This window comes from Luteimonas mephitis DSM 12574 (assembly GCF_000422305.1).
GTDB lineage: Bacteria > Pseudomonadota > Gammaproteobacteria > Xanthomonadales > Xanthomonadaceae > Luteimonas > Luteimonas mephitis.
Genome location: NZ_AULN01000017.1, coordinates 1 through 56,448 on the forward strand (window position 1 = coordinate 1; position 56,448 = coordinate 56,448).

53 protein-coding genes and 1 tRNA gene are annotated in these 56,448 nt (G+C 68.5%); 8 read left to right on the plus strand and 46 right to left on the minus strand.

Annotated elements, in window-relative coordinates:
* From H570_RS16720 to H570_RS0106930, 6 genes are all read right to left on the minus strand, one after another.
* On the minus strand, positions 1-210 hold a 210-nt coding region (locus H570_RS16720), incomplete at its 3' end, for a hypothetical protein (protein WP_036135502.1).
* A 132-nt stretch (positions 211-342) separates the two neighbouring features.
* Entirely contained in the window at positions 343-696 is a 354-nt protein-coding gene (locus H570_RS18865) for a hypothetical protein (RefSeq protein WP_156899881.1), read from the minus strand.
* 476 nt (positions 697-1,172) lie between these two features.
* Positions 1,173-1,844 (minus strand): DUF4844 domain-containing protein, encoded by a 672-nt coding sequence (locus H570_RS16725; RefSeq protein ID WP_156899882.1) that lies wholly within the window; start codon positions 1,842-1,844, stop codon positions 1,173-1,175.
* A gap of 629 nt (positions 1,845-2,473) precedes the next feature.
* Positions 2,474-3,316, minus strand: a complete 843-nt coding sequence (locus tag H570_RS18535; RefSeq protein ID WP_084499921.1) for a hypothetical protein — start codon at positions 3,314-3,316, stop codon at positions 2,474-2,476.
* Positions 3,317-4,367: 1,051 nt separating this feature from the next.
* Positions 4,368-4,802, minus strand: a complete 435-nt coding sequence (locus tag H570_RS16730; protein ID WP_211219087.1) for a hypothetical protein — start codon at positions 4,800-4,802, stop codon at positions 4,368-4,370.
* A gap of 541 nt (positions 4,803-5,343) precedes the next feature.
* On the minus strand, positions 5,344-5,748 hold the full coding sequence (locus H570_RS0106930; protein WP_027080101.1) for a hypothetical protein: 405 nt from the start codon (positions 5,746-5,748) through the stop codon (positions 5,344-5,346).
* A gap of 757 nt (positions 5,749-6,505) precedes the next feature.
* Between H570_RS0106930 and H570_RS0106935 the strand changes: the two genes are divergently transcribed.
* Positions 6,506-7,504 carry an integron integrase gene (locus tag H570_RS0106935; RefSeq protein WP_051176200.1) on the plus strand — a complete coding sequence of 333 codons (999 nt, stop codon included), beginning with the start codon at positions 6,506-6,508 and terminating at the stop codon, positions 7,502-7,504.
* Between the two features lie 33 nt (positions 7,505-7,537).
* Here H570_RS0106935 and H570_RS0106940 read toward each other — a convergent pair whose 3' ends face one another.
* The 8 genes from H570_RS0106940 to H570_RS0106975 form a co-directional block, all read right to left on the minus strand.
* On the minus strand, positions 7,538-8,338 hold the full coding sequence (locus H570_RS0106940; RefSeq protein ID WP_027080103.1) for a M15 family metallopeptidase: 801 nt from the start codon (positions 8,336-8,338) through the stop codon (positions 7,538-7,540).
* Between the two features lie 10 nt (positions 8,339-8,348).
* Positions 8,349-8,936 carry a hypothetical protein gene (locus tag H570_RS18150; protein WP_051176201.1) on the minus strand — a complete coding sequence of 196 codons (588 nt, stop codon included), beginning with the start codon at positions 8,934-8,936 and terminating at the stop codon, positions 8,349-8,351.
* A gap of 134 nt (positions 8,937-9,070) precedes the next feature.
* Positions 9,071-10,411: an alpha/beta hydrolase gene (locus tag H570_RS0106950; protein ID WP_027080104.1), complete on the minus strand. Its 1,341-nt coding sequence runs from the start codon at positions 10,409-10,411 to the stop codon at positions 9,071-9,073.
* A gap of 1 nt (position 10,412) precedes the next feature.
* Positions 10,413-10,592 carry a DUF4177 domain-containing protein gene (locus H570_RS0106955; RefSeq protein WP_027080105.1) on the minus strand — a complete coding sequence of 60 codons (180 nt, stop codon included), beginning with the start codon at positions 10,590-10,592 and terminating at the stop codon, positions 10,413-10,415.
* Entirely contained in the window at positions 10,589-10,780 is a 192-nt protein-coding gene (locus tag H570_RS0106960) for a type II toxin-antitoxin system antitoxin (RefSeq protein WP_027080106.1), read from the minus strand. The genes H570_RS0106955 and H570_RS0106960 overlap by 4 nt, the downstream gene beginning before the upstream one ends.
* Positions 10,777-11,112, minus strand: coding sequence for a hypothetical protein (locus H570_RS16740; protein ID WP_036135507.1), 336 nt, complete (start codon positions 11,110-11,112; stop codon positions 10,777-10,779). Before H570_RS16740 ends, H570_RS0106960 begins: the two co-directional genes overlap by 4 nt.
* Before the next feature lie 8 nt (positions 11,113-11,120).
* Positions 11,121-12,002, minus strand: a complete 882-nt coding sequence (locus H570_RS0106970; protein WP_027080107.1) for an SPFH domain-containing protein — start codon at positions 12,000-12,002, stop codon at positions 11,121-11,123.
* 351 nt (positions 12,003-12,353) lie between these two features.
* Positions 12,354-13,280: a hypothetical protein gene (locus H570_RS0106975; protein ID WP_027080108.1), complete on the minus strand. Its 927-nt coding sequence runs from the start codon at positions 13,278-13,280 to the stop codon at positions 12,354-12,356.
* A 139-nt stretch (positions 13,281-13,419) separates the two neighbouring features.
* On the opposite strand from H570_RS0106975, the gene H570_RS0106980 reads away from it, so the two are divergent.
* Positions 13,420-13,839 (plus strand): hypothetical protein, encoded by a 420-nt coding sequence (locus H570_RS0106980; RefSeq protein WP_027080109.1) that lies wholly within the window; start codon positions 13,420-13,422, stop codon positions 13,837-13,839.
* 141 nt (positions 13,840-13,980) lie between these two features.
* On the opposite strand, the gene H570_RS16745 is transcribed toward H570_RS0106980, so the two are convergent.
* The 3 genes from H570_RS16745 to H570_RS18155 are packed head-to-tail and all read right to left on the minus strand — an operon-like array spanning position 13,981 to position 16,534.
* The gene (locus tag H570_RS16745) at positions 13,981-15,210 is read right to left on the minus strand and encodes an endonuclease/exonuclease/phosphatase family protein (RefSeq protein WP_036135509.1); all 1,230 of its coding nucleotides are present in this window, start codon (positions 15,208-15,210) and stop codon (positions 13,981-13,983) included.
* Entirely contained in the window at positions 15,207-15,944 is a 738-nt protein-coding gene (locus H570_RS0106990) for an arginyltransferase (RefSeq protein ID WP_027080110.1), read from the minus strand. The genes H570_RS16745 and H570_RS0106990 overlap by 4 nt, the downstream gene beginning before the upstream one ends.
* A gap of 2 nt (positions 15,945-15,946) precedes the next feature.
* Positions 15,947-16,534, minus strand: coding sequence for a phosphatase PAP2 family protein (locus tag H570_RS18155; protein ID WP_051176202.1), 588 nt, complete (start codon positions 16,532-16,534; stop codon positions 15,947-15,949).
* Between the two features lie 139 nt (positions 16,535-16,673).
* Here H570_RS18155 and H570_RS0107000 point away from each other — a divergent pair, with 139 nt between their 5' ends.
* Positions 16,674-17,255, plus strand: a complete 582-nt coding sequence (locus H570_RS0107000; protein ID WP_027080111.1) for an EF-hand domain-containing protein — start codon at positions 16,674-16,676, stop codon at positions 17,253-17,255.
* Positions 17,256-17,470: 215 nt separating this feature from the next.
* On the opposite strand, the gene H570_RS19545 is transcribed toward H570_RS0107000, so the two are convergent.
* The 4 genes from H570_RS19545 to H570_RS16760 form a co-directional block, all read right to left on the minus strand.
* Entirely contained in the window at positions 17,471-18,622 is a 1,152-nt protein-coding gene (locus H570_RS19545) for a sigma-70 family RNA polymerase sigma factor (RefSeq protein WP_027080112.1), read from the minus strand.
* Positions 18,623-18,807: 185 nt separating this feature from the next.
* Positions 18,808-19,635, minus strand: coding sequence for a hypothetical protein (locus H570_RS18160; RefSeq protein ID WP_051176204.1), 828 nt, complete (start codon positions 19,633-19,635; stop codon positions 18,808-18,810).
* A gap of 7 nt (positions 19,636-19,642) precedes the next feature.
* Positions 19,643-20,548, minus strand: a complete 906-nt coding sequence (tesB, locus tag H570_RS0107015) for an acyl-CoA thioesterase II (RefSeq protein WP_027080113.1) — start codon at positions 20,546-20,548, stop codon at positions 19,643-19,645.
* 89 nt (positions 20,549-20,637) lie between these two features.
* On the minus strand, positions 20,638-21,273 hold the full coding sequence (locus tag H570_RS16760) for an N-acetylmuramoyl-L-alanine amidase (RefSeq protein ID WP_051176205.1): 636 nt from the start codon (positions 21,271-21,273) through the stop codon (positions 20,638-20,640).
* Between the two features lie 22 nt (positions 21,274-21,295).
* On the opposite strand from H570_RS16760, the gene H570_RS0107025 reads away from it, so the two are divergent.
* The 4 genes from H570_RS0107025 (at position 21,296) to H570_RS18875 (ending at position 25,796) form a co-directional block, all read left to right on the plus strand.
* Complete coding sequence (locus H570_RS0107025; RefSeq protein ID WP_027080114.1) at positions 21,296-21,826, plus strand: alpha/beta hydrolase; 531 nt, start codon at positions 21,296-21,298, stop codon at positions 21,824-21,826.
* Between the two features lie 172 nt (positions 21,827-21,998).
* Positions 21,999-24,158, plus strand: coding sequence for a bifunctional 23S rRNA (guanine(2069)-N(7))-methyltransferase RlmK/23S rRNA (guanine(2445)-N(2))-methyltransferase RlmL (gene rlmKL, locus H570_RS0107030; protein WP_027080115.1), 2,160 nt, complete (start codon positions 21,999-22,001; stop codon positions 24,156-24,158).
* Positions 24,159-24,380: 222 nt separating this feature from the next.
* The gene (locus H570_RS0107035) at positions 24,381-25,247 is read left to right on the plus strand and encodes a pirin family protein (RefSeq protein WP_027080116.1); all 867 of its coding nucleotides are present in this window, start codon (positions 24,381-24,383) and stop codon (positions 25,245-25,247) included.
* A gap of 321 nt (positions 25,248-25,568) precedes the next feature.
* Entirely contained in the window at positions 25,569-25,796 is a 228-nt protein-coding gene (locus H570_RS18875; protein ID WP_156899884.1) for a hypothetical protein, read from the plus strand.
* Between the two features lie 90 nt (positions 25,797-25,886).
* On the opposite strand, the gene aqpZ is transcribed toward H570_RS18875, so the two are convergent.
* From aqpZ to H570_RS0107070, 7 genes are all read right to left on the minus strand, one after another.
* Entirely contained in the window at positions 25,887-26,624 is a 738-nt protein-coding gene (gene aqpZ, locus H570_RS0107040; RefSeq protein WP_027080117.1) for an aquaporin Z, read from the minus strand.
* A 185-nt stretch (positions 26,625-26,809) separates the two neighbouring features.
* On the minus strand, positions 26,810-27,250 hold the full coding sequence (locus H570_RS0107045) for a hypothetical protein (protein WP_169447743.1): 441 nt from the start codon (positions 27,248-27,250) through the stop codon (positions 26,810-26,812).
* Between the two features lie 100 nt (positions 27,251-27,350).
* Positions 27,351-28,211, minus strand: a complete 861-nt coding sequence (locus tag H570_RS0107050) for a pirin family protein (protein ID WP_027080119.1) — start codon at positions 28,209-28,211, stop codon at positions 27,351-27,353.
* A gap of 190 nt (positions 28,212-28,401) precedes the next feature.
* Positions 28,402-28,812 carry a hypothetical protein gene (locus H570_RS18165; protein WP_051176206.1) on the minus strand — a complete coding sequence of 137 codons (411 nt, stop codon included), beginning with the start codon at positions 28,810-28,812 and terminating at the stop codon, positions 28,402-28,404.
* Between the two features lie 92 nt (positions 28,813-28,904).
* Positions 28,905-29,594 carry a deoxyribonuclease V gene (gene nfi, locus H570_RS0107060; protein ID WP_036135569.1) on the minus strand — a complete coding sequence of 230 codons (690 nt, stop codon included), beginning with the start codon at positions 29,592-29,594 and terminating at the stop codon, positions 28,905-28,907.
* Between the two features lie 25 nt (positions 29,595-29,619).
* The gene (locus H570_RS16770; RefSeq protein ID WP_051176207.1) at positions 29,620-30,132 is read right to left on the minus strand and encodes a SixA phosphatase family protein; all 513 of its coding nucleotides are present in this window, start codon (positions 30,130-30,132) and stop codon (positions 29,620-29,622) included.
* Between the two features lie 216 nt (positions 30,133-30,348).
* Positions 30,349-31,245, minus strand: a complete 897-nt coding sequence (locus H570_RS0107070; protein ID WP_036135511.1) for a GGDEF domain-containing protein — start codon at positions 31,243-31,245, stop codon at positions 30,349-30,351.
* A 100-nt stretch (positions 31,246-31,345) separates the two neighbouring features.
* On the opposite strand from H570_RS0107070, the gene H570_RS0107075 reads away from it, so the two are divergent.
* Positions 31,346-34,081, plus strand: coding sequence for a serine/threonine-protein kinase (locus H570_RS0107075; protein WP_027080122.1), 2,736 nt, complete (start codon positions 31,346-31,348; stop codon positions 34,079-34,081).
* Positions 34,082-34,178: 97 nt separating this feature from the next.
* On the opposite strand, the gene H570_RS0107080 is transcribed toward H570_RS0107075, so the two are convergent.
* The 18 genes from H570_RS0107080 to H570_RS0107165 all read right to left on the minus strand — a co-directional run bounded on the left by H570_RS0107080 (position 34,179) and on the right by H570_RS0107165 (position 56,178).
* Positions 34,179-35,084 (minus strand): DMT family transporter, encoded by a 906-nt coding sequence (locus tag H570_RS0107080; protein WP_027080123.1) that lies wholly within the window; start codon positions 35,082-35,084, stop codon positions 34,179-34,181.
* A gap of 47 nt (positions 35,085-35,131) precedes the next feature.
* Positions 35,132-36,178, minus strand: coding sequence for a UDP-N-acetylmuramate dehydrogenase (murB, locus tag H570_RS0107085; protein WP_027080124.1), 1,047 nt, complete (start codon positions 36,176-36,178; stop codon positions 35,132-35,134).
* Positions 36,179-36,185: 7 nt separating this feature from the next.
* Positions 36,186-37,241 (minus strand): quinone-dependent dihydroorotate dehydrogenase, encoded by a 1,056-nt coding sequence (locus H570_RS0107090; protein ID WP_027080125.1) that lies wholly within the window; start codon positions 37,239-37,241, stop codon positions 36,186-36,188.
* A 135-nt stretch (positions 37,242-37,376) separates the two neighbouring features.
* Complete coding sequence (gene amaB / locus H570_RS0107095) at positions 37,377-38,912, minus strand: L-piperidine-6-carboxylate dehydrogenase (RefSeq protein WP_027080126.1); 1,536 nt, start codon at positions 38,910-38,912, stop codon at positions 37,377-37,379.
* Between the two features lie 98 nt (positions 38,913-39,010).
* Positions 39,011-39,087, minus strand: a tRNA-Arg gene (locus tag H570_RS0107100).
* Positions 39,088-39,129: 42 nt separating this feature from the next.
* Complete coding sequence (locus tag H570_RS0107105; RefSeq protein ID WP_027080127.1) at positions 39,130-40,953, minus strand: hypothetical protein; 1,824 nt, start codon at positions 40,951-40,953, stop codon at positions 39,130-39,132.
* On the minus strand, positions 40,950-43,163 hold the full coding sequence (locus H570_RS0107110) for a hypothetical protein (protein ID WP_027080128.1): 2,214 nt from the start codon (positions 43,161-43,163) through the stop codon (positions 40,950-40,952). The genes H570_RS0107105 and H570_RS0107110 overlap by 4 nt, the downstream gene beginning before the upstream one ends.
* Positions 43,160-44,365 carry a BatA domain-containing protein gene (locus H570_RS0107115; protein WP_027080129.1) on the minus strand — a complete coding sequence of 402 codons (1,206 nt, stop codon included), beginning with the start codon at positions 44,363-44,365 and terminating at the stop codon, positions 43,160-43,162. Before H570_RS0107115 ends, H570_RS0107110 begins: the two co-directional genes overlap by 4 nt.
* Positions 44,362-45,270 carry a DUF58 domain-containing protein gene (locus H570_RS0107120; RefSeq protein WP_027080130.1) on the minus strand — a complete coding sequence of 303 codons (909 nt, stop codon included), beginning with the start codon at positions 45,268-45,270 and terminating at the stop codon, positions 44,362-44,364. Before H570_RS0107120 ends, H570_RS0107115 begins: the two co-directional genes overlap by 4 nt.
* A 99-nt stretch (positions 45,271-45,369) precedes the next feature.
* Positions 45,370-46,398 carry an AAA family ATPase gene (locus H570_RS0107125; RefSeq protein ID WP_027080131.1) on the minus strand — a complete coding sequence of 343 codons (1,029 nt, stop codon included), beginning with the start codon at positions 46,396-46,398 and terminating at the stop codon, positions 45,370-45,372.
* Between the two features lie 80 nt (positions 46,399-46,478).
* On the minus strand, positions 46,479-47,177 hold the full coding sequence (locus H570_RS0107130) for a DUF4159 domain-containing protein (RefSeq protein WP_027080132.1): 699 nt from the start codon (positions 47,175-47,177) through the stop codon (positions 46,479-46,481).
* A gap of 158 nt (positions 47,178-47,335) precedes the next feature.
* Positions 47,336-48,670, minus strand: a complete 1,335-nt coding sequence (locus tag H570_RS0107135; protein WP_027080133.1) for a TldD/PmbA family protein — start codon at positions 48,668-48,670, stop codon at positions 47,336-47,338.
* Positions 48,671-48,692: 22 nt separating this feature from the next.
* Positions 48,693-50,324: a TldD/PmbA family protein gene (locus tag H570_RS0107140; RefSeq protein ID WP_027080134.1), complete on the minus strand. Its 1,632-nt coding sequence runs from the start codon at positions 50,322-50,324 to the stop codon at positions 48,693-48,695.
* Between the two features lie 218 nt (positions 50,325-50,542).
* Positions 50,543-51,838, minus strand: coding sequence for a dicarboxylate/amino acid:cation symporter (locus H570_RS16775; RefSeq protein ID WP_051176208.1), 1,296 nt, complete (start codon positions 51,836-51,838; stop codon positions 50,543-50,545).
* A gap of 105 nt (positions 51,839-51,943) precedes the next feature.
* Positions 51,944-52,696: a L,D-transpeptidase family protein gene (locus H570_RS0107150; protein ID WP_027080135.1), complete on the minus strand. Its 753-nt coding sequence runs from the start codon at positions 52,694-52,696 to the stop codon at positions 51,944-51,946.
* Between the two features lie 90 nt (positions 52,697-52,786).
* A complete protein-coding gene (locus tag H570_RS0107155) occupies positions 52,787-53,635 on the minus strand; it encodes a MurR/RpiR family transcriptional regulator (protein ID WP_027080136.1) in 849 nt (282 codons plus the stop codon).
* A 13-nt stretch (positions 53,636-53,648) separates the two neighbouring features.
* Positions 53,649-54,746, minus strand: a complete 1,098-nt coding sequence (locus H570_RS0107160; RefSeq protein ID WP_027080137.1) for a dipeptide epimerase — start codon at positions 54,744-54,746, stop codon at positions 53,649-53,651.
* Positions 54,747-54,783: 37 nt separating this feature from the next.
* The gene (locus H570_RS0107165; protein WP_027080138.1) at positions 54,784-56,178 is read right to left on the minus strand and encodes an SH3 domain-containing protein; all 1,395 of its coding nucleotides are present in this window, start codon (positions 56,176-56,178) and stop codon (positions 54,784-54,786) included.
* Positions 56,179-56,448: the final 270 nt, after the last annotated feature.

Genomic DNA, 56,448 nt, shown 5'->3' on the forward strand with positions numbered 1-56,448 from the left:
CGAAAGCGTGACCCCGCCAAATTGACCACCCTTTACCTTATGAAGAATCCCATAAGCGCCAGCGAGGTTGTTGCCGCCCCCGCCAAGCAGGTCAGAGTGGTCGCGCCGCATGATCTTGCCGAAGCCAGATAGCTCCAAGAAGTACATTGGATAGACCACAACCATTGAGGCTAAGGAAACCAGGAAGAGAATCTTTAAGAAGATTGACATGATTGGTTGCGGGCCTAACGCTTGAGTTAACCCGACCTGCGTAGTGGAGCCAACAACATGGCAAGCTCTATCTGCCATGTTGTTGGTGGAACGAAGCGGGTTCGGGTTGAACGAGTTGTTAGGCCGCAGCCCTCAACCTCTAATGTGATACGTAAAAAGACCGCCCCGCAAAGGAGTATAGCTAGGGTCGCCGGTTGGTGAATGAGGAATCGCAGTCCCAGAACGAGGAACAAAGAAGCCTTGCTGGTCTACAAATAGCTCACGAGTGCAGATGTATAGCCCCTCGGGTGCTGCATAGACATGCTCGGGATCGAGTGCTGCAATTGTTTGAGGCCATCTGGCTTTATCGATGCGACCGTCCGGGTTGTGTAACAACAATTGATTGCCATCAGCAACAATCGTTCTTGCATCCGAGAAAGGCAGGCTTGGGGTGCAAGCGGAAGCCAGCAAGACCAGGAAAGCTAACAGAGAGAGTGTTCTTGTCATGCGGCCTAACGCTTGAGTTAAGCCGAGCCGCGAAGCGGCTTCGGCTTGAACGAATTGTTAGGCGCGATCATCGCGCGGAAGTGATGGCCCGACAAGGCTGCTTGGGCCGAAGCCAGGGCGGCCGGGCGCACCTGGCGGAACTGTCAGCGGGGAACTGTCCGAAGCCGCACCCGCTGGGCCGGCCAAGTCTCCGCGTCCACGCGCCTGCGCCTGTGGACGAAGTCCGTTGAGCGACGCTGCGAACTTTGAGTGCGCAACTTGAGAAGTAACCAAATCCGGACATCCGAAGCCCGTACAAATCGGGGTCGAATGGCCTCGCGATGCCACCGAAGCCATGTGCCGCTCTAGTTCTGGCTTTAACGCGCCTAACGCTTGAGTTAACCCGACCTGCGTAGTGGAGCCAACAACATGGCAAGCTTTATCTGCCATGTTGTTGGTGAAACGAAGCGGGTTCGGGTTGAACGAATTGTTAGGCCTCATGCCGGGTCAAATCCGTATAGCCAGTTGTTGAGAATACCGTCTGAGCCTTGGATGCCAAAGCCATCCAGCATCTGCTCAAACAGGCCGGCGACATGCTCAGCGTCCTCAGTGTCGAGCACCTCACGATCAATGCCGCCAAGGTGCTCCTTGAGAATGGCTAGGATCTGTGGAGCGGAAGCCTTGGTGCTGGCCGCATTAGCGAAGGCGACGGCAGCAGCGTCAATCTTGGCATTGAGTTGGGTCTTGAGTGAGCTGTCCGAGACACCGGTATACAAACCGTCCGACGCTGCGGCGAAATGGTCATGGCCCACCTTGGCCAGAAGAGCCTGGGCGGGTGTGTCAATGGGCATGCCGGCTACTTGGGCGGAGACGAATAGAGTGAGGGCGATCAATGTGCGTTTCATGAGGCCTAACACCTGAGTTAACCCGACCTGCGTAGTGGAGCCAACAACGTGGCAAGCTTTATCTGCCATGTTGTTGGTGGAACGAAGCAGGTTCGGGTTGAACGATTTGTTAGGCGCGATCATCGCGCGGAAGTGACGGCCCGACAAGGCCGCTTGAACCGAAGCCTGGGGAGCGAGGCGCACCTCGCGAACTATCCGTTGGCAACTGCCCGAAGCCGCACCCGCTGGGCCGGCCATGTCTCCGCGTCCGCGCGCCTGCGTCATTGGCCGCAGCCGGAAACGCAATGTTGCGAGAACCTGAGTGCGCGACCGGAAGAGCAACCGAAGGCGCACGTCCGAAGCCCGTGCAGATCGGGGTCGAATGGCCCCGCGGTGCAGCCGAAGCCATGTGCCGCTCTAGTTCTGGCTTTGACGCGCCTAACGCTTGAGTTAAGCCGAGCCACGAAGTGGCTTCGGCTTGAACGAATTGTTAGGCGCGATCATCGCGCGGAAGTGACTGGCCGACAAGCTGCTTGAACCGAAGTCTGGAGGGCGGGGCGCACCAAGCGGAACTGCCAGCGGGGAGCCGCCCGAAGCCGCACTCACTGGGCCGGAAGACTCTCCGCGTCCACGCGCCTGCATCTGTGACCGAAGCCGGGAGCGATCAGTAGTGAAAGCATGAGTGCGCGACCTGGAAAGGAACCGAAGCCGCACGTCCGAAGCCCGTGCAGACTGGGGTCGAATGGCCACGCGATGCCGCCGAAGCCATGTGCCGCTTTAGTTTTGGCTTTGACGCGCCTAACACCTGAGTTAAGCCGACTTGCGTAGTGGAGGTAAAGGTATGGCAAGCTTTTTCTGCCATACCTTTGCCGTAACGAAGCAAGTTCGGCTTGAACGAATTGTTAGGCAACGGGCTACGAACCTTCACTGGGATGAGCCTCGTAGCTTCCCAGAACTGTAAGCATCTCTCTTGCCTGTAGTGAATCTTCAAATGTTACAGTCGAAAGAACAAGCGAGAAATCAACTCCGACAATGAGATTGCCGAGTTGAACTACGTTGTAGGAAGGCGGCATTTCCCTGTGCACGTGGGCAATGAGGCCGTCCATGTAAAAGCGAAAAGTTGGTAGCTCGTACTCTGGAGCATTTGGATCTTCGAGGTTTGGCGCGTACTTGATGTCTGGATAGGGCGTCTGGTTGTGCATGATGCCCTTTGACGACAGTTGAGTAAGTTGTATTGGATAGAAATTCAGATCAGGATCTTCTAGTCCTAGGATGGCCAGACGGAGTTGCTCTAGATCAGTGGCCGGTACAGAAATCTCCTTGAACTCGCTGCGCGAACTTGCGGCTGCACGCCAAAGTAAACTGAGAAAGAACAGACGCAGTCGTTTTGTGTCTATTGAACGAACTTCTCTCACGCCGAGGAAGTGATTGATTGGTGTGTGTAGAGACCCGAGAGTTATCTCGTCACCCCAGCCGCTCCAGACCAGTTTGTGCTCGCGCAGCGCTGCTATGGCCCAAGTGTCCAAAGCCGATAGATAGTCCTCACCCTCGCGAGTGACCAGTTGCGAGTCATACCAACTCGTCCAGCGGCGGCTTGGACGAGGGCCTTCGCCGTACTGGAAGAGAGCGTTTCCCTTGATTGTGGGGCGAGTAAGGGCTTCCGGGATGATGTGCGAGTCGACAAATGCCCCAGGTCGGTGTGTGAGTTTGCAGTACCCGTGTGGTCGCCGTTGCGCCCGCTTTTTCTTTGAGCTCACGACTGATCTTCCACCGTTGCCTAACGCTTGAGTTAACCCGACCTGCGTAGTGGAGCCAACAACATGGCAAGCTGTATCTGCCATGTTGTTGGTGGAACGAAGCGGGTTCGGGTTGAACGAATTGTTAGGCCGCAGTCTAGATGCTCGGCTGCAAGTATGCGACCAATGCTGAGAGGGCCTCAAACTGGCCTCGCCGGTGTGTCGTGAAGCTGACAACCATGACGGTGCCACGAGGACTACCAGTGGGGAGATAGGTGTACCAGCTGCGCGGGCTGCCCCAACCGCCGGTTGGCGTGTAGAACCAAACGAGGTCTTTGTCATTGGTTCGGGTTGTTGCGGCATACCGCAAGCCATCGGGGTTTGGGGGATGCTCCCCAACATAAACATCAAATAGAGCTCGCCCAGTGTTCTTGTCCGTGTACGTGCAGAGGCGGAAATCGACTCCGTCCCGTCGGGTAACGGCCACAGAGCCAACCCCTGGAAGAACCGGGCAACCCGCCAACACACCCCTGTCTGTATGTGAGAGATCGAAAGGTGGAGATGACGACTGGCTGCAAGCAGCAAGTAGTAGAAACAATCCAGTCACAGAAAATTCTTTCATGCGGCCTAACGCTTGAGTTAAGCCGACGTGCGTAGCGGAGCCAACAACATGGCAAGCTCTACCTGCCATGTTGTTGGTGTAGCGAAGCGCGTTCGGCTTGAACGAATTGTTAGGCCGCTGACCGATGAGCCAACGTGCCCATGGCGGACTGTACCGCAATCCTGGCTGGAGCAAGGGCCTGCCCCGCGCCGGTTCTGGAGTGAGCAACGGCAGCTGTTTCCGCGAGCCACCGGCTTGCCCCGCGAACGATCGAGGGTGAACTCACGGCGCTTGTAACTGGAGCAAGGGCCTGCGGCGAGAACCATCAGATAGAAGCCAACAAGAATGTCGTACTTGATTCAGCGGCCTAACGCCTGAGTTAAGCCGACTTGCGTAGTGGAGCCAAAGCCATGGCAAGCTTTTTCTGCCATGGCTTTGGTGTAACGAAGCAAGTTCGGCTTGAACGAATTGTTAGGCATCAACCCACTCTGCACGAACGACGCCCGGGTGATTGCCGACGGTTAACTCAATGAAAAGAGCATGCTCGTAGTTGAGGCGATCATCGCTCTTGTAACCGCGAAGCTTCTGGAAGTCTACTGCGCGGTTGACGGTGTTGCTGCTCTTCTTGAACTCAATGACGAGATAGTTCTGCTTCTGGCCGCGAACGTGAGCCACTATGTCCGGGAACACGGTCTTGCTCTCGGTGTCTTCGGCGTCCGGATGTAGGTCGAGATAGCCGATGCGCTTTGGCTCAACTCCATCCCTGTTGTACTCGCAGTCAACCGAATAGTCCAGGAGCTCTTGCTGCAGATACATGCCAAATCTGTGCGAGATGGAGCGCTCATTGGCATCGACCTGGAGTAGGTACGAGTCAGCGGCCAGCAGCTTCTCCAGTGCGGCTATCACGCTGCGCCCCGGAGCCCGCGCTTCTAGGTGTTCAATGATCTCGCGAGAAATTGTCATTGATGCCTAACGCTTGAGTTAAGCCGACGTGCGTAGCGGAGCCGACAACATGGCAAGCTCTATCTGCCATGTTGTTGGTGTAGCGAAGCGCGTTCGGCTTGAACGAATTGTTAGGCGCGATCATCCCGCGGAAATGACGGCCCGGCAAGGCCGCTTGAACCGAAGCCAGGAGAACCGGGCGCACCCCGCGAACTGTCAGCGGTGAACTCCCCGAAGCCGCACCCACTGGGCCGGCAATGTCTCCGCGTCCATGCGCCGCACGCGGCAACCGAAGCCGGCGAGCGAACCGATGTAATGCCCAAGTGCGCGTACGGAAAAGTGTCCGAAGCCGGCCCTCCGAAGCCCGCGCCAACTGGGGTCGAACGGCCACCGGATGCAACCGAAGCCGCGAACCGCCTTTAGCTCTAGATTTGACGCGCCTAACGCCTGAATTAAGCCGCGCCGCGAAGCGGCGTCGGCTTGAATGAATTGTTAGGCGCGTACCTCATGGCCTATCCGCCACGGTAACTGACCCCGTCTCCGTTACGGACACGTAGCGCTGAAGCACGACACCCGAAGTGAAGCCGCGAGAGAAGATTACATAGATGGTGCGACCGCCCAGATCCACGTAGCCACCTTCGTAGGTGATCTGGACGCCGTTTGCATTGAACCCTCGTAGTTGTCGGAGCTGGTCGGGGCCAATGTTGAACGTCCTGCCAAATGCTTCAATGCGAAGCAGTGTGATACCCCTGTCGGATTGCGCTCCTGCCACTTTGACAGGCCCAGATTGACCGATGCCGGGGGACTCTAACGCGAAGGCGTTGAGAGAAAGCAACCCCTCTTTCGAAGCGATCGCGCCGCTCGGTAAGGCGGCAAGTGCAAGAATGAGGATGAGCCAGAGATTCTTCATACGCGCCTAACGCTTGAATTAAGCCGACCCGCGAAGCGGGTTCGGCTTGAATGAATTGTTAGGTGGCGCCTCAGACAGAAAGCGCTTCACCTCGGAAGGTTTGCAAAGGATGACAATCTTCTTTTCCGAGCGTTCCAATACCTTGAGCCTCATCAGGATGTTGGGAAGAGCTCGGGTGCGATAGGTAGCAACTCGCCAAAGGAATTTTAGGTCTAGTCGCTCAGGGCAATCTGATGCCATCCCAGGGCGCGACTGTCCTACGTGGGTAAGCCTACGCTTGATAATTCTCCACAAACATAGCCACGGAGATATGTTCAGAAGGATCACGGTGTCACAGGCGCCCAGTCCCAGATCGAGCGTAGTGTCGTCGTTTCCGTCCATGATCCATTCCGGCTCTTGGATCAGGCGATCGACAGTGGACTCCCATTCCGGCTTAGGCGTCTCCTTCCAGCCCGAGCGCCAGTAGAGAGCGTCAAGATGGATGAGTGGAAGACCTGTCTTGACTGCAAGGAGTCTGGCTAGGGTGGATTTGCCTGAGCCACCCGACCCAATGAGGAGAACTTGCTTCATGTGCGGAGATCTCTCAGCGCCACCTAACACCTATTCGCCCCCTACAACGAGGCGTTGCTCCGAGTATGCCTGCCGATCCAGCCATTGCCAATCGGGAAATTCCTACGCAAATTCAATGTCCTGGATGATGGACATGGTGCATCGGGAGACGCAATCTTCCGTTGTTATCAGTCCATGGAAGGGACGTATGAGTTACAGGGTCGAGCGTGAGGGTGTAACCGGGAAAGTCGGGCGGCCGATGTTGCTGGAGCAGGTACGGCAGCGGCTGCGTGTGAAGCATTACAGCGTGCGAACGGAGCAGGCGTATGTCGGGTGGATTCGGCGCTTCATCCTGGCCAACGGCAAGCGCCATCCTCGGGACATGGGGGAGCGGGAGGTGGAGGCGTTCCTGACGGTATTGGCGACCAAGGGCAACGTCGCGGCAGGCACCCAGAACCAGGCGCTGTCGGCGTTGCTGTTCCTTTATCGCGAAGTGCTGAAGCTGGAACTGCCCTGGATGGAGAACGTGGTGCGCGCCAAGCGCCCGCGACGCATTCCGGTGGTGTTGTCGCGCGACGAAGTCACACGGCTGCTGGCCGCGCTGGAAGGCCCGGTCTGGCTGATGGCGGCACTGTTGTATGGCACCGGGATGCGCCTGATGGAGTGCATCCGCTTGCGGATCAAGGATGTCGATTTCGATCGGGGCGAGATCGTCGTGCGAAACGGCAAGGGCGGCAAGGATCGGCGCGTGCCGTTGCCGCTGCGATTGCGGGAGTCCGTGCAGGCGGCGATCGAGCACGCCTGCCTGCTGCATGTGTCCGACCTGGCCGACGGCCTTGGCGAGGTCTGGCTGCCTCACGCGCTTGCCCGCAAGTATCCGAACGCGGCTCGGGAGACGGGCTGGCAGTATGTGTTCCCGTCGCCGCAGCGGTCGGTGGATCCACGCTCGGGCAAGACGCGCCGGCATCATGTCGATGACAGCGTGTTGCAGCGGGCGGTGCGGTCGGCGCGGAAGCTGGCGATGATCGACAAGCCGGCTACGTGCCACACGCTGCGGCATTCGTTCGCCACGCACCTGCTGGAAGCAGGCCACGATATCCGCACGGTGCAGGAATTGCTGGGCCACAAGGACGTGGCGACGACGCAGATCTACACCCACGTGCTCGGGCGCGGCGCCGGCGCCGTGCTCAGTCCGCTCGACAGGTGATCCGCCGCGCGGCGTGGTCCGCTGCCGTCGCCGTCAGCGAAGCAAGCGCCAGTGCCACGGTTCGTACACGATGCCGTGCGGGTTGTCGCGCGGATAGCTCATCACGAAACCATGGCCGCCGGCGTGGCGGGCGAGCCAGCCGAAGGCCGGCGTGCGCTCGAATGATTCCTCGGCGGGCGGCTCGCCCGGGGTGCCGATATCAAGCGCGAGTCCGCAATGGTGCTCGGAATAGCCTGGCGCGGCGTTGACGGTCAGGATCTCGTCGACGCTCTGCCCGCGCGCGAGCTTGCGTTCGAAGATGCCGAGTTGGTAGTCGTGGCTGCGGTAGCCGGAGATGGCGTCAAGCAACACGCCGTCGCGTAGCGCGGCGTCCCGCAGGCTGCGCCATGCGCGTGCGGCGTCGACGTGCAGCCACAGTGGACGGCGGAAGCGGTCGAAGCCGGCGAGCGACAGCCAGGCCGGTTCGGCGACCAGCGCCAGGCCGGTGCGTTCGGTGTACGCGGCTGGATCGATTTCCAGCCGTTCCAGGCGTGATTCGAGCCGGTGCAGGGGCAGGGCAGGGACGACGTCGATGCCGGGTCGGGTACGGGCCGGTAGCTGGTCGATGGCATCCAGCGCGACGTCGATGCCGGGTTCGCGCGCGAGATGCGGAATCAGTGGCAGCAGGCCTTCCGGCAGGCCGGCGGCGAGGTACCGGCCGTCGCGCTTGCGTCGAAGCACGCGGCGCGCGCGCGCGATTGCACGGGCGGCGTGGTTGCCGCGTGCGCGCAGCAGGCCGCCCGGCCAGAGTTCGATCTCCGGCGTATTGACCAGCACCTGGGTCTGTCCGCGCATGGGCAGCAGGTTAACGGCGTGCGCTTGCCGGTGCCAGTTCCCGCAAATGCTGCAGCAGTACCTGGGGCTGGCGCGGTTGCAGCAGCAGGTCGTAGCCCTGGCTGGTGGGCAGGTACAGCACGCGCGGGCTGCCGGCCGTCGCCACCAGCGCCTTGTGGCGGTTGCGCAGCCGGAACCAGCCGCTGCGGAAGCCGGGCAGGGCGGTCGCGTTGGATTTGAACAGGGGCTTGAGTTCGGTGTGTTCGTCGAGGTCGACCACGCGAGCCTGCTGCAGCTGCAGTTCACCCCAGCCGAGCTTGCGTGCATAGAAGGTGGTGGCGATCGCAAGGCCATCGGCGTCGAGCGTGATGTGGTGCCGACGCAGCGCGCGTTCGATGAACCAGTGGAGGGCCAGGCTGATGGCGAGGGTTCCGACGATGATCACGGCATAGGTCAGCCATGCACTGCCACCGATCAATTGTTTCGGCCCGGGGGCACCGGCTGTAAAGGCGGTCGCGCCGAGGATGAGAACGACCGGCAGCACGACCACCAGCGCGAACAGCCACAGGCGCGTGGTGGAGGAAGCAGGCTGCAGCTGCCAGGCAGGAAACGATTCCATGGGTGGCCTCGTTGGAGAATGGGCGCGAGGGCGTCCGCTTCGAAGGGGAATGCGGCATTGGCGGACGCAGGGCATCTTCAGTGGGATGCTCGCGGTGATGTCCACTGCGCGACGCGCACAGACGCGGCGGGAACTCAGTCCGCGGCTTGCGCCTGGATCCATCCGGCGACATCGGCAATCAGTGAAGGATCGACGTGGCCGGGCTGCTGGTATTGCGCCGGGCCCTGCTCGCCTTCGACAGCCATGCCGAGGTGGTTGAGCGTCGGGTACAGCTTGAACTCGACCTTCGGATCGTCGTGGAAGCCGCCTTTCCAGCGCTGCCAGTCGGCGTCCACCACCTGGATGTCCTGCGCGCCCTGCAGCACCAGCATCGGCAGCGCGACGGCCTTTGCCTCGGCGACCGGGTCCACCGCTTCGGTGCTGCGCCAGTAGTCGGCGGGCTGGTTCATCGGCGAGTCCGCGATCGCCACCTTGCCGCCGGCGCGGATCGCGGCCACCTGGCCCTTGAGCCTGGCGATCGCGGCGGCTTCGGCGTCGCTGGTCTTGCCGTCGTCGAGCACGGCCAGGCGGATGTTCTGTTCGACCAGGATGTCGAGCAGCGGGCGCGCCGGCGCCGCGAGCAGGACCAGCCCGGCGACGTGTCCGGACCGGGCCGCGATCCGCGGCGCCATCATCGCGCCCTGGCTGTGGCCGAGGACGAACACGCGCGCCGGGTCGATGCCGGGCGCCTCGCGCAGCGCGGCGACCGCGGCGACGGCGTCGTCGGTGGTCTCGCTGTCGATGGTGACCTTGCCGTCGGCATAGTCCTGCGGGCGCGCCTTGCTGCGCTTGTCGAAGCGCAGCACCGCGATGCCCTGCGCGGCCAGGCCGCGGGCGATGTCGAGGAAGGGGCGGTTGGGGCCGATGCTCTCGTCGCGGTCCTGCGGGCCGGAGCCGTGCACCAGCACGACGGCGGTGACGCGATGGTCGGCGCTGGCGCCGTCCGGCATCGCCAGCGTGCCGGGCAGGGCGCGCTTGCCGCTGCCCACGGCGAAGTCATGCTCGCTGTAGCCGGCGTTCGCGTCCACGGCCGGCGCAGCGGCGGCAGGCTCCGCGGCGGGCGCGTAGTGCAGGCCGGCGACCTTGCCATCGCCGTCGACGGCGATGGTGGCGTCAACGCTGGCCTGCTCGCGATGGATGCGGACCACCACCACCGTCATGCCGGACTGCTCCGATACCATCGGAGCATCGCGGCCCGTCTGCGCGCCCGCCGCGGCCAGTTGCTGCTGCACGGCAGCGAGCTTGTCGGCGCCGAGGGCGGCCTTCATCTGCGGCGAGAAGTCGGCGCTGGCAGCTTCGTACTCGCCGGCTTCCATGTGGTCGAGCAGGCGCGTGGCGACGGCCACGGCATCGTCCTGGCTCGGGGCGGCCACGGCCGGCATCGCCGTCGGCAGGCCGAGCAGCAGCATCAACAGCAACGATTGCAGGTATCGCATCTCAGTTCTCCCTCTTGAGGAACATCCGCAGGGTATCGGCGTAGTGGGCCTGCACGGCGGAGACCAGCTCCCAACCCTGCGTGCCGAGCTTGTCCAGTTCCGCCTGTGCGCGCTCGGTGAGCTTGCCGCCGAACGTTTGGTACGGCAGCTCGACGGCCTTGTACTGCCAGCGCGTGCTCATGGATCATTCTCCTTGTCCGTGGTCGTGGCGCCGCCCTTCTTCGGCAGGCGGCCGGCCTTGCGCAGCGATTCGCGCAACACGTATTCGATCTGCGCGTTGAGGCTGCGCAGCTCGTCGTCTGCCCAGCGCTGCGCGGCGGCGAGCACCTCGGCGTTGATGCGCAGCGGGTAGGCCTTCTTCGCGTTCACGGGCGGCTGCGTGCCTTGCGCCGGGCGGCGAAGATCGACAGCAACACTGCCACGATCATCGCGTTGACCAGCACCACCATCGCGACCACCACCAGAGTGGCGCGGCCGCGGTCGTCGCCGGCCCACCACAGGCCCGCGGCCGCGGCGAGGCCGATGACGCCCACGGCTTCCATCAATCCGGCGAGCCGGCGGTCGAGCCGCGCCTTGCCGGCGCCGTGCGCGTCGAGCGCGGCATCGCGCCGTGGCGGGCTGCGGCGCAGCATCCGCGCGATCGCGAACGCCGGCAGGCTCGACAGCGCGAACACGATGGCGGCGAGGTTGGCGCTTCCCACGCCGTGCCTCAGTACAGCGAGCCGGTGTTGACCACCGGCTGGGTCGCGCGGTCGCTGCACAGCACCACCAGCAGGTTGCTGACCATGTTGGCCTTGCGCTCCTCGTCGAGTTCGATCACGCCGTTCTTCTTCAACTCGTTGAGCGCCATTTCGACCATGCCCACGGCGCCGGCGACGATCCGCGTGCGCGCGGCGATGATCGCGTTGGCCTGCTGGCGCTGCAGCATCGCCTGGGCGATTTCCGGCGCGTAGGCGAGGTGGCTGATGCGCGCGTCGAGCACCTTGACGCCGGCGTCGGCCAGGCGCTCGGACAGTTCGTCGCGCAGGTGCTGGCTGATCTCGGCGGCGTGGCTGCGCAGTGCGACCTGGCCTTCCTCGTGCTGGTCGTAGGGATAGCTGGTGGCCATCGTGCGCAGCGCAGACTCGGACTGGATGTGGACGAAGCTCTCGTAGTCGTCGACGTTGTAGACCGCCTCGGCCGAATCGACCACCTGCCACACGATCACCGCCGCGATCTCGATCGGGCTGCCGTCAAGCTCGTTGACCTTGAGCTTGCCGCTCTCGAAGTTGCGCACGCGCATCGACACCTTGCGCTTGCCGTAGAAGGGGTTGTTCCAGCGCAGGCCGTTGTCCTTGACCGTGCCGACGTACTTGCCGAACAGGCTCAGCACCGCGGCCTGGTTGGGTTCGACCTTGTACAGGCCGATCAGGCTGAGGAAGCTGACGACGGCGACCACTACGCCGCCGAGCGCCAGCCAGCCCGAAGCCAGGCCGCTGTCCGGGTCCGGGCCGAGGCCGGTGACGAACATCCAGACGGCGAGGATCGCCAGCAGCAACACACCGAGCAGGAACGGAATGCCGGGAAGGGAGCGGGTGGGGTTCTCTTTCATGGTGGTCTCTCGCTGTCCCCAATGGACGATGAATTGATATCAAAATGATATCAGGATTGCAAGAGTTGCGGGCTTGGATCTCGCGTGTTGTCGTTCCGGAGACAGTTCAAATCCCGGCGCGCCTGCTGGCCGGGGATACGCCACTTGTGACGGCCCGGCAGGAGCCAGGACGGCCGGCGCGCGTCCCAAATCTGCAAAGTGCGATCTGGGGAAGATGCGATTATTGCCGTCATCCCCGCGAAGGCGGGGATCCATGGACGTCACCCGGTGAAAGCAAAGTCCACGGATTTCGCCTTCGCGGGAATGCCGAGCGAAGGCCCTGTTGTTGAGACTTCCCCGGTGCGATCGCGCCTATGGGCCCGGGTTGAGGTAGAGCAGGGGCGCGGGCGAGAATTCGCCGGTGGCGTAGAGCCCGCGACCGGCCGCGTCCCAGCCCAGGGCTTCGGCCTGCGGCAGCCATGGCAGGTCGTGGATGGCCGGCTCGCGTGCCACCGCCTGCGCCCAGGACTCGTTGCTGCCGCGCCGGTACAGCAGCACCTCGTTGTAGGTCATCACCGCCAGGCGGCGGCCGTCCGGGGCGATGTCCGCGGCGGTGACCTGGTGGCGGATGCGCGCCATCGGTGCGTTGGCGCGCAGCGCCTCGGCGTCGGGCTGCGGGACGCCGGCCAGTTCGCCCAGCTTGCGCGCGACCTGGAGATTGTTGCCGTGCGGACGCAGCGGCAGCGCGAACAGTTCCGGCGGCGTGCGCTTCTTCGACACCAGCAGCACCTGCCCGCGCTGCGCGTCGACCGCCACCGCCTCGCAGTCGCGGGCGCCGTCGGGCCAGCGGAAGGCAATCGACCAGGCCGGTTTCAGCGGCATGCGCTGCGCGGCCTCGTCGAGCGACGCCGGTTCCTCGATCACGTGCAGCTGCAGGCTGCGGCGCAGGCCACCGTTGTCGCCGGTGTCGGCGACCAGCAGGTAGTGACGGCCGTCGAGTTCGAACGCGGCGATGTCTTCCCAGTCGGTATTGGCCACGCCGGCGACGGTGAATGTCGCCTGCAACCCGCCGCGGGTGCCGACCGCGAACAGTTGCGCGTCGTTGCCGCCGTCATCGAGCATCCACAGCACGTCCTCGTGCACGCGCGAGGCGGCCAGCCCGCTGATCTCGTCGAGCCGCGCGTCGAGGAGCATCCCCGACAGCTGCGCAAACGGTGGCGGCTGCGCGGTACATGCCAGCAGCAGCGACGATGCAAGCAGCAGCGTGCACAGGCGGCGGACGGCATGGTGGAATTCCATGGCCCCAGCATCGCACGGCGCGGCGGCGGCGCGAAACGTCGCATCGCGTGCGATCGCCGCCGCTAGAATGGCCGCGACGGGGCCTCGCGTGGCGCCGCAGGCCCATGCAGGCCACGACACCACAGGGAATCCCCGCGCCATGAATGAATCCAAGGGTTATGCCGTCTTCTTCTTCCCGCAGGCGCTGGAGATCCTGGGCGACGCAATCAAACCCTACCTGCAGGACAGCCCGGCCGGCGCGCATGTGCCGTGCAACGAGATCGATACCGGCGGCGCGCTGGTGGAAATGACGCTGCACGGGCGTGACGCCGGGAATCGCGACGTCGCGCTGGAACTGATGGTGCCGGTGAGCATGGTGCGCATGGTCGTGTCCACCCGCAGCGACGAGGGCTTCGGCTTCGGGCCGCAGGTGGTGGCGCGGCCGGAGCCGGTGGTGGCGAAGGGTGCCTTGGAAGCGGAGCCGAAATCAGTACCGGCATCGCCATCTTCGCCGGCGCCGACGCCATCTTCGCCCGAAACGCCCGGGACATCTGAAGGCGTGGAACCTTCCAGGGCCTGACTGCCGCACCGGCCCGCCCGGATCCTGGATGACCGACGCTCGTGGAGCAGGCGCCCATTTCAGATGGCCGTGACCTGCCAGAGGCTTGCTTGTGCAAAGAAACAAGCCGCTCCTGCAAGGGCAACGATTCGCCTGCCGGGATCAGTCGCCGGTGCCCACGTCCACCCACACCAGCCGGTGGTCGCTGGCGGTGACCAGCGCGCTCGCCGGATCGGCCGATGCCGGCCAGTACACGCCGTTGTCCACCAGCTGCAGGCCGGTTGAAGGCAGCACGTAGTCCAGCCGCAGCGGGCCGACCTTGCCACCGAAATCCCCGGTTGCATGCGCGGCTGCGCCACGATGCGCGACGCCCGCGCCGGCATGCTTCGCGGCGGCTTCGACCGCGCCTTCGCTGCGCGGGGTGGCCTGGCGGAGCACGCGCGGGTGTTCGAGCAGTTCGAGGATCGCGTCGTGCCGGCCGCTGCCGTCGACGGGGTCGTTGTTGAGGTCGCCGGCGATGACGAAGCGCGCATCGGCGTCCAGTCCGCCGCAGCGGCCGCTGTCGTCGCACAGCCAGGGCTTGTCGCCGGGCGAAATGTATTCGCGCCACAGCCGGATCTCGTCGGCGTTGCGCGCGCCGTTGCGGTCCTCGGGGCCGTCGAACACCGGCGGCGTCGGATGCGAGGCCAGCAGGTGCACGATGCCGCCCGGCGTCTGGATCGGCACGTCCCAATGTGATTTCGACGACAGCCGCAGCTGTGCCCAGATCGCATCCGGGTAGTACGACGCGCCGGTTCCGGGATCAGTCGGGCGCGCCGCGCCGGGCATCGCGCTCCACTTCAGCAGCTGGAACGTGCGCACCGCGGCGGCGTCGATCGGATGGCGCGACAGCACCAGCATCCCGTACTGGCCGGGATGCAGGCCGTAGCCCCAGGCATCGTTGCCGCGGTCGCGGCCGGCGCCGCCGACAACACCGTTGCGATCGAGGTCCAGGCCGCTCGGCACGCCCGTGTTCACCGGCGCGAGGTAGCGGTGCGGGTAGCGCAGCGGTTCGCCGCCTCCGGCCTGCGCGCGTTCGAGGTAGTCGCGCTGGAACAGGTCGGCGGCGCGGTGCGCGTCGTCGTAATCGAATTCGTTGAGCAGCACGATGTCCGGACGCACGCGCTGCAGCACCGCCGCGATCCGACGCGCGTTGTCGTCGCCGGCTTCGAGCCGCCGGACCAGGCCGTTGCCGGCGTCGTCGTACAGGGAGGTGTTGTAGGTCGCGACGCGCAACGTGCTGGTGGCAGCCGCCGGCTGCGCCACGTATGCCTCCGGATCACCGTACACGTGCATGCGCACGCAGCCCGCGCAGGCCTGCAACAGCAGCCACAGTGGAAGGATCGCCCTCATGCATCGTCCCCACGCTCCAGTCGCCGCCAGCCGCCGCCGGTGAACGCCTCCAGCGGCCGGAAGCGTTGCTTGTAATCCATCTTGCGGTGGCCGTCGATCCAGTAGCCCAGGTACAGGTGGTCGAGGCCTTCGCCGCGTGCCCATTCCACCTGCCGCAGCACGGCGAGCGTGCCCAGCCCGCGCGCGGGTTCGTCCGGGTCGAAGAACGTGTAGACCGCCGACAGCGCGCGTCCGGCGCGGTCGGTCACGGCCACGGCCAGCAGGCGGCCATCGACGCGGAACTCGAGGAACCGTCCCTCCGACCACGCGCCGACCAGGAACTGTTCGAACTCGCTGGCGCCGTGGTCGTCCATGCCGCCGCCGACGTGGCGTGCTTTCAGGTAGCGCTGGTAAAGCGCGAGTTGCTCGTCGGTGCGCTGCGGCGCGACCACCCGCATCGTGACGTCGGCGTTGCGGCGCAGGCAGCGACGCTGGCTGCGGTCGGGGACGAAGTCGGCCACCGGGATGCGAACCGCGACGCAGGCGCGGCAGTGGCCGCAGTGCGGGCGGTAGATGAGGTCGCCGGAGCGGCGGAATCCCCACTCCAGCGCCTGCGGGTAGAACTGCGGCAGCCGCGGGTCGCGCGGGTCGAGCACCATGTCGCGCGCCGTGCGTTCGGGAAAGTAGCCGCACGGATGCGCGCCGGTGTCGAATACCCGCATTCCGTCGTCTTCGCGTCGTGGGGTGCTGCCCATGCCTAGGCCGCCACGAACGGCAGCAGCCGCCAGAACCCGATGCCGGCGAGCAGGCCGGCGACCGCGCCGGCGACGAGATCACGCGGAACATGCCGCGCCAGCACCAGCCGCGACCAGGCCACCGCGCCCGCGAACGCAACGCCTGTCGCGCAGGCCAGCCACGACAGCTGCACCAGCAACATCGCCGCGTACATCGCGAAGGCGACGTGCAGCGACAGCTTGCACCAGCGTGCGGACAGCATCGCCGCTGCGACCAGCAGCGCCGACAGCCCCAGGCCGAGCGCGAACTCGCGCTGCGGCGACAGCATCCATGCGATGACCGCGGCGGCAGAAAACAGGGCCAGCAGGAAGCGGTTGAGCGTGCGTCGCTCACCGCGGCCGCTGGCATCGACGTGCTGCCAGCGGTTGCGCCGCACCTGCCAGTGCGAATACGCCATCACGCCGATGGCGATCACGCCCAGTCCCAGCGCCAGCACCGACAGCCGCGTGGCGCCGGCGCCGTCGTTGCCCGCCAGCAGCAGCGCGGCCACCGGCAGCGACAGCAGCGGATGGCCAAGGATCGACAGGGTGCGGGCGAGCCGGTTCGACATCCGGCAAGCATAGCGCCCGGACTCGCAGGGGCTGCGACTGTCCGGGCGCTGAATGCACCCGCAGTTGTGTCATCCGCGCTGACGTACGGGCGTTGATACCCGCGATGGCGGCACCGTCGCTGCCGGAATGGAGACATCGATGAACCACAAGATCCTGTTCGCCACCGTGGCCCTGGCCCTGGCTTCGGCCGGCGCGGCCGCTGCACAGTCGACCGCAGCCACGCCCGACAAGGCCGGACACCACATGCGCCTTGATACCAATGGCGATGGTGCGATCGATCGCGCCGAAGCGGCGGCTTCGCCGCGCCTGGCCGAGCGATTCGACCAGATGGACAAGGACAAGGACGGCAAGCTGCTCGTGGGCGAGCTCCCGCGCCATCAAGGCTGGCGCCATCGTGGCCATCGTGGCCACGACATGATGATGAAGCTCGACACCGACAAGGACGGCCGCATCAGCAAGGCCGAGGCAGCCGCAGAGCCGAAGTTCGCGGAGCGCTTCGCGAAGATGGACGTCAACAAGGACGGCTACGCCGACCGCGCGGATTTCCAGGCGCGCATGGAACAGCGGCGTGGCGAATGTTTCGACAAGGCCGATCTCGACAAGGACGGCAAGCTCAGCCGGGTCGAGTTCTCGAACATGCGCGAAGTCTGCGCACCGAAGCATGACCGGAAGGGAATGCACGCCGGCAAGGGACAGGGCGCCGAACTGCCGGTGAAGTAGGCGCAGGACGCGCAGCAGGGGAGGCCCGCGTTGCAAGACGCGGGCTTTTTGCGTCCTGCACGGACCGCGGTGCAGTGTTGGAGAACAGGGGCGCGGGGGGAGACCGGCGTGGTGTGGCGCGGCGCGCGGATGGCCGCGGGGCGCTTCCATGAAGCGGAACCTGCATGGCCGCCGAAAAGCCGGTCGCGCCCCAGGCTTGGGTTGCCGCGCCGATGTCAGAGGTGGCCGGAAGAGACCAGGCCGACGATCAGGCCGCCCAGCCCGCAGGTGCCGCCAACGATGGCGCCAATCCAGCAGTGGATGCGTTCGCGCCGCCGTCGCCTGGCCGCGGCGACCGGATCGCGCTGCGCCTCGAGCGCGTGGCGTCGGCGCAGCGCGCGCGGCTGTACCACCAGGGTCTGGTGGAAGATCACCGCCATGAAGCCCAGCGTGAGCGCAATCGAAGCGCCCACCAGCAGCGGCCCGCGGGCGTGGGATGCCACGAGTACCAGCAGGACGACGAAGCCGATCGATGCCAGCGAGTTCACCACCGCGCTGCGGGTCAGTGCGCGGCGCTCTTCGTCGTCGATCGCGCCCTTGAGCTGGCTGCGCAGGCCAAGCCAGATGCCGGCGAACGCGCCCACGATGCCGATGCCGATGCTGCCCGCGGCGCCGAGTACGAGCTTGCCGGCGGTCTTGGCGCCGCCGGCCGCCGCGACTGCCAGGATCCCCTTGGCCGCGACGGGCGGGCTGGCAACCACCAGCGCGCCGGCGATGACGGCCGTGAACGCGGCCGTCGGCGCGCTGCTGCGCGCGAACTCGCCAAACCGCTTCACCAGGTCGTCGCGCAGCCCTTGGCGTGCGCGCGACAGGCGCTTGCGAACGGCTGCATCCGAGAGGCCGAGGAGAGCCGCGACCTGCTGCGAGCTCTGGCCCTCGCGGTAGTACAGCAGCAGGACTTCGCGGCTGTCTTCGGGAAGCGCGGCGATCAGCTCCGCGGCGGCCTGCTCGCGCTCGTCCTCGACCAGCTGCTGCACCGGCGTCGGCGACGGATCGGCGGCCAGCGAGATCGCGATCTCGGCGCCCTCGCCGTCGAGCGGCCGATGGCGGTTCGCGCGCAGGTGGTCGCGGGCGAGGTTGCGGGTGATCTGGCGCAGCCAGGGCAGGAAGCTGGACGGGTTCTGCAGGCGCTTGAGGTTTTGCCAGGCGGCGAGGAATGCGTCCTGGGCGATGTCCTCGCTGGCCGGCACGTCGCGGGTGATCGCGAGCGCCACCGCGGTGACGACGTTCTGGCAGGCCGCGACGATGCGGCCGTAGGCAGCGCGGTCGCCGCGTGCGGCGGCGGGCAGCTCGTTGCGGATGAGCAGGTCGATGGCTTCGGCGTTCATGGTGGTGTTTGCAGTGCAGTCGACCATCAGGACGTGGCGCCTGCCCGGATGTGACCGATCCGACCCTGCGGCGAGTGGCAGGATAAACCAGCGCCGGTCTGGGAGCCCTGGCGTCGCTCGACCGTGATTCCCGCGTTCGCAGGATGATGGTCGATGCTGCGCGCGGGAAGCTGCGCAGCAGGCAGCTACAGCGGCTGCACGATCCGCCAGCCATCACCCTCGCGGCGCACGTCGTACCACTGCGGCACGCCTTTCGCGCCCACCCGGCGGCGCTGCAGGAAGATGGTGCCGGTGCCACTCGCGTTGGCCTCGTACTTGCCGACCGCGACCAGTTGCGCCGCGGGCCCGCCTTCCGCCGTGGCCGGGCATTGCGAGGCCGGCAGCACGCGCCCCGGCGTGGGCGGCAGCGCGGCCAGCAGGGCCGGGGAGGGGTCGGCGCCGTCGATGGCGATGCAGGCGACGTCGCCTGCGCGCCGCGGCAGCTCGCCTCGCAGCAGCGCGATAGCCAGCGAATCCGGGGTGGCGGTATTGCCGCGCAGCGGCAGGTCGGCGGGCATGGGCGTGACCGTCGCGGCCGGCGCCGACGACTGCGCGGTGACCGGCGGCGGGGTGGCGGGCGGCGGCAGGGTCATGTACGTCAGCGCGATGATCGCCGCGATCACCACCAGCAGGCCGAGCTTGATCCGCGACGCGCGCCGCTGCGCGTTGCTGCGCCCGCCCGGGTCAGGCGCGGTGCCGCGGAAACTCATCGCCACGTAGCTGTCCGGCGCGTTGCGCGAGGAATCGATCAGCCCGGCCTCGCGCAGCATCGCGCGCGCCCTGGGCTGGTCCTCGGAGCGGATGATCCACACCGCCGGCTTCGGCCCGCCCTTGTCGCGATAGGTGAAATTGCCGCGGATGCTGCCCTTGTACGAGCGGCCGTTGGTGATCCGCACCTCGATCCCGGCGTCCTCGAGCAGCCTGGCCACCTGTTCGACGTTCTCGAGCCGCGCGCTGGTGAAGACCTGCCTCATCGCGCGCTCACTTGCTTGCCGGCACGTGCGCGGAAGACTTGTCCGCGGTGACGCGGATCAGGCCTTCCTGCGCGGTGCTGGCGACCAGCTGGCCGTGCCGGTCGTAGATCAGGCCGCGCGCGAGCCCGCGCGAGCCCTGCGCGCTGGGGCTGTCGATCGAGTACAGCAGCCAGTCGTCGGCGCGGAACGGGCGGTGGAACCACAGCGCGTGGTCGAGCGAGGCCATCTGCACGTTCGGCTGGTAGTAGCTGATGCCGTGCGGGAAGGTCGCGGTGCCGAGCAGGTGGAAGTCCGACGCATAGGCGAGCAGGGCGCGATGCAGCTCCGGCGCATCGCCGACCTTCTCCGCCAGGCGGAACCAGACCTGCTGGAACGGCGGCCGCTTGGGCGGGTTGAGCTCGTCGCGCGGGTAGACGTGGCGGAACTCGAACGGCCCCATGCGGTCGAGCCAGCGCTGCACCTTGGTCGGCAGCGTGGCCAGCACCTCCGGCGGGATCGCCGGCGCGGGCTCGATGTCTTCCGGCTTCGGCACCTCGGGCATCGACAGCTGGTGCTCGCCACCATCCTCGTGTTCCTGGAACGACGCGGCGCAGAAGAAGATCACCTGGCCGTGCTGGATCGCGGTCACGCGGCGCACCGAGAACGTTCCGCCGTCGCGGGTGCGGTCGACGTGGTAGACGATTGGATGCTCGATGTCGCCGGCGCGCAGGAAGTAGGCGTGCAGCGAGTGTGCGTCGCGCGGCTGTTCCATGGTGGCCTGCGCGGCCGACAGCGCCTGCCCCAGCACCTGCCCGCCAAACACGTACTTGGTGCCGATGTCGCGGCTCTGGCCGCGGAACAGGTTGTCCTCCAGCCGTTCCAGCGAGAGCAGCTCGATCAGCTCGGAAACCACAGGTTGCAGGGGAGGGGACATGGCGGGCCGGCGGAAGGGTCGCGGCGATTATACGGGCGTGGGATGGACAGGCCTGCGGCACGCCTTTCGTGCGAGATCGCAGGTCGGGGTTACGCCCCCGACGCACGGAGTTTCGCAGGCGTCGGGGGTGTAACCCCGACCTGCATGCGCTCCAGCCGCACTTCGTCCAGCACGCGTTGCCAGGGAAACAGCGGCCCGGGGTCGCGCTTGCGCGGCACCAGGATGTCCGGGTCGTCGCTGGCCGGCACCATCGCCGTGTCCAGGTCCTCGTGGCCCGCAATCAGGCGCAGCGAAGGCAGGTCTGCCCGTAGCGCGTTCAGCAGTGCGATCAGTGCGTCGACCTGTGCGTCGGGATACGCCTCCTCCATCGCCTGGTGGCGCGAATCCAGCCAGTGCGGCCAGCGACCGGCGTTGACCAGCTCGATGCCGATCGAGCGCGGGTTGTAGCCGCGGACATGGTGGGCGATGCGGTCGGGCGCGATGTAGCGCTGGCAGCGGCCGTCGCGGTCGATGTAGTAGTGGCCGCTGTTGCCGGTGCCCCCGCTTCCATCGGCACGTGCGGGGTAAAGCACGCGCTCGCCGTACTCGCGCGCGGTGGTCAGGTCGGGCAGTTCGGTGCAGTGGATGACCACCAGGTCCACCTGCGACAGCGGGCGCGCTTCCAGCCGGCTTTCGTAGGCCAGCGGAAACACCTGCGGCGCTTGCGAATCAGGCTTGGTCGGCATCGTGCGATGCTAGCATCCGCGCATGAGTACACGCGGCCACTGCATCCTGTCCCACGGTTTCGAGAGCGGCCCCGACGCGACCAAGGTCACCGCACTGGCCGACGTGGCCGAACGCCTCGGCTGGAGCCACGAGCGCCCCGATTACACCGACCTCGATGCGAAGCACGAGGTCAGCGCACTGGGCGACGTGCCGGTGCGGCTGCAGCGCCTGCTGTCGCTCGCCCGCGCCGCCGCCGCGCGCGGTCCGGTGGTGCTGGCCGGCTCCAGTCTCGGCGCATGGATCTCGGCGCGGGCATCGCTGGAGATTCCGGTCGCGGCGCTGTTCCTGATGGCCCCGCCGGTGGGCATGGACCCCGCGCCGCCGCTGGAGGCGGCGGCGGTGCCGATGTCGATCATCCATGGCTGGAGCGACGAGTTGATTCCGGCGTCGCAGGTCGTCGAGTGGGCGAAGACGCGCCGCGCGCGCCTGCTGCTGGTGGACGACTCGCATCGGCTGGCCGGCCATGTGGAAGCATCCGCGGAGGCATTCGCCGCGCTGCTGGCGGGGCTGTGATGCGGAGGCCTTTCCCGGCTCGTCCCGGACCCGTCTCCCGGTGTCGTCATCCACGCGAAAGCGGGAATCCGGCGTATGTGGCTGCAGGAAGCCGAGCGAACCACGCTGCGGGACGGAGCGGGACCGGCGGAAGCAATCGACGCGCCAGCGCAGTGGAAAGGCGGGAAACCCCATGAAATTCTTCGCCTCCTGCGCCAAGGGCCTCGAATACCTGCTCACTGACGAACTGCTTGCGCTGGGCTGCGCGCGCGCCACCGCAACGATCGCCGGAGTCAACGTCGAGGGCACGCTGGAAGACGCACAGCGCGCGGTGCTGTGGTCGCGGCTCGCGAGCCGGATCCTGTGGCCGCTGGCTGAGTTTCCCTGCGAGGACGAGCATGCCTTGTACCGCAACGTCGCCGTGCTGCCGTGGCGCGAGCATCTCGACGAGGGCATGACCCTGGCGGTGGATGCGCACGTGTCGGGCGACGCGATCACCCACGCGCGCTACGCCGCGCAGCGAGTGAAGGATGCGGTAGTGGACACCCTGCGCGAGGCAACGGGTGAGCGGCCGTCGGTGGACGTCGAGGCGCCGGACCTGCGCCTGAACCTGGTGGTGCGCAAGGGCCGGGCGATCCTCTCGGTCGACCTGGGCGGCGGCCCGATGCATCGCCGCGGCTGGCGCCGCGCGCAGGGCGAGGCGCCGCTGAAGGAAAACCTCGCCGCCGCGGTGCTGCTGCGCGGTGGCTGGCCGCAGGTCTACGCCGACGGCGGCGCGCTGCTGGATCCGATGTGCGGCAGCGGCACGCTGATGATCGAAGGCGCGCTGATGGCGGCGGACGTGGCGCCGGGGTTGCTGCGCCACGGCGACGTGCTGCCTTCGCGCTGGCTCGGCTTCGACGAGAAGGCCTGGGCGCGGATGTACGCGCAGGCGCACGAGCGCGAGCGCGCCGGCCGCGGTGCGCTGCGCGACGTGTTCGACGGCAGTGACAGCGACCCGCACGCGATCCGCGCAGCGCGCGAGAACGCGACCGCCGCTGGCCTGCGGGACGCGATCCGCTTCGACGTGCGCGACATGGCCGCGCTGCCGGTCCAGTCGGTGCCGCGCGGGCTGGTCGTGTGCAACCCGCCCTACGACGCGCGCCTTGCGGCCGACCCGGCCCTGTACCGCACGCTGGGTGCCGCGCTGCAGCGCGCGGTGCCAGGCTGGCGCGCAAGCCTGCTGTGCGGCGACGCGACCCTGGCACACGCCACCGGCCTGCGTGCGACGAAGAAGTACCAGCTGTTCAACGGGACGCTCGAATGCAGCCTGATCGTCTGCGATCCGCTGCGGCTTGCCCCGCGCGAGGATGCGCAGGCGCGCGCGCTGTCCGACGGTGCGCAGATGCTGGCCAATCGCTTGCGCAAGAACCTGCGCAACCTGAAGTCCTGGCGTACGCGCGAAGCGGTGGAATGCTTCCGGGCCTACGACGCCGACCTGCCCGAGTACGCCGCCGCGATCGACGTCTATTCCGAGGCTGACGATCCCGATGCCATATGGCTGCACGTGCAGGAGTACGCCGCGCCTGCGGAAATCCCCGAAGCCGACGTGCGCCGCCGCTTCGGCGAAGTGCTGGCGGCCGCGCGCGAAGTGTTCGGCGTGCCGCGCGAGCGCGTTGCCACCAAGACCCGGGTCCGCGGCAAGGGAGGCAGCAAGTACGCGCAGGGCGCCGGCCTGGGCCCGCGCGGCGAGACGTTCGTCGTGCGCGAAGGCGCGGCGCGGCTGCGGGTGAACCTGTTCGACTATCTCGACACCGGCCTGTTCCTCGACCACCGCCCGCTGCGCCAGCGCATCTTCCGCGAGGCGCGCGGGCGCCGCTTCCTCAACCTGTTCTGCTATACCGGCGCGGCGACGGTGCAGGCCGCGGTGGGCGGCGCGGCGTCGACCACCAGCGTCGACCTGTCGGCCACCTACCTGCAGTGGCTGTCGGACAACCTGCAGGGAAACACGTTCGACGGGCGCGCCATCGGCGGCGACGCACATCGCCTGGTGCAGGCGGATGCGATGGCATGGCTGGAAGCCGACCTTGGCCGCTACGACCTGATCTTCTGCGACCCGCCGACGTTCTCCAACTCCGCCCGCGCCGATGATTTCGACATACAGCGCGAGCACGTGCGCCTGCTGCGCGCGGCGGTGGCGCGGTTGTCGCAGGGCGGCATCCTGTACTTCTCCAACAACTTCCGCCGCTTCCGCCTGGACGCCGAAGCGGTGTCGGCGTTCGCAGATTGCGAGGACATCAGCGCGCAGACGATCCCGCAAGATTTCGCCCGCAACCCCCGCATCCACCAGGCCTGGCGCCTGCAGGCGCTGTAGGCCGGGATACCGCCCCGACGGCTGTTCGCCACGTTGGCACGCCCGCTCCAGGCCCCCGCCAACCCGTAGGAGCGCCCCATGGGCGCGATCGCTTCCCACGAAGAACGATCGCGCCCATGGGGCGCTCCTACGGGGGCGGTACCCTGCGTTCCAGCCATGGCGCTGGTCCGGGCGCGTCATCGCCCCGATCCATGGCCCATCGCATTCCATCGGAGCATTGCCATGCAGACCACCACCCACGCCCGCGTCATTCGCCAGGTGCGCGGTGCCGCCACGTCCGATGGCGCCGGGGTCAAGCTCACCCGCGTGATCGGCGGCCCGGCGCTGCCCGACCTCGATCCGTTCCTGCTGCTCGACGAGTTCGGCACCGACCGCGCTGAGGACTACATCGCCGGCTTCCCGAGCCATCCGCACCGCGGCTTCGAGACCGTGACCTACATGCTCGACGGCCGCATGCGCCACAAGGACAACCACGGCAACGAAGGCCTGCTGGTGCCCGGCAGCGTGCAGTGGATGACGGCCGGCCGCGGCCTGGTGCACTCGGAGATGCCCGAGCAGGAAGAAGGGCGCATGCGCGGCTTCCAGCTGTGGGTGAACCTGCCGGCGAAGGACAAGCTCACCGACCCGCGCTACCAGGAGTTCGAAGCTGCGCGGATACCGGTGGTGCAGCCGGCCGCGGGCGTCACGGTCAAGGCCATTGCCGGTGAAGTCGGGGACGGCCGCGGAGGCAGCGTGCGCGGCCCGATCGTGCAGCCGGCGACCGATCCGCTGTACCTCGACATCGCGCTGGGCGCGGGCGCGCAGTGGCAGTACGCGCTGCCTGAAGGGCACAACGCCTTCGCCTATGTGTTCGAGGGCGATGCCGCGATCGGCGACGGCGAGGATGCGCGGCCGCTTGCGACCCATGAGATGGGCGTGCTGGGCGGCGGCGACGTGCTGAAGCTTCAGGCCGGCAAGGCCGGCGCACGGCTGATCCTCGTTGCCGGCCGGCCGTTGCGCGAGCCGGTCGCGCGGCATGGGCCGTTCGTGATGAATACGCGGGAGGAGTTGATGCAGGCGTTTGTTGATTTCCAGGAGGGGCGGTTCTAGGCCGTTTGGGGCTGTTGTTCTGCGTTGGCCCGTTGCTTTTGGCTTCCGGGCATCTCCAGGTTGTTCCAGGCCCTTTTCCCGTTTGCGGGTGAGAAGGGATGCTTGCGAGCCACAGGCTTGGGTCGCGATGAACGGCCTCGCGTTGGCGCGGGTATTGGGCGCGGAGCGACGTGGCGCGAAGTGCCGGATGAAGGGGCCAGTGCAGCGAACTGCTTTCGCGTCGCAAGCTGAAAAGCGTTTCGCGCCGTGACGGCGCGAGTCACCTTTCTTTGCTTGTGCAAAGAAACGTGACCCAAAGAAACACACCCGCCTGCGCGCCCGGTGCTGCGCACCGGGTTCGCGGAGCCGGCGGGAATTTTCGGATGGGGCATCCTGCCCCAGCCGAAAACGCCGCACATCCATGTGCGGCGCCCTGCGGGTTTTACCCGCCGTCTCCGCCGCTCCGGAGGGGCCCCGGAAAATCAACGGCGCAACGGCAACAGCAACAGCGACAGCGACAGCAAAAGCGAAAGCGAAAGCGAAAGCGAATTCACCACCTTCTGGATTTGATAATGGCTGGCGCAGCGCGGCTTGTGCGCCGTAAAGAAGCGAAAGGGGCCTTGCGGCCCCTTTCGTCGTTTATGAACCAGGAATCGTGGATCACGCGTCCCCGACCACGTCCGGACGGTGCTGGCCGAGCCAGCGGTACGCGATGCCGCCGATCAGGCCGCCGAGGATCGGCGCCAGCCAGAACAGCCACAGCTGGCTGATCGCGCCGGAGCCGACGAACACCGCCACGCCGGTCGAGCGCGCCGGGTTCACCGAGGTGTTGGTGACCGGAATGCTGATCAGGTGGATCAGGGTCAGCGCCAGGCCGATCGCGATGCCGGCGAAGCCGGCCGGGGCGCGGCCGTGGGTGGCGCCCATGATCACGATCAGGAAGAACGCCGTCATCACCACTTCGCACAGGAACGCCGCGGCCACCGAGTAACCCTGCGGCGACAGTGCCCCATACCCGTTGCTGGCGAATGCGCCGGCGGCGTTCGGGTCGATGGCGAAGCCGGCCTGGCCGCTGGCGATCTGGAACAGGATCCAGCCCGCCGCGAGCGCGCCCACCACCTGCGCCACGATGTAGGGCACCACGTCCTTGACCGGGAACCGGTCGCCGGCCCACAGGCCGATGGTGACCGCCGGGTTGAAGTGCCCGCCCGAGATATGGCCGAACGCGTAGACGCCGGTCAGCACTGTCAGGCCGAACGCCAGCGCCACGCCCATGTAGCCGATGCCGAACTGGTAACCGTCGGCCCCCACCACGTGCGCCGCAAGCACCGCCGCGCCACAACCTCCCAGTACCAGCCAGAACGTGCCGAGAAATTCGGCCGCAAGTCGTCTCGTCATCTCGGTTTTCCCCGTGAATGGCCCGCAGCAGGGCCGGGAAGAATCGTGGAGCAATCGGCTGGCGGAAATGTTTGCGCCGTGTGAAATGGCCAGGGCCATCTGCGGGCGGGTGCGCGGCCCCATGCCGGCGCCGGGCACCCGGACGCCACCGCGGAGGCGGTGGCGTCACGTGGCCATGGAGGCCGTCAATTGCTGCTCAGCTGCGGTCCGCGGAAACGCAGCGACTGGGCCTCGAGCAGCGCGTTGGTCAGCTCGGCTTCGGAGTTGGCGCGCAGCGAGATGTGGGCGACGCGGCCGCCGTCGAGTTCGATCAGCGTTTCGCGGACCTGGGTGTCGGGTGATGACGCGATCTCGCCGCGGTACCAGCGCGTCTCGTGCCCGTCGATCATGGCTTCCTCGGCACGGTTCGCGCGCCTGGGCTCGAACGGCGAATCCTTGGAGATGGTGACGGCGAAGACTTCGGCGCCGTCTTCGCGCAGCGCCTTGCAGAAGACGAAGGCGTCGCCGGCCATCGCTTTCCAGGACAGGCCGCTGTCGCTGGGCAGCAGCGGGCATTCGGCCGATTGCGCCTGCGCAGCGCCAGCGGCCAGCAGGCAGGCCAACGGAAGTATCCGGAGCAGGTTCATACGCACCCCCTTGCGCACGGGAACAGCTGTTTCCCGAACATAGTTGACGGCAGTCACGGATGCAAACCGTGATGCGCCTCACATTCTGTTCAAGCGCGCTTCATCGCTCCGGCAGCGGGATGAACTCGTCGTCGCCGGGCACCTGTCCGAAGCGGCCGCCGAGCCAGTCCTGCTTGGCCTGCTCGATCCGTCCCTTCGACGACGATACGAAGTTCCACCACAGGTGGCGCCGGCCGTCGAGCGGCTCGCCGCCGAACAGCATCGCCTTGAGCGGGGTCTTCGCCCGCAGCACCGGCCGCGTGCCGGCGTCGAGCACGACCAGGTGGCGCGCGGGGATATCGGCGCCGTCGAGCTGGGCATCGCCTTCGAGCACGTACAGCGCGCGTTCGACGGCGCGGTCGTCGATGGCGATTTCGGCATCGGCTGCAAGGTCGACGGCGACGTTGAAGGTGTCCGCGAATACCTTCACCGGTGACTCCTCGCCCCACGCGCGACCGGCGACCACGCGCAGCAGCGCGCCCCCGCGTTCGATGCGCGGCAGGGTGGCGGCGCCGTGGTGGTGGAACTCCGGCGCGACCTCCTCCGATGCCCTGGGCAGCGCGACCCAGGTCTGCATGCCATGGAGCGGATGTTCGCCCTCGCGCAATGCCTGCGGCGTGCGTTCGGAGTGGGCGATGCCGCGGCCGGCGGTCATCCAGTTGACGTCGCCCGGGGTGATGTCCTGGTCGGAGCCGAGCGTGTCGCGATGGCGGATCGTCCCGGCCCACAGGAAGGTCACGGTGGCCAGGCCGATGTGCGGATGCGGGCGCACGTCGATGCCAGCGCCCCGCTCGAACACCGCCGGGCCCATGTGGTCGACGAACACGAACGGGCCGACGCTGCGTGTCTCGATCGACGGCACCGCGCGCCGTACCTGGAAGCCGCCGAGGTCGTGCACGCGCGGGGCGATGATCGTGGTCATGGGCAGGTCCTCGCAAAAGCCAGGCGCCAGCATCGCACCAACCGCGCCGGCATCGCGAGGCAGGCGGCGCAACGCAGCATTCCGGGGTGCGGACCCAGTCGGTGTAGGAGCGGCTTCAGCCGCGAGCTTCTGCCGGCACCCACCAATGGGCTTGAAACGTGGTTCACCTGCGTGCCGCGCCGAACGCTCCTCAGGGCAGCGTTTCGAGCTTGAGCTGCGCCTCCGGTTCGGCGCCCTGCGCCAGCGACACCAGGGTCAGGCGGCGGCCGCCCAGGTCCTTGCTGCGGTCGCCGCGACCTGTGTGGAGGCTGAACGATTCCGGTTTGGCCGCGGCATCGGTGGCCCATTCGAAGACGACCTCGGCGTCGCCCGCCCACACGCACTGGCGGCCGGGCTTGCAGCGCGAGTCGTTGGTGACGCGCACGTAGCGCAGCGTGCTGCGGTCGGCGAGCGCGACCCGCTCGCCGGTCGCGAGGGTGAACGTTTCGCCGTCGGCCACCGCGCGCTGGTCGCTGGCGTCCGCAGGCGGCGTCGAGCATGCGGCGAACAGCAGGGGCAGCAGGCCGGCGACGGCGGCGGCGTGGGGCAGGAGCGTACGCATGCGGAAACGTCCTTGAACGGGGGAATGCCCGATTCTAAGCAGGCCCGCCTCGGTCGGGGGTGAATGCAGGCAGTGGCGCAAGCCGGTTGGCGTCAGGCGCCGCTGGCGCTGTCTTCGCTGCGGCGTGCTTCGCCGCGACGCGAGGCGAGCCGGTCGGCAAGTCGTGTCGGCTCGGGCAGGCGATAGCCGCGGGTGAAGCGCATCACCAGGTCCGCGGCCGACGCCATCGACACGCGGTGCCCGGGCGAGACGACCAGCGGATTGCACCGGAGCTTGCTGCGCAGCAGCCAGCCCAGCTGCGTGCCCTGGCTGCGCAGCGGCGTGTAGGCGCCGCGCACCTCGTGCGGCTCCGAGCCGCTGCCGACCAGGATTTTCTTCGCCACGCCGATGCTGGGCAGGCCGGTGATGACGCCGAAATGCGCTGCGATGCCGAGCCGGCGCGGATGGGCGATGCCGTGGCCGTCGACGAAGGCCAGGTCGGGCGCCCGCGGCAGCGCCTCGAGCGCCAGCAGCAGCGCCGGCAGTTCGCGGAACGACAGCAGCCCGGGAATGTAGGGCATCCGGGTGGGGATGCGTGCGACTTCCGAGGCGAGCACCTGCAGGCTGTCGGCGTCGAGCAGCACCGCCGCCGCGCGGGTGGTCGCGCCGTCGTCCTCGAATCCCACGTCGAAGCCGGCGATGGTGCGCAGCGGCCTGGCATAGCCGTCGCGCAGCGTGACCCGGTCAGCGAGCTCGACCTGCAGCGCGCGCGCCGCGGCGATGTCGCCGTCCCAGTCCGCCATGCCCGTGGTGGTGGTGCCGGCCACCTCAATAGCGCCGACGCGACAGCACCGGCGGCGCATCGCCGTCGATGCGGATTTCGAACAGGTTGCCGTAATCGCTCTCGTCGATCGGCGCGACTTCGCATCCGCACAGCACCGAGACAATGCCCGGCACGGTGTTGCTGTGGCCGACAACCAGCACGGTGCCCCTGGCATGGCTGCGGCGCAGGCGCGCAGCGACTGTCTCCGGCGGCGCGTCGGCGTCGTACGAGGTGATGCTCAGGTCGTGCTGGGCGGCGGTCGGCGCCGCGGTGTCGCTGGTCCTGCGGTACTGGGTGGCGTAGGCGGCGACCACGTCGCGGGAACGCAACAGCCCGGCCAGCGCCTCGGCCCGGGCGAGGCCCGCGTCGCTCAGCGAGGGGTCGCGCGGATCATCGGTGGCTTTCTCCGCGTGGCGCACGACCACGTAACTCACCGACGACGAAGGCGAGGACAGCGAGGTGCAGCCAGCCAGCGCAAGCACGCAGGCGGCGATCAGGAGGCGGAACGGAACTGGCATCGGTCGGGTCTCGGTTCGGGTCCGGTGGACGGAAGCGGGCGTGCAACCCGCTGGCCCTGGTCCGGGGCATGCGCGCAATGCGAAGCCCGGCGGCGCTGCAGGCGGATCGACGGCCCATTGTCCGACATCGCGGCCATCGATGCGGGGCCGCCCGCGGGACGGGTGCGGCCGCGGCGGCGCAACCCGGTGCCCGTTCGTCCAGGCCCGGTCCGCCGTTCACGGCTCGAGGCAGACCCGGTTGCGCCCTTCCTTCTTGGCCCGGTACAGCGCGGCGTCGGCGGCGGTCATCAGCCTTACCCGGTTGTCGCGCACCGGCGACAGGTCGGCGATGCCGATGCTGACGGTGATCCGCTGCGGCTCGCCGCCGGGCGAGAAAGTGGCCGCGGCAACCGCCGAGCGCAGGCGCTCGGCGAAGCTGTAGGCGGCGCCGGCGTCGCACTCGGGCAGCAGCACCGCGAACTCCTCGCCGCCGATGCGCGCGGCGATGTCGTCGTTGCGCGCGTGGTGGTGGACCAGGTCGGCGATCTGCCGCAGCACCTCGTCGCCGGAAATGTGGCCGTAGCGGTCGTTGACCGGCTTGAACAGGTCGACGTCGATGATGCAGATCGTCAGCGGCCGCTGGTGGCGCAGCGCGCGCGCGATCTCGCGCTCCATCTGCTCGATGAAATGACGCCGGTTGCACAGGTCGGTCAGCGGGTCGCGGGTGGCGAGCTGGTAGATCTCCTCGTGGTAGTTCGCCTCCACGCTGGTGTGGCTGATGAACTTGAGGATGCTCTCGCCGACGGTGACGTGGTCGCCGTCGGCCAGCGTCGCCTCGGCGACCGGCACATCGTTGACGCGGGTGGCGTTGGTGGCGCCCAGGTCGCGGATGCGGTAGTCGTCGCCGTCGCGCCAGATATGGCAGTGCTCGCGCGACACGCTCTTGTGGGCGATGCACAGGTCGGCATCCTGTGAACGCCCGACCAGCACGCGCCCGTCGTCGACGTCGGCACGGCTGCCCAGGCCCATGCCGTGGATCACGACCACGCATGCCGAACGTGGCGGCGCGTTGTGCGGGCCGTCGCTGAGCAGCGTGCGTTGCGTGGTTTCGGACGGGCCGTTGCGGTTGTCCATGCGGCTCGGGCGCAAACAGGACGTGCAGTGTAGCCATAATCCCGCGGCGGGGCAGGGTGCTTCCGGTAACATGCGGGGCCTGCGCACAGGGGAGCAGGTCATGACCACGCCCGTCGGGGACGATCCCGATCGTACCGAACTGCTCGCCACGCGCGGGCCGTCGGCGGGCGCCGCCGACCGCGACACGCTTGCGCCGGGCGCGCGCCTGGGACGCTACCGCATCGAGGCCGTGCTCGGTCGCGGCGGCATGGGCGACGTGTATCGCGCCGAACAGCTCGAGCCGGTGCGCCGTACGGTTGCGATCAAGCTGCTGCGCAGGCGGCGCCTGGACGCGCGGCACCTGGCGTACTTCGAGGTCGAGCGGCAGCTGCTGGCGCAGATGCGGCACCCGGCGATCGCGCAGGTGTTCGACGCCGACACCACCGCCGACGGGCATCCGTTCCTCGCGATGGAGTTCATCGCCGGCAGCCCGCTGACGCGGTTCTGCGAAGAGCATGCGCTGTCGCTGCGGCAGCGGATCGAACTGATGATCCGTGTCTGCGAGGGCGTGCAGCACGCGCACCAGAAGGGCGTGGTGCACCGCGACCTCAAGCCCGGCAACCTGCTGGTGGACCAGGTCGACGGCCGCGCGCTGCCGAAGATCATCGACTTCGGCATCGCCACCGCCTCATCGATGGCCGAGGGCCGCGAGGTCGCCGGCACGCCCGATTACATGAGCCCGGAGCAGGCCGGCGGCGACCAGTCCCTGGTCGACACCCGCAGTGACGTGTACTCGCTGGGCGTGGTGCTGTACGAGGTGCTGACCGGCCAGCGCCCGGAGACGGCCGGCGAAACGCTGGTCGCCAGCACGCGCACGCTGCGCCTGCCCTCCGAGCAACTGGCCACGCTGCCACCCGGCGACGCCGACCGCATCGCGCGCGGCAACGGGCTGCGCCTGGCCGACATGCGGCGGGTGCTGCGCCACGAACTGGACTGGGTGGTCGCCAGGGCGATGCAGCACGATCGCAACGACCGCTATCCATCCGCGGCCGCCCTGGCCGACGACCTGCAGCGTTTCCTCGACGGCAGGCCGCTGTCGGCGGTGCCGGCCTCGCGTCGTTACGTCTGGGGCAAGTTCGTGCGCCGCCACCGCGTTGGCCTGGCGGCTGCATCGCTGGTCCTGCTCGCACTGCTCGGCGGGCTCGCCGTGTCGCTGTACGGGCTGCAGCAGGCGCGCGCGCAGCGGACCATCGCCGAGCAGCGCAGCGCCGAGCTGGAGAAAGTGGCCGCGTTCCAGCAGTCGATGCTCGAAGGCATCGACATCGAGGCAATGGGCGCCGGCATGGCCAGCGGCCTGCGCGGGCAGGTTGCCAGGACCTCGCCGGCGACGCGCGCAGCGGTCGAGGACACGCTCGCCCATGCCAGTACCGCCGACATCGCCCGCAACCTGATCGACCGCAACATCCTTGCCGGCGCGGAAACGGCGATTGCCCGCGACTTCGCCGGCGAACCCGCCCTGGCCGCCAACCTGCGCGAATCGGTGGCCCGCGTGCGCGATGCGCTGGGACTGCCGGAGGCCGCCGCCGCCGGGTTCCGCGAAGTCGCGGATTACCGCGAAAAGGCGCTGGGGGCGGCCGCCAGGCCGACTCTGGAAGCGCGCCAGCAGCAGGCATCGGCGATGCTGCTGGCCGCCCAGGCGAAACCGGCGATGGCGCTGCTCCGGCGCACGCTGGCCGATGCATCGGCGCTGCCGCCCGATGATCCGCTGCGCATTCGCCTGGAAATGGACCGCGCCGGCGCGACGTCCGCGCTCGGCGACCGCAAGGCGGCGCGCGAAGCGCTGGAGGCGTTGTACGCACGCAGCCGCGCGACCCGCGGCGAGCGCGACCCGATGGTCATGGAAGTCATGAACAGCCTTGCGATCCTGCTCGGCCGCATCGGCGAGGCGAAGCTGGGCCGCGACTACATGGAGCGCCTGGTCACCATGCGCCGCGAAGTGCTCGGCGCCGACCACAAGGACACGCTGTCGGCGCTGCACAACCTCGCGGTGATGCGGATCATGACCGGCGACAGCGAAGGCGCGCTGTCCCTCCAGCGCCAGCTGGTCGAGACGCAGACGCGCCGCCTCGGCGCCGAACACCCGCAGACGCTCACCGAGCGCGGCAACCTGGTCAGCATGCTGATCGACAGCGGCAAGGCGGAACAGGCGCTGCCGATCTCGCTGGCCGTGGTGGAGGCCGATACCCGCGTGCTTGGCGCCGACAGTCAGCAGACGCTGCGCGCCAAGCTCAACCTGTCCAGCCTGTACGCGCGGCTGGGACAGTTCGACAAGACGCTGGCGATGCAGCAGGAAGTCATCGATGCGCGGACGCGGCTGCTCGGTCCGCGCCACCCGGACACGATCTACATCCTGGTCAACCACGCCGCCACGCTGATGCAGGCGGGCCAGGCGAAGCAATCGCTGGCGCTGCTGGGCAGCGTGCTGCCTCTGGCGCGCGAGGTGCTGGGCGACCGCCATCCGCAGTCCCAGGCGGCGATGGACATCCGCGGGCAGTCGGCCGAGGAGACCGGCGACACGGCGCTGGCGATCGCCAGCTACCGCGAGCTGCTCGCAATGCGCAGCGCTTCGCTGGACGCGGGCGATCTCAAGATCGCGGACGCCGCGTGGAAGCTGGAAGGAGCGCTGCTCGTCGCCGGACAGGATGACGAGGCGGCGCGCATCCGGGCCCGCTACGTCGTGCCGCTGCTGGAGGCGCCGGAGGCGGAGCTCGACGAGCGGCAGAGGAAATTCGTGGCCGATGTCCGTCGCATCGAGGCCGAAGAGGCCGCGGCCGCGCAGGAAACGGCGAAACACTGACCTTGCAGCTGCAGGAGCGGCCCATGGCCGCGAGCGCTTCGAGAGCGCTGGCCGGCCGGGAAGGGGTTGCGGCCATGGGCCGCTCCCGCGCACGTGGCTACTCGGCGGGCTTGGCCGCCTCGACCGGCGCATTCGTCGCCGCACGCCGCGCCAGCTGCACCTCGCGGTGGGCGATGTAGGCGTTGGCGATGAAGATGATCGCCGCGCCGATGATCGTCCAGCGGCTCGGGTCCTCGCCGAACAGCAGCCACGCGGCGAACGCCACCAGCGGCAGCTGCATGAAGCTGATCGGGGTCAGCGCGGAGACGTCGCCGAGCTTGAGTGCGCGCGTCCACAGCAGCTGCCCGCCGGTGCCGAACGCGCCCAGTGCGATCACCCACAGCCAATCGATGCCCTGCGGCCATTGCCATGCAGGCAACGCCGGCAGCAGCGACAGCGGCACCCAGAACAGGTAGGTGTACAGGACGATGGTGTCGGCCGGATCGACCCGCGACAGCTGCTTGATCTGGATCGCGACGATGGCGCTGAGCACCGCCGCCGACAGCGCCACCAGCGTGCCGAGGCTGAAGGATGTGCTGCCAGGCTGCACGATCACCAGAACGCCGATGAAGCCGATGATCACCGCGCTCCAGCGGCGCATGCGCACTTTCTCGTGCAGGAAGATCACCGCGGCGATGGTGACGAACAGCGGCGCGGAGTACGACAGCGAGATCGCCTGCGCCATCGGCAGGTGGCCGATCGCCCAGAAGCCGCAGAGCATCGAACCCACGCCGATCGCGCTGCGCAGCAGGTAGCGCGGCAACTGCCGCGTGCGCAGCACCGCCGGGCCGCTGCGCCACAGGAACGGCAGCAGCGCGAGCAGGCCGAAGAAGTTGCGGAAGAAGGCGATCACGGTGGTCGGCAGCGTGTCCGACGCCAGCCGGATCATCACCGCCATGGCGCCGAAGAACATCGTGCTGCCGATCATCAGCAGGGCGGCGCGGGCGTGGGGCGTGGAGGGCATGCGGGGGCGCCGGGTGGGAGTGGTTGACGCGGGAGTGGCCGGCGGACTCACCAAGCCGCACCGACGATGCGCGGTTCCGGTTCCAGTGCGATGTCGAAGCGCGCCTGCACGGATGCGGCGATGCGGCGCGCCAGCGCCAGCAGCTGCGCGCCGCTTGCATGGCCATGGTTGACCAGCACCAGCGCGTGCTCCGCGGACACGCCGGCGTCGCCGTCGCGGTGGCCCTTCCAGCCGCAGGCATCGATCAGCCAGGCCGCCGACAGTTTTCGCGTGGCGTCGCCTTCGCCGCGGAACACCGGCAGCGCGGGGTGCGCAGCGTGCAGCGCATCGGCGCGGGCGGCGGGCACGATCGGGTTCTTGAAAAAGCTGCCCGCGTTGCCGAGCACGGCGGGGTCGGGAAGCTTGCGCCGGCGGATCCGGATCACCGCTTCGGCGACCTGCACGGCGGTGGGCTCGGCAATGTCCATGGCGGCCAGTTCATCGCGCAGGCCGGCGTAGTCGAGCACCGGTGCCTTGTCGTGCGAGAGCGCGAATTCGACCGCGGTGACGATCCAGCGCGCCGGGTCGCGCTTGAACGCGCTGTCGCGGTAGGCGAATCCGCATTCCCCGGGGCCGAGCCGCTGCACCCGGCCGGTGGCGCGCTCGAACACTTCGACCGCATGGACGCGCTCGCGGACCTCGACCCCGTAGGCGCCGATGTTCTGGATCGGCGCCGCACCGACGGTGCCGGGGATCAGCGCCAGGTTCTCCAGCCCGCACAGCCCCAGCGACAGCGTGTGCATGACGAAGTCGTGCCACGGCACGCCGGCGCTGGCGCGGGCGATGACGATGCCATCGTCGCCCCGCGCGGTCTCGACGTTGCATGCCGTCAGCGCCAGCACCGGTCCGGGCGCGTCGGCGGCGAACAGCAGGTTGCTGCCGCCGCCGAGCACCAGCAGCGCCGGATCGGCCGCATCGACGATGCCGGTCGCGAACAGCCGCGGCAACGCTGCGGCATCGTCGACTTCGACCAGCAGCGGCGCGCGGGCAGCGATGCCGAAGGTGTTGCGCGTCGCCAGGTCGGCGTCCTCGACCAGCCGGTAGCCATCGCTCATCGTCGGCTCACTGGTTGGGCAGGTTGCCGCGGCTTGGGGCTTCCTTGCGCCGGCGGATCGCTTCGACGCATTCGCCGATCAACGCCGGGCCGCGATAGACCAGGCCGGTGTAGCACTGCACCAGCGAGGCCCCGGCCGCCATTTTCTTGGCCGCGTCCGCGCCGGACAGGATGCCGCCGACGCCGACCAGCGGGATCGATTCGGGCAGCCGCGTGCGCAGCATCCGCAGCACCGCGGTGGACTTGTTCATCAACGGCTCGCCCGACAGCCCCCCGGTCTCCCGCGCGCGCGGGTCTTCCTGCACGGAGATCCGCGAGACGGTGGTGTTGGTGGCGATCACGCCGTCCACGCGCATGTCGCCAAGCACGCGCGCGGCGGCGTCGATGTCGTCGTCGGACAGGTCCGGCGCCACCTTGACCAGCATCGGCACGTACTTGCCGTGCCGTGCCGCGAGCCGCTCCTGCTCCTCGCGCAGGGTGCCGATCAGCCGCCGCAGCGCCTGTTCTTCCTGCAGCTCGCGCAGGCCGGCGGTGTTGGGCGAGGAGATGTTGACGGTGATGTAGTCGGCGACCGGATAGACGTGTTCGAGGCAGAACAGGTAGTCGGACGAGGCCAGTTCGTTGGGCGTGTCCTTGTTCTTGCCGATGTTGATGCCGAGCAGGCCGTCGCGGCGGCGCGCGCGGCCGACGTTGCGCAGCAACGCCCGGATGCCGTCGTTGTTGAAGCCCAGGCGGTTGATCACCGCGCGGTGGCGCGGCAGGCGGAACATGCGTGGTTTCGGGTTGCCCTCTTGCGGTTCCGGCGTGACCGTGCCGATCTCGACGAAGCCGAAGCCCAGCGCCAGCAGTGCGTCGATGTGCTCGCCGTTCTTGTCCAGCCCCGCGGCGAGCCCGACCGGATTGCGGAAGGTCAGGCCGAACGCCCGCGTCGGCAACGGCCTGGGCTGCCGCGCCAGCAGCGGCGACAGGCCGCTGCGATATACGGCTTCCAGCGACGCCAGCCCGATTCCGTGCGCGCGTTCCGCGTCGAATCCGAACAGGAAGGGGCGGGCGAGTCCGTACATCTCAGGCCGTCATCGGGGTTGGGGCAAGCATAGCGGCGAAACGCCCCCTTCGGAGAAGGGGGCGGTGAAGCGCGCAACGTTGCACCGTGGCGGCAATGGGGGAGCGGGAGCGCGCCGCGTCATGGAGCCGCGGCGTTACAGGTCGAACTTGATGCCCTGCGCCAGCGGCAGCGCGTCGGAGTAGTTGATGGTGTTGGTCTGCCGGCGCATGTAGGCGCGCCATGCATCCGAACCCGACTCGCGACCGCCGCCGGTTTCCTTCTCGCCGCCGAACGCGCCGCCGATTTCCGCACCGCTGGTGCCGATGTTGACGTTGGCGATGCCGCAGTCGGAGCCGGTCGCGGCAAGGAAGGCCTCGGCGGCCTTGAGGTTGGTGGTGAAGATCGCCGACGACAGGCCCTGCGGCACGTCGTTCTGCATCGCGATGGCGTCGTCGAGCTTCGCGTACTTCATCACGTACAGGATCGGGGCGAAGGTTTCGGTCTGCACCACTTCGGCCTTGTTCTCCAGCCCGGTGATGATCGTCGGCAGGACGAAGTTGCCCTTGCGGTCGGTCAGGGCCTTGCCGCCGCTGGCGACGGTGCCGCCGGCCGCCTTGGCCTTCTCGATCGCGCCCAGGTAGGCCTGCACCGCGTCCTGGCTGTTGAGCGGGCCCATCAGGTTGGCCGGGTCGGTGGGGTCGCCGATCTTCTTCTCGACCTGGCCGTAGGCGGTGACCAGCCTGGCCAGCACGTCGTCATGGATCGATTCGTGCACGAACACACGGCGGGTGCTGGTGCAGCGCTGGCCGGCGGTGCCGACCGCGCCGAACACGATCGCCGGGATCGCCAGCTTCAGGTCGGCGGTTTCGTCGACGATGATCGCGTTGTTGCCGCCCAGCTCCAGCAGCGAGCGGCCCATGCGCTGGGCGACGCGCTCGCCGACGTGGCGGCCGACCTTGGTCGAACCGGTGAAGCTGACCAGCGCGATGCGGCGGTCGTCGACGAAGCTGGAGGCCAGCTCGGTACCGGCGTCGTTGAACAGGAAGAACAGGTCCGGGAAGCCGCCCTTGCGCAGCGCCTCGTTGCAGATCTTCATCGAGGCGATCGCCGACAGCGGGGTCTTGGGCGAGGGCTTCCAGATGCAGATGTCGCCGCAGACGGCCGCGATGAACGAGTTCCACGCCCACACCGCGACCGGGAAGTTGAACGCCGAGATGATCCCGACCAGGCCGATCGGGTGCCACTGCTCGTACATGCGATGGCCGGGGCGCTCGGAATGCATGGTCAGGCCATAGAGCTGGCGCGACAGGCCGACGGCGAATTCGCCGATGTCGATCATCTCCTGCACTTCGCCGTCGCCCTCGGGCTTGGACTTGCCCATTTCCAGCGCGACCAGCGAGCCGAGCGCGTCCTTGTGGGTGCGCAGCGCGTCGGCGCACAGGCGGATCGCCTCGCCGCGGCGCGGTGCGGGGGTCGTGCGCCAGACCTTGAAGGCGGCCTGCGCGCGCTCGACGATCAGCTCGTAGTCGGCCTGCGACGAAGCCTGCACCTTCGCCAGCACCGCGCCATCGGTCGGGTTGACCGGTTCCAGCACGCCGGCATCGCTGGTCTTCGACCATTCGCCGTTGCCGAGGTAGGTGCCCGATTCGTTGCCGGTCAGGCCGAGGGCGGTGAGGACGGGGTGGGTCATGGCAAGCTCCTGGAGGAAAACTGTAGGAGCGCCCCATGGACGCGATCCGGCGCCATCGAGGCGATCGCGCCCATGGGGCGCTCCTACAAGGGGAAAAGTGGTGCCCCCGGCGCGATTCGAACGCACGACCTTCCCCTTAGGAGGGGGACGCTCTATCCAGCTGAGCTACGGGGGCATTAGCCGGCTATTTTCGCACGAACCCGCGAGCGGCTGGGAATCAGCGGCGGGATGCCGCGGTAACGGCGTGCCCGATTCCGGCCCGGGATCGCTCGAACCACCACAGCGCGGCGCTCGACAGCAGCCAGGCGAGGAACCACGGCCAGCGCGGGCCCGACGTGGCAGCGACGCCGGCGGTTGCCGGAGCGCTCGCCGCGGCGAGGGCCTGCGTCTGCTCGCGCAAGGCGGCGGCCTGCAGGCCGGGGACGTCACCCGCGGCACGGACGTGGAAGGACAGCCGGTGCTCGTCGCCCGGCTGCGCGGGAGGAGACGTGCGCAGGACGTGCCAGCCGGGCTGGCGCGGCCAGAACGCCGCGCAGCCGCCGGGGCCGCTGGCCGGGTCGATCAGCACCGTGACGCTGCGGCCGTCCGGCGTATCGACCCCGGCGCGACCACGCAGGCCGCACAGCACGACGCGCTGGCCGGCGAATGCGTCGCCTTCGACCGCGGGGGCGGGCGTGCCGCGGGCGCGCGCAAGGGTGGAGAACAGCGTGCCCCACAGTTCCCCGTGGCGATCGCCGTGGCCGGCGAGCACCAGCCGGAAGCTGTCGTCGAACGTGGCGATGCCGATGCGGCCCGCGCCCCGCGCACGCCAGCTTGCCAGCGGCGTGCCGCTGGCGTCGGGCACGAGCGGGCTGGCGTCGATGGCGCCGATGCGCAGCGGCGCGCGGGTCAGGGTGGGCAAGGCTTTGCCGTCGTTTCCGGTCTCGTCCCCGACGCCAGTCAATGCCGCGGGCAGGCGCACTTCGCGCGCCGAGCCTGCAGGCGTCGCGGTGAATCCGAGTTGCAGCAGTGCGCTGCGATCGGCGCCGTCCGGCACGGTGGACAGTCGCAGCAGCAGGCCGAGGCCATCGCGGATCGCCAGGTCCAGCGCCGCGCGGCGCGCCGCGCCGAGCGATTGCCAGGCGCGCTGGTCTAGCACGACCAGGTCGAACTTGCCGAGGCTCGCGGCATCGAACGCCACCGGCGCATCGCCGATCTGCATGCCGGCGCCGAGGCTGATGCGGGTGTCGAGCGACAGCCCGGCATCGGTCGCCCAGCGGCGCAAGTACTTCAACTCCGGGTTGGGCGCGCCCGCCAGCACCAGCACGCGCAGCGTGGCACCAGGTTCGACCACGAGCGGCAGCGTGGTGTCTTCAACGCGCCGCTTGTCGCTGTCGCGCAGTTGCAGTCGCCAGGTCGCCGGGCCCGCGCCGCGTGTCGTGCCGGCGAGCCGGAAGCGGCCATCGGCAGCGATGCTGGCGCGGGCGACGACGGCGTTGCCGGGATCGAGCAGTTCGGCGCTGCCACCCGGCAGGCCTTCAGCGCGACCGCCGACTTCGAACCGGCGCCCAGCCTGCACCTGCTGCGGCGGCCACAGCGCGACCAGTCCGCGCGGAAGCGGCGCCGGCACGAAGTCCAGCGCGCGGCCCTGCGCGGCCGGTTGATCCCGCGCCACGAGTCCGGCGCCGAGCACGCGGATGCGCGTGGTCGCTGGATAGCGGCGCAGCGCGGCGGCGAGATCGGGCATGCGTTCGGCGCCGCGCAGCGCCGGCGCTTCGGGCAGCGCGACCATGCGTTCGCCAGGCGACAGGCCGGCCGTGGATGCCTGGTCGGCGCGGGCGGTCGCCACGACCAGCGTTCCGGCCTGCGTGTGCATCGCAGGCGGGAACAGCACGCAGTACAGCAATGCCGCGCTTGCAGCCTGTGCGAGCAGCAGCACGATGACGCGCCAGGCGCGCGGCCGGACGTCCACGCTGGCGTGGCGTGCCCGCCACACGGCCCGGACGCTGGCCGCGAGCACGGTGAATGCGAGGGCGAGGGCGGTCGCGACTTCCGCGGTCATCGCGCGCCTCCGGCGTCCAGTGCATCGAGGTAGGCCCGGCCGGCGTTGTCCGCGCGGTCGCGCTGGGTCGGCGCGGGCGTCGGCCGCGGCAGCAGCGGCCACAGCGCCTGGCGCAGGCGCTCGCGGCACTCGGCGCATGCGGGGTCGCGGCGCGCAGCGTCGATCGCGGCGAACAGTGCCAGTGGATCGGATGCCTGCGCGTGCTGCGCGCGCGCCCAGCGTTCGAGCGCGTCATAGTCGGGCGCCTTGCGATCCTTGCCCGGCGCGTCCTGCAGCGCGCGCCACGCGGCGGCGGGGACGGGATCGACCGGTGCGGCATCGGCCAGCACGTCGCGCCGATCGCCGAGCCCGCTGCGGTCGCCGCCCAGGCGCCGGCTTTCGTCGATCGGCGGCAGTTCGCTGCCGGTGCGCGCGAGGTAGATGCGGTCGGCCTGCTGCACCTGCTTGATGAAGTCCAGCGCCTTGCGAGCGAATGGCAGCGCCGCGTCCGGGCTGCCCAGGCGCAGCTGCTGCTCGGACTGCCACATCTGGTCGAGCGCGGCGCGCAGCAGCTTCTTGGTTGCCGGATCGAGCAGGGTCGCGGCTTCCGAGAGGTCGTGGGTATGGCCGTACTCGACCAGGACCGCGCCGGCTTCGCCGAATTTCGCCGGTGGCGCGCCCGGGGCAGGGGCGTGGTCGTCATGGCCGGCGTGGTTCCCGGACTGCGAAGCGGCATGCGCGGCATGATCGGTGTCGCGGCTTTCACCTGCGTCGTTGGTGGGCAGGTCGTTCGTCGGCAGGTCGTTCGTGGCAAGCGCCGGCGCGCCTTCGCTTTCCTCGCCGAGGAACTGGCCATAGCGCAGCCGCAGCAGGCGCTGGTCGACCCCGAGTTCGTCGGAGCGCTTGAGGAACGCAGCGGCATCGAGCCTGCGCTTCTGCGCCAGCAGCGCCCCGGCGTCGATGATGATCTGGCGCTGGCTGCGCAGGTACGCCGGCAATGCCTGCTTCACCAGGCCCTCCATGCCGGTGGATTCGACTGCCCGCTCCGGCGGCCAGCGCAGGATGAAGCTCGGGCTGCGGGTGTGCTGAGGCTGCGGCGCGCGATTGTCGGCCACTTCCAGGCGCACGATCAGGTCATCGCCTGCGACCAGGCCGAGCGAGGCGAGGTCGAGCGTATGCGCGTAGCGCTTGTGCTTCGCACTGCCGCGCCCGGCGATCGCAATCGTGCGCTGGCGCGTGGTGATGTTCTCGCCACCGCCCTGGGTCTGGATCAGCTCCAGGCGCGCGCCCGTCGCGAGGCCGTGGTCGTCGTCGGCCTCGAACACCAGCGCCCAGCTGCGCTGGCCGCTGCCGCGGATGCTGAGGTTGCGGTCGGGCTGCAGCGCGCGCAGCACGGGCGGCGCATCGGCGACGGCATCGATGCGATGCAGGGCCGCCTGCGCGGCCGGCAGCGGCGTCGGCAGCACGAGGCGGTAGAGCGTCGACCTGTCGATGCGCATGCGCGCGGTCCAGTCGTCGCCATGGCGCTGCAGTGGCAGGCGCCGGCCGTCGTGGAACAGCAGTTCGGCGGATTCCGGTGTCGGCGCAAAACGCAGCGTCCACTGCAGCGTCGTGCCGGCGGGCACTTTGGCCTCCAGCGTGGTTTGTTGCCGCGCCGGCAGGCCGGTGTACGCCGGAGGCTGGATGCCGAGTCGCTGTTCGACCAGCCGCGGCGCCGCGGCCTTGCCGGGAACGACGGCCGCGGGGGCGCTGCCATCGGCCGATGGCCCTCGTGGTGCCGGCCACAGCGCGACGACCGTTGCGGCGACCAGTGCCGCGAGGACGGATGCGAGCAGGGAACGGGGGCGCCACGGTTCCCGCAGGTCGGGGCGCGGATGCGCTTCGAGCCGCTGTTGCAGGCGCGCGCGCTGCAGTTGCTGCAACGGGCCAGACTGGTCTTGCTCGCCATCGCCGGAGAACAGCAGCGCGGCGCTGTCTTCCATGTCCGGCCGCGTTGCATCAAGCCGGCGCGCGAGCCAGCGCGCGTCGATGGCGCGCATGGAGCGCCATGCGAACCAGAGGGTCGTGATCGAGGCCAGCGCCAGCAACAGCAGCAGCCAGGCATTCCAGTCGCAGCGCCACGCCAGCGTGGCCAGCACGCCCAGCCACGGCAGCGCATGCAGCAGGACATTGCTGCCACGACGCCGGCGCGCGGCTTCACGCAAACTGCGCAGGAGCGTTTCGGCGCTCATTCTGCCGCCCCGTGCCGCGGACCACTGGCGAGCCAGCGTTCGACCGCGAACAGCAGTGCCACCAGTGCAATGAGCCACGGTGCCAGCGGGCGTGGAGTTTCCGGCCAGGGCGGTGTGCCGGTCGTCGGCGCATAGGCGCTGGCAGCCGCGCGTGCGGGCGCGGGCGCGGGGTCTTCGAACAGCACGCGCAGGTGATCGGGGAAATCGGCTTCCAGCAGCTGAGGCATGGCATCGGGCGACAGCGCGCGCGTGAGCTGCATGATCCGGCCGCGGCCCAGCGGGGCGCCGCGGACGAGCGCATCGCCCTGGCCGTCGCGCCACAGCGGCGCGGACTTCGCGAGCTCCGGCGCCTCGACATCGGCGGCAAGCAGCGCACGGCCGCCGTTGTCGATCCAGTCGCGGACGCGTGCGGGCAGCGCGCCGGGCACGAGCCAGACGAGGTTGCGCGTGCCGGCGTCGAGCGCTTGCGATGCCGGGGCGATCACGATGGGCGACGCGGCGGTGGCTGCGGTCGCGGACTTCGAGTCGGTGCCGGCCGCCGGCATCTCCGCGCGCCAGGCGGCGCCGGCCGCGCGCAGGTAGCGCAGTGCCGGCGCGTGCTCCGGCGCGTGGATCACGGTCAGCTCCGGGATTGCGGTCGCGGCGATGGCGGCCGGCGGGTGCGCCGCGGAAGGCATCACGCGCCAGTCGACGCGGCGGCTCAGCCTTGGCCGCTGCGCATCGGCGCCGTCGATCAGCGCGGGCACGAGCACGGTCAGCGGCGTGCCGGCGGGAAGCACGGCGTCGAGTTCGCGCAGCAGGCTGGCGACGGGTTGGCGCGGCGCCGGTGCGGTGTCGTCGACGCCGGGAAAGCCGGGCGCGAGCCAGTGCAGGCGTGCGTTGCCGCTGCCCGCGGCATTGTGCAGGGCCGCCGAGCCGACTTCGGGCGCGGCCACGATCCACGGCGTGCGATCGGGCTGCCCGTACAGCACCGGGCGTGCCAGCAGCACGGCCAGCGCGGCGAGCAGGAGCAGCCGCACCAGCAGCAACAGGCGCTCGTCGAAGCGGCGCCTGCGGCGCGGACGCGACCGTGTCGACAGCCAGCGCAGCGCGGCGAAGTCGGTGATGCGCTGCTCGCTGCGGCGCGCGAGGTGGATCAGCAGCGGCAGCAGCAGCGCCGCCAGTGCGGCGAGCCCGGCCGGGAACAGCAGCGCCAGGTTCATGCGCCGGCGCCGCGGTGCGCGCCGAACAGCGCCCGCAGCGGCGCGTCGAGCGGCTGGTCGAGCACGTGTTCGACATGGCGGATGCCGCTTGCGGCGAAACGCCTGGCCAGCGCCGCGCGCGCAGCGGTGAAGCGTTCGATGAACCCGTCGCGCACCGCGGCGCCATCGCCGAGGACTTCGTCGCCGGTTTCCGGATCGCGGAAGCGGTGGCCGCCGCGGAACGGGAAGTCACGCTCCTCGGCGGTCAGCAGCTGCACGACCACCACTTCGCGCCGCGCGGCGGCGAGGCGTTCGGCCAGCGCCACCACGGCGTCGTCGAAACAGTCGCTGAGCATGATCACCAGCGTGCCGGCGTGGATGCCTTCCCACAGCGGGCGCAGCCGCTGGCCGGGCCATGCGCCGCTTGCCAAGAGGCGCTGGAGTTCGAGCACGCAGCGGTCGCGATGGCGCGCGCCGCCGCCCGCCGGCAAGGCGTGCAGGCCGCTGCCGCCGGCGGCAATGACGCCGAAGCGGTCGCCCTGGCGCAGCGCCAGTTCGATCGTGCAGGCGGCCAGCGCCTTTGCCGCATCCAGCCGCGACCAGCCGGGGCGCGCGGCGTCGCACTGCGCCATCGACGCGCTGGCGTCGAGCAGCAACCACGCGGTCAGCGGACTGTCGCGCTCGGCCTCGCGCACGAAGAACCTGTCGGAGCGCGCATAGAGTTTCCAGTCGACCTGGCGCAGCGAATCGCCGGGCTCGTAGGCGCGGTACTGGGCGAACTCCAGGCCAGCGCCGCGGCTGCGGCTGTGGTGCACGCCATAGCCCTGCACAGCGGCCGGTTGCCGCATCGCCAGGCGCAGCGTGCCCAGCCGCGCGCGCGCGTCGGCGGGGATGAGGTCGGGATGCGTCGGGGTCGAAGTGCTCATGGTGCTGGAGGCTTGCCTGCGGGAGCGGCGGAAGCCGCGAGCTTTTGAGTGCAGCCGATGGAAGGTCGAAAGCTCGCGGCTTCCGCCGCTCCTTCGGAATCAGGAGGCGGCGAAGAGCACGTTGCGCAGCAGCATGGCGACGATGTCGTCGGCCGACTTGCGTTCGGCCTCGGCGGCGAACGACAGCAGCAGCCTGTGGCGCAGCACCGGCGCAGCAAGCGCGTGGATGTCGTGGCGCGTCGCGGCCAGGCGGCCATGCAGCAGGGCGCGCGCCTTGGCGGCCAGCACCAGTGATTGCCCGGCGCGCGGGCCGGCGCCCCAGCGCAGCCACTGTCGCACTTCATGGGTCGCGTCTTCATCGGTCGCGCCCTTGCCGGTCGCGCCGGCCTGCGGACGGCTGGCGCGGACCAGCCGGGTGACCCAGTCGAGCAGGTCGTCGCCGAAGTGCACCTCGCGCACCCGCGATTGCAGGGCGAGGATGGCATCGCCGCCCATCACCCGTGGAACCGCGGCGGCGCGCGTGCCCGTGGTCTGGGTGATGATGTCGCGCTCCTCGGCTTCGCTTGGATAGTCGACGCGCACGTGCAGCAGGAAGCGGTCGAGCTGCGCTTCGGGCAGCGGATAGGTGCCGGCCTGTTCGATCGGGTTCTGCGTCGCCAGCACGAAGAACGGCGCGGGCAGCGCATGGGTGACGCCGGCGTAGCTGACGGTGTGTTCCTGCATCGCCTCCAGCAGCGCGGCCTGGGTCTTGGGCGGCGTGCGGTTGAGTTCATCGGCCAGCAGCAGGCTGGTGAACACCGGGCCGGGCTGGAACTTGAACGCGCGGCGGCCGGTGCCGTGGTCTTCTTCCAGGATCTCGGTGCCGATGATGTCGCTGGGCATCAGGTCGGGGGTGAACTGCACGCGCCGGAACGGCAGGTCCAGCGCCTGCCCCAGCGAACGCACCAGCAGCGTCTTGCCAAGCCCGGGCACGCCTTCGAGCAGGCAATGGCCGCCGGCGAGCAGGGCGATCAGGAGCTGTTCGACCACGTCGTCCTGGCCGACGACGGCCTGGGCGATGGCGGCGCGCAGGGTGGTGAGTTGCGCGAGTTCGGCCTGGAGATCGGCTTCGGTGGGGGGAGTGCTCATGTGGATCCTGTCGTTCAGATGCAGATGGAGACGTGGATTCGCGGGAATGACGACGGGATGGGCCGGGGTACGCGGGACAGTCATGCCGTCAGCGCATAGATCGCGATATTGACGGCAAACTTGGTGTTGTCCTCGGCCAGCCAGCGCTTGTTGCGCCAGTCGTAGTCCCATTCGCAACCATAGTCCTTGTTGCTGTAGAGCACGCCGAGGCGGCCGTTGACGTCGATGCCCTTGAGGTAATCGTGGACGAGGTCGTCGCCCCAGCCGTTGAGCTCCAGGCCGGTGGCCGGCGGGCCGTCCTTGAAGGTGAAGAAGCTGCGGTAGATGCCATGGCTGTTCGGCAGCTTCTTCAGCGCACTGGTGCCGAAGATCGACGCCATCTGGCGTTCGAACGACGTGGCGAACAGGCCGTCGATGTCGTGGTTGCAGTCGTCGACGAACACGAAGCCGCCGTTGCGCACGTACTGCTCGAAGTTGCGTCGTTCGGCGGGGTTGAACTCGACCAGCTTGTGCCCGGCGAGGTAGCAGAACGGCGCCAGCAGCATCTTCGGGTCGGCCAGCGCCACCACGTGCTCCTTCGGGTCGACGCGCAGGCTGGTGTAGTCGATCAGCGAGGTGATCATGTTCGCCGGCATGCGCTGGTCGACGTCCCAGTCGCCGGAGTCGTACTTCAGTCGCGTGAACCAGAAGTCGTAAGGCGCCGCGGCGCGGGCGAGCGGGGCGAGCGCGGCGCCGGCCGCGCCACCAAGGACAAGTTTCAGGAACTGCGCGCGGTTCACGATGCGGCCGTCCGCTGTCCGTCAGCCCCGCGTGGCCGGGGGGCCATGGACGCCGGCCCTGTGCAGGTCAAGGTTCCCGCGCTCCCGCCTGCGCCGGCGCGGCGGGCAGCGCGAGATGGCCAGCCCGTTGCCGCCCATGGTGCCGGGGGCGCGGTGCTTCACACCGCATCCGACAGCGAAGTGAAGGTGAAGTCGCGCAGCTTCATCGGCGGGATCATCATCGCGATCGAGGACTCGTCGCCCTGCACCCGGATCGGCTTGCCGAGCTCCTCGATGTTGTTGAGCATGATCACCGGCGATTCGTTGAAGCGGAAGTTCTTCACCGGGTACTTGATCTCGCCGTTCTCGATGTAGAAGGTGCCGTCGCGGGTCAGCCCGGTCAGCAGCACGGTCTGCGGATCGACCATGCGGATGTACCAGGTGCGGGTGACCAGGATGCCCTTGCTGGTGCCGCGGACGAGGTCGGCGGTGGACTTGTCGCCGCCGGCCATGATCAGGTTGCCGGGCGTGCCGACCGCGCGCTTGCCGCTCTTCTGCGCCCAGTAGCGCGAGTAGTCCAGCGCCACCACCTTGCCGTCCTTGACGATGTCCATCTTCTCGCGCGGCAGGCCGTCGCCGTCCCAGGGCATGACCGGGACATCGGCATCGCCGGGATCGGCGTGGAAGTTCACGCGCGGGTCGTAGACCTGCTCGCCGATCTTGTTGCCACCGCCCTTCTTCGACAGGAAGCTGCGGCCTTCGTCGGCCTGGCGCGCGTCGAAGTAATTCATCATGAACGAGATCAGGCCGGCCGCCGCCGCGGGCTCCAGGATCACGGTGTACTTGCCCGGTTCCAGCGCCTTGGCGCCCGACGACGCGGTGGCCTTGCGCACCGCGGTGCGGATGTCCTGGCCGGCGTCGAACTTGTCGACGTCGCCGAGGTTGCGCCCGACCCAGCCGGACCCGCTGCCGTCCTCGGTGCGCACGGTGCAGGTGTAGTCCAGGCCGCTGGACTGCTGGTAGCCGAAGTTGCCGTTGCTGTTGGCGAAGGCCTGGAAGCTCTGCCCGTCCTGCAGGAAGCCGGCGGCGACGAGCTTCTCGGCCTTGCAGGCATCGATCGAGTCGGCGGCGACCTTGGCGCGGTATTCCGGCGAGATCGCGGCGGTGGACGCATTGAAGGTCCGGGTGGGCGTGTAGGCCTGCTTCCCGACGGCGGGCATGAACTCGGGGTTCTCCGGCGAGAGCCTGGCCAGTTCCTCGGCGCGGCGCACCACGCGCTCGAGCGAGGCGTCGTCGAACTGGTTGATCGTCGCCACGCCGCTGCGCTTGCCGAACGCGACCTGCACGACCAGGTCGGTGTTGTCGACCACGCCGCTGGTGGATACGTTGTTGAGCGCGAAACGGATGTTGCCGTCGATCGACCCGCTCAGCTGCGCGGTGCATTCGTCGGCGGTCGACAGCTTGATGACCTTGTCGAGGATGGCCTTGGCTTGCGCTTCGGTGAGGATGCTCATTGGCGAATCTCCTGTGGTCCGCTCAGCCGAGGCTGCGGGCGCTGCTGATGACGTTGACGCCGTTGAACCGCGCCGTGCTCGAACCGTGCGAGACCGTCGAGACCTGGCTCGGCTGACCCTTGCCGTCGAAGAACGAGCCGCCCATTCGGTAGTCGCGCTTGTCGCAGACCGCGACGCACGAGTTCCAGAATTCCGGGGTGCGCATCTGGTAGGTCACGTCTTCGAGCATCCGCGTGATCCTGCCGTTCTTGATCTCGTAGAACAGCTGGCCGCCGAACTGCGCGTTGTAGCGCTGCTGGTCGATCGAGAACGAGCCGTCGCCGATGATGTAGATGCCGTTCTCGACGTCCTTGATCATGTCGGCGACCGACAGCTCGGCCTTTCCCGCCTCGAGCGAGACGTTGGGCATGCGCTGGAACTGCACGCTCGACCACGAATCGGCGTAGCAGCATCCCTGCGAGTGGTCGAGGCCGAGGATATGGGCCTGGTCGCGGATCGCCTGCAGGCTGACCAGCTTGCCGTCGCGGATCAGGTCCCACTGCTGGGTCTTGACGCCCTCGTCGTCGTAGCCGACGGCGCCGAGGCTGCCGGGCTGGGTCTTGTCGGCGATGATGCTGACGTGCTCGCTGCCGTACTGGAAATGGTCCCTGACCTTGTCGAGGGTGACGAAGCTGGTGCCGGCGTAGTTGGCCTCGTAGCCGAGTACGCGGTCGAGCTCGAGCGGGTGGCCGATGCTCTCGTGGATGGTCAGCCAGGTGTGCGAGGGGTCGAGCACGAGGTCGTACTTGCCCGGCTTCACCGACGGTGCCTTGAGCTTCTCCTGCACCTGCTTCGCCGCGGCGATGGCGTCCTCGACCATGTCATAGGAGGTGCTGTAGTTGACCACGCCGTTGGGCGAAACGACCTTGCCCGAGGAGTCGCCGTCCAGGTACTCGTAACCCATGCCCATCGGCGCGGACAGGCCCTCGCGGGTGCGGAACTTGCCGCTGGCCTTGTCGATCCCGGTCACGCTCATCGGCGCCCAGATGCGGTGCACGTCCTGGTCGATGTAGGAACCATCGGTGGACGCGAAGTATTTCTGTTCGTTGACCAGGAACAGCATCGAGTTGACGAAGCTGGCGCCGGCATTGGTCGCCGCGGCGTTGACGCCCAGCAGCAGGTCGACCTTGTCCTTGACCGGAACGGCCATCGCGTTCTTGCGGATCGGCGTCTTCCACGCCACCTCGCCGACGCCGGGCGTCGGTGCAAGCTGCACCGGCGCGGTCTGGGTCTTCGCGTTCGCCCTGGCGATCGCGACGGCCTGGCGCGCGGCATTGGCGACGCCCTGCGTGGTCATGTCGTTGGTCGCCGCGAAGCCCCAGGCGCCGTTGGCGATCACGCGGATGCCGACGCCGCTGGATTCGGTGTTGACCACGTTCTGGACCTTGTCCTCGCGGGTGATCACGAATTGCCGCAGGTAGCGGCCGATGCGTGCGTCGCAGTACGAGGCGCCGGCCTGGGTGGCGGCCTGCAGCGCGGCGTCGGCCATCGCCTTCTTCAGGCCCACGTCCATCGTCGCCAGCAGGGCCTCGGCGGCGATCGCGCGCGTGCCGAAGGGAAGCGCCAGGCCAGCCAGGCCGACGCCGCTGATCGCGAGGAAGTCACGTCTGTCCATCGAGTTGCTCCACCGGTATGGCCTGCGCGCGTCCGTCGGGTCCCCGGGACGCAGGCGTGAGAAGAGGGCGAACCCGTCGACTCTGCTGGCGGCGATGCGGAAGGGTCAAGTGACGTTCGTCACCCCCACCTCCACTGGGCGGCAGGACGAGTTGCATCCCCGACGACCGTGCAAAGCCTGCAGGAAGCCGTCGGCCACGCAGAGCCGACCCGCGACGCTCAGGCAACGTTGTCGGGTTCAGCGGTTGCGAGGTGCGCGTCCGGCTCGGCGATGGCTTCCCGGAGCGCGTCCGGCGTGCGCCTGGCCACGACGCTGGTCGCGGTGAGGTCGGCACTGACGTTGCCGACCGTCGAGAACACGTCGGGAATCGTGTCCACCGCGAGCAGCACGCCCAGCGGTTCGATGGGCAGCCCCATCGCCTGCACCACCGGCATGTTGGTGGCCATGAAGCTCACCTGCCCGGGCAGGCCCACCGAACCCATGCTGACGATCACCGCCAGGCCGACGCCGGCGGCGACGTGGGCCGTGGTCACGTCGATGCCGTAGATCCAGGCGATGAACGCGGCCACGCCGAGGTACTGGACCGGGCTGGTGATGCGGAACAGCGAGACCGCCATCGGCAGCACCAGCGAGCTGACCTGCAGCGGGTAGCCCAGGCGCACGCGCGCGCTTTCGAGCATCGCCGGCAGCGAGGCCAGCGAAGACTGCGTGCTGGCGGCGATGGTCTGCGCCGGGATGATCGCCAGCGCGAAGCGCTTGAACGGCTCGCCGCCGAAGACGCGCGCGACCAGGTACAGCATCACGGTGACGCTGATGTACAGCGTGCACTGCAGCGCGATGTACCAGGCCAGCGCGCTGAGCATCTTCACACCCACCTGGGCGCACACCGCCAGCACCAGCGCGAACACCCCCAGCGGCGCCACCCACAGCACCCAGCGCACGATCACGATCATCACGTCGCCGATCGCCTGCACGAAGTCCAGCAGCCGTGCCTTGTGCGCCGGGTCGATGCGGTTCAGGGCGAAACCGAAGAACAGCGCGAACACCACCAGCGGCAGCATTGCGCTGGCCGCGGCGGCGGCGATCACGTTGGCCGGGATGATCGCGGCGACCGCTTCGCCGAAGCCGCCCGGCGCGGTGCCGGCGGCCACCGGCGTCAGCGCGGTGCGGAACGACTGCACCAGCGCCTCGTCGCGCGGGAGCAGCGAAAGCAGGGCGGGCGCGGCGATCGCGGTGTAGACCGCGGCCAGGGTCAGCAGGACGAGGAACACCACGATCGCCCTGCGCGCGGTGCGGCCCGAGGATGCGGCGTCGCTGGCGGTGTTGACGCCCAGCACGATCAGCGCGGCGACCAGCGGCACGACCGTCATCTGCAGTGCGTTGAGCCACAGCCGGCCGATCGGCTGCACGAAGCCGGCGACGACGGTGGCCGTGGCCGGGTCCCAGAGCGCGAGCGCCAGGCCGATGATGGCGCCCAGTGCGAGTCCGAGCAGGATGCGGAAGGTCATCGACATGCGGTGCGGGCCTCGTGCGGAAGGAAGGGCGATGTGCGATCACTTGGGAGCGCCCCATGGGCGCGATGCGTGCGCCGGCAAGGCCATCGCGCCCATGGGGCGCTCCTACGGCAGGTGCCAGGCAGCTTGCAGGCGATCATGTTCGGCCTGCGGCAGCAGCACGAACACCGGCTTCGCGTCCGGTCGCAGCCAGCCGTACAGCCGCTGCATCGTCGTGTCGGCCATCGCGGTGCAGCCCGCGGTCGGTGCGCCGGGCGCCTTCCACAGGTGGGCGAAGATGCAGCTGCCCGCGCCCTTGCGCGCGTCCGGGTTGTGTTCGATCACGAAGCCGCTGCGGTAGCGCTGGTCGCCGCCGTTGTGCAGGTCCAGGCGCATCGGCTCGCTGGAGCCGCGCACCGCGGCGTCGCCGACCTGCGCAGCATCGACGATGCGGTTGTACAGCGGCGAGGCAACGACATCCATGCACCAGCTGCTGGCCTGCATCTGTGCGTAGGGCAGGGCGGTGCCGGCATGTTCCGAGTAGCCGAAGGCCTCGCCGATCGCGAACACGCCGGCCGGTGCGCGGCCGTCGCCCTCGCGCTTGACCGGTCCACTGGTTTGCGCCGGACTCAGGCCGATGCCCCAGCCAGAACCGCCGCGGCCGACGCTCACCGGCGCCGCTTCGCCCTGTTCGCGCCAGGCCCCGGCTTCGTCGCGCGCGAAGGTGCGCAGGGTGCCGGTCGTGGCATCCCAGTCGGCGGTGGTGACGAGCACCATCTGGCGGGCGTCGCGCCAGGCAGTGGCATCGGATTTCGGGCCGACGGTCGTGCAACCGGCGAGCACCAGGACGGCGAATGCGGCAAGAATGCGAAGTGTCATGTCCATGGTCATCAGGTCGGTTGCAGGGGCGCCCCATGGGCGCGATGGCCTTGCCAGCGCAAGCATCGCGCCCATGGGGCGCTCCTGCGGTCAGGTATCGAGCATCGGGTGCATCAGTTCGAGGTTGATCGACAGCTGCTGCAGGCGACCTTCATCCTCGCACAGCAGCTGGAAGATCAGGTCCAGCAGCTGCTGCAGCGCGGTCTGGTAGAGCAGCGGCTGGATGTGCGCGCGCTCGTCGTGGGCGGAGACCAGCAGGGACAGGTCGGCGTGCGCTCGCAGCGGGTTGGCCGTGTGCCGCGTCACCGTGACCACCTTGCCGCGGCGTTCGTGGAACAGCCTGGCGATCTGGCACAGCGACGACTGCCTGCCGTGCTCGGAGAACGCCAGCAGCACGTCGCCGCCCGATGTGGTGGACACCGCGGCGGGCATCAGCACCGGGTCGAAGTGGTGGACCGCGAGGATGCCCAGCAGCGACAGCTTCATGGCGAACGCGCGCGCATGGATGCCGTCCGGCCCCAGGCCGATCACGAACACCTTCTGCGCGCCGCGGATCGCGTCGGCGATGGCGTCGATCGTCTCGGGCGGATTGATCAGCCGGGTTTCCTCCCCGGCCTGCGCCTTCGCGCGCCACAGGCTCTCGGCCAGCGCGGCGTGCGGGTGCGGGTCTTCGCTCGCGATGGGCGCGCCGTTCTCGTCGCCGTCGTCGCCGCGCGCGAGCGACTCGCCGACCGAATACTTCAGGTCCGGGTAGCCCTTGAAGCCGAGCTTCTGGCTGAACTTGACCACGCTCGACTGGCTGATGCCCAGCGCGCTGGCGAGCTGCTGCGAGGAATAGTCGCGCAGCAGGTGCGCGTTTTCGAGCACGAAGTCGGCGATGCGGCGCTCGATCGCAGACATCTGGTCGCGCTCGGAGCGGATCTTGAGCAGCGGCGACATGGCCTGCGGCGCGTCAGGCGGTGAGTGGTTCGAGGCCGCGGATTTCGCGGATGCCCAGCCCCGGCGCGTCGCCGATCGAGATTTCCGATTCGTTGAACGTCACTCCGCCGTCGACCGGGTCGAAGGCGCACAGCGAGGGACCGTCCAGGTCCACCTTGGTGATCACCCCGGACTTGGCCACCGCCACGTGCACCGCGGCGGCGACGCTGATGCTGGTCTCGAGCATGCAGCCGATCATGCATTCCACGCCGTACAGCGCGGCGATGTCGGCGATGCGGATCGCATTGGAGATGCCGCCGGTCTTCATCAGCTTGATGTTGATGATGTCGGCGGCGCGCGCCTTGATCAGGTCGATCACCTGCAGCGGGCCGAACACGCTTTCGTCGGCCATCACCGGCGTGTGCACGCGGTCGGTGACGTATTTCAGTCCGTCGATGTCCTGCGCCTTGACCGGCTGCTCCAGCAGCTCCAGGCGCACCCCGGCGTCCTCCAGCGACTGCATCGCGTAGACCGCCTGCTTCGCGGTCCAGCCCTGGTTGGCGTCCAGGCGCAGCAGCGCACGGCCCTCGACCGCGGCATAGATCGCCTTGACCCGCTCGATGTCGACGCCGATGTCCTTGCCGACCTTGATCTTCAGGGATTCGAAGCCGCGGTCCACGGCCGACAGCGAGTCGGCGACCATCTTGTCGATGTGGTCGACGCTGATGGTGATGTCGGTGGTGATCACCGGCTCGCCGCCGCCGAGCATCTTGTAAAGCGGGGTGTCATAAAGCTGCGCCCACAGGTCGTAGACCGCGATCTCGACCGCCGCCTTGGCGCTGGTGTTGCGCTCCAGCGCGCCCTGGATGAGGCGGGTGATGCGGTTGAGGTTGGCGACCTCCTCGCCGATCAGGCGCGGCGCGATGAACTTGTTGATCGCCGACACGATCGAGCCGTGGGTGTCGCCGGTGATCACCGCCGTGGCCGGAGCCTCGCCGTAGCCGACGTGGCCGGTATCGGTGTGGATGCTGACGACGATGTCCTCGACCAGTTCGACCGTGCGCAGCGCGGTCTTGAACGGCGTTTTCAGCGGAACCCGCAGCATGCCGAAGCGGATGTCGGTGATCTTCATTGCGTCGCCTTGTGTGGTGGGCTGCCGGCCGCGGTGCTCAGGGCCGGATGCGCTGGATGTTGGTGATGCGGTCGACGTAGGTCTGCGCGGCGTTGAACCGCAGCGGCGTCAGCGGCGTCACCGATACTCCGTTGAGGTGGCCGCTGACCGGCTTGCCGTCGGCGCCCAGCCAGCTGCCGCCGTTGGTGTCGTGGATGACGTAGGGCATGCCGTTGTCGTGCCCGATCACCATCATCACGTGGCCGGGGATGTAGACCAGGTCGCCCACCTGCAGGTCGGCGACCGCATCCATCCGCTTGTCGCGGCCGTCGGCGGCGCCGAAGGCGAGCCGGTTCAGCGCCGGGCTCACGGCCTGGTCGCGGGTGTTGCGCGGCAACAGCACGCCGAAGCTGCGGTAGACCTCGGACACGAAGCCGCTGCAGTCGCGGGTGTCGTAGGAATGGCCCCAGCCGTAGCGTTCGCCAAGGAACTTGAACGCCTGGCGGATCAGGTTGGCGCGGGTCAGCGGCAGGTAGTCGGGCGAGACGTCGGCCGTGCGCGGCAGCAGCGCCGGGACGATGCGCAGGCTGCCGTCATCGCTGCGCACCGGCAGTTCGATCACGTGCGAGGCGTAGGCGGCCTGGCCGTTGACGGCCTTGGTCCCGGGCCAATCGCGCAGCACCGGCACGCGCACGCCCATGTCCAGCTGCAGGTCCGAAACCGCGGGCAGGTCGGGGGTGAAGGTGGTGCGCACCTTTGCGCCGGTCACCACCAGGTAGGGCACCTTGCGGGTGTAGGAGAACACCTGGGTCTTGCTGCCCTCGGCGACGTGCTGCTTCTCGATCCACGCCGCATACAGGTTGCCGACCACGAACAGCCACTTGTGGTCGCGGCTCTCGTGCACGATCGCCACCGGGGTGCCCGGGAAGAACGCGCTCTCCTGGAAGCGGTCGATGTCGGTGTCGCCGACGCTGCTGAACACGCGCGTCGTGGTCGGGAAGGTGCGCAGGTCGGCGCGATGGACGACCAGGCCGTAACGGGTCTGCTGCGTCTTCGGGATCGCCTTGAGGTTCAGCGCGTCCATGAGGCCGTCGAGGGTCTTCTTGCCCACCGGCTTGCCCTGCACGTCGTACAGCGGCCGTGACGGCCGCGACGACAGGTCCTCGATCCATTCGCGCACCTGCGCGGCAGGCAGTTCGCCCGGCAGGCCCTCGACGTCATGCAGCGAGGGATCCTCGTGCTGCAGCCTGCGGTTCTGCGATGCGATCGCGCCGCGGTCGAGGATCACCTTGTCGGCCTGGCGCTGGCGATCGACCCAGTAGTCGGGGGTGAGCTGGTTGGTGTCGACGCCGATCACGCCGGTCGGCTGCGGCGCCATGCGGGCATCGGCGTGCGGCGGCAATCCGCCGGCGAACAGGCCGAGCAGGGCGGCCAGGAGGAAAGTGCGCTTCATCGGTTCGATCCTGCGTCGGCGGGAGGAACAACAGTGTCCGGGAACCGCGCTGACACCGGCGTGCAGGTCGTCGAGCGACGCCGTGCTGGCCGCGCCGGCAGCGCGCAGGGCATGAGTGGCACGTGTGTCTTGCACTGCAGCATGGATCTCCCCCGACGCCCGAATGGCGCCCCCGCCGCGGGCATCATGGAATACATATTTCTTCTTATGCAAGTTTTTCGAATAATTTATTGACGGTGCTGTGGGCGCATGTTACACAGCCGTAACGAT

Bases quoted from the DNA above. Each gene is read 5' to 3' on its own strand.
- H570_RS18155 (WP_051176202.1), bottom strand. From the start codon at position 16,534: ATGTCGAACCGGCTCGCCCGCACCCTGTCGATCCTTGGCCATCCGCTG.
- nfi (WP_036135569.1), bottom strand. From the start codon at position 29,594: ATGGCGGACTGGGACGGCGACATCGCCGCGGCGCGCGCGCTGCAGGTC.
- H570_RS0107125 (WP_027080131.1), bottom strand. From the start codon at position 46,398: ATGAGCACTCCCCCCACCGAAGCCGATCTCCAGGCCGAACTCGCGCAA.
- H570_RS0107115 (WP_027080129.1), bottom strand. From the start codon at position 44,365: ATGAACCTGGCGCTGCTGTTCCCGGCCGGGCTCGCCGCACTGGCGGCG.
- H570_RS18160 (WP_051176204.1), bottom strand. From the start codon at position 19,635: ATGAGGCAGGTCTTCACCAGCGCGCGGCTCGAGAACGTCGAACAGGTG.
- H570_RS0107080 (WP_027080123.1), bottom strand. From the start codon at position 35,084: ATGCCCTCCACGCCCCACGCCCGCGCCGCCCTGCTGATGATCGGCAGC.
- H570_RS0106935 (WP_051176200.1), top strand. From the start codon at position 6,506: ATGAGTTACAGGGTCGAGCGTGAGGGTGTAACCGGGAAAGTCGGGCGG.
- H570_RS0107045 (WP_169447743.1), bottom strand. From the start codon at position 27,250: ATGAACCTGCTCCGGATACTTCCGTTGGCCTGCCTGCTGGCCGCTGGC.
- H570_RS16770 (WP_051176207.1), bottom strand. From the start codon at position 30,132: ATGCCAGTTCCGTTCCGCCTCCTGATCGCCGCCTGCGTGCTTGCGCTG.
- H570_RS18150 (WP_051176201.1), bottom strand. From the start codon at position 8,936: ATGGAATCGTTTCCTGCCTGGCAGCTGCAGCCTGCTTCCTCCACCACG.
- H570_RS19545 (WP_027080112.1), bottom strand. From the start codon at position 18,622: ATGAACGCCGAAGCCATCGACCTGCTCATCCGCAACGAGCTGCCCGCC.
- H570_RS0107150 (WP_027080135.1), bottom strand. From the start codon at position 52,696: ATGACACTTCGCATTCTTGCCGCATTCGCCGTCCTGGTGCTCGCCGGT.
- H570_RS0107140 (WP_027080134.1), bottom strand. From the start codon at position 50,324: ATGGACAGACGTGACTTCCTCGCGATCAGCGGCGTCGGCCTGGCTGGC.
- H570_RS0106970 (WP_027080107.1), bottom strand. From the start codon at position 12,002: ATGAAAGAGAACCCCACCCGCTCCCTTCCCGGCATTCCGTTCCTGCTC.
- H570_RS0107035 (WP_027080116.1), top strand. From the start codon at position 24,381: ATGCAGACCACCACCCACGCCCGCGTCATTCGCCAGGTGCGCGGTGCC.
- H570_RS0106980 (WP_027080109.1), top strand. From the start codon at position 13,420: ATGAATGAATCCAAGGGTTATGCCGTCTTCTTCTTCCCGCAGGCGCTG.
- H570_RS16760 (WP_051176205.1), bottom strand. From the start codon at position 21,273: ATGCCGACCAAGCCTGATTCGCAAGCGCCGCAGGTGTTTCCGCTGGCC.
- H570_RS0106930 (WP_027080101.1), bottom strand. From the start codon at position 5,748: ATGAAGAATCTCTGGCTCATCCTCATTCTTGCACTTGCCGCCTTACCG.
- H570_RS0107075 (WP_027080122.1), top strand. From the start codon at position 31,346: ATGACCACGCCCGTCGGGGACGATCCCGATCGTACCGAACTGCTCGCC.
- rlmKL (WP_027080115.1), top strand. From the start codon at position 21,999: ATGAAATTCTTCGCCTCCTGCGCCAAGGGCCTCGAATACCTGCTCACT.
- H570_RS0107110 (WP_027080128.1), bottom strand. From the start codon at position 43,163: ATGAGCGCCGAAACGCTCCTGCGCAGTTTGCGTGAAGCCGCGCGCCGG.
- H570_RS0107105 (WP_027080127.1), bottom strand. From the start codon at position 40,953: ATGACCGCGGAAGTCGCGACCGCCCTCGCCCTCGCATTCACCGTGCTC.
- H570_RS0107165 (WP_027080138.1), bottom strand. From the start codon at position 56,178: ATGAAGCGCACTTTCCTCCTGGCCGCCCTGCTCGGCCTGTTCGCCGGC.
- H570_RS0106990 (WP_027080110.1), bottom strand. From the start codon at position 15,944: ATGGGCAGCACCCCACGACGCGAAGACGACGGAATGCGGGTATTCGAC.
- H570_RS0107070 (WP_036135511.1), bottom strand. From the start codon at position 31,245: ATGGACAACCGCAACGGCCCGTCCGAAACCACGCAACGCACGCTGCTC.
- H570_RS0106975 (WP_027080108.1), bottom strand. From the start codon at position 13,280: ATGGAATTCCACCATGCCGTCCGCCGCCTGTGCACGCTGCTGCTTGCA.
- H570_RS0107120 (WP_027080130.1), bottom strand. From the start codon at position 45,270: ATGAGCACTTCGACCCCGACGCATCCCGACCTCATCCCCGCCGACGCG.
- H570_RS16725 (WP_156899882.1), bottom strand. From the start codon at position 1,844: ATGACGCAGGCGCGCGGACGCGGAGACATGGCCGGCCCAGCGGGTGCG.
- H570_RS0107000 (WP_027080111.1), top strand. From the start codon at position 16,674: ATGAACCACAAGATCCTGTTCGCCACCGTGGCCCTGGCCCTGGCTTCG.
- H570_RS18165 (WP_051176206.1), bottom strand. From the start codon at position 28,812: ATGCGTACGCTCCTGCCCCACGCCGCCGCCGTCGCCGGCCTGCTGCCC.
- H570_RS0107050 (WP_027080119.1), bottom strand. From the start codon at position 28,211: ATGACCACGATCATCGCCCCGCGCGTGCACGACCTCGGCGGCTTCCAG.
- H570_RS0106940 (WP_027080103.1), bottom strand. From the start codon at position 8,338: ATGCGCGGACAGACCCAGGTGCTGGTCAATACGCCGGAGATCGAACTC.
- amaB (WP_027080126.1), bottom strand. From the start codon at position 38,912: ATGACCCACCCCGTCCTCACCGCCCTCGGCCTGACCGGCAACGAATCG.
- H570_RS0106955 (WP_027080105.1), bottom strand. From the start codon at position 10,592: ATGAGCACGCGCTGGCAGTACAAGGCCGTCGAGCTGCCGTACCAAACG.
- H570_RS0107025 (WP_027080114.1), top strand. From the start codon at position 21,296: ATGAGTACACGCGGCCACTGCATCCTGTCCCACGGTTTCGAGAGCGGC.
- H570_RS16745 (WP_036135509.1), bottom strand. From the start codon at position 15,210: ATGAGGGCGATCCTTCCACTGTGGCTGCTGTTGCAGGCCTGCGCGGGC.
- H570_RS0107135 (WP_027080133.1), bottom strand. From the start codon at position 48,670: ATGAGCATCCTCACCGAAGCGCAAGCCAAGGCCATCCTCGACAAGGTC.
- H570_RS0107090 (WP_027080125.1), bottom strand. From the start codon at position 37,241: ATGTACGGACTCGCCCGCCCCTTCCTGTTCGGATTCGACGCGGAACGC.
- tesB (WP_027080113.1), bottom strand. From the start codon at position 20,548: ATGTCCCCTCCCCTGCAACCTGTGGTTTCCGAGCTGATCGAGCTGCTC.
- H570_RS18865 (WP_156899881.1), bottom strand. From the start codon at position 696: ATGACAAGAACACTCTCTCTGTTAGCTTTCCTGGTCTTGCTGGCTTCC.
- H570_RS16775 (WP_051176208.1), bottom strand. From the start codon at position 51,838: ATGTCGATGACCTTCCGCATCCTGCTCGGACTCGCACTGGGCGCCATC.
- murB (WP_027080124.1), bottom strand. From the start codon at position 36,178: ATGAGCGATGGCTACCGGCTGGTCGAGGACGCCGACCTGGCGACGCGC.
- aqpZ (WP_027080117.1), bottom strand. From the start codon at position 26,624: ATGACGAGACGACTTGCGGCCGAATTTCTCGGCACGTTCTGGCTGGTA.
- H570_RS0107155 (WP_027080136.1), bottom strand. From the start codon at position 53,635: ATGTCGCCGCTGCTCAAGATCCGCTCCGAGCGCGACCAGATGTCTGCG.
- H570_RS0107160 (WP_027080137.1), bottom strand. From the start codon at position 54,746: ATGAAGATCACCGACATCCGCTTCGGCATGCTGCGGGTTCCGCTGAAA.
- H570_RS0106950 (WP_027080104.1), bottom strand. From the start codon at position 10,411: ATGCGATACCTGCAATCGTTGCTGTTGATGCTGCTGCTCGGCCTGCCG.